Consider the following 52,710-nt stretch of genomic DNA (forward strand, 5'->3'; position numbering starts at 1 on the left):
GTCCATCGTCGCCCCCCAGGCCATCGGCCAGTCGGCTTCCGACTATGATTTCGACCTCGGATCCTGGCTGGGCATACTGGTGGTCTTCATCCTGGCCGAGGTCTTCCGCCAGGGGTCGGCCATGCGCGACGAACAGCTGACCACGGTCTGAGAGGCGCGCCATGATCATGATCCAGCTGGACCGGCTGCTGCTCGAACGCCGCATGTCCCTGACCGAACTGTCCGACCGCGTCGGCGTCACCCTGGCCAATCTGTCGATCCTCAAGACCGGCAAGGCCCGCGCCGTCCGCTTCTCCACCCTGGACGCCCTGTGTCGCGAACTGGACTGCCAGCCCGGCGACCTGATCGTCCAGACGCCGGGACCCCAATCGGAAGAACCCTGATCGGCTGAAATATCGTCAGAACCCGTTGCAGGGGCGGCGCGAATCGGGCCACTCGCGCCGCCCCTGAAACACAAAGTCATCAGCCGATGTCATCAATTGATGTCATCGCCCGATGACAAATGACGAAAGGGTCTCTAGATACCCCCTTGCGAACGGAGCCGCTCAATCCGATATCGCAACTGTTACCAATCAGGCCCCTCCCGATGACCACAACCCATCTGCCCGTCGCCCAGGCCCGCAGCCGCGCCGCCTACAAGAACATCACCCTGTGGACGCTGCAGGGCTGGATCGCGATGTTCTTCATCGCCGCCGGCTACGCCAAGCTGACGGAGCCGATGACCAACCTCATCACCCTGATGGGCTGGCCCGCCGTCGCACCCGAGAACATGGTGCGCGGCATGGGCGTGGTCGAGCTGGTGCTGGCGCTGGGCGTTCTGGCCCCGCTGATCTCCTGGCGCGTTGGCCGCCCCCTGCTGCTGACCTCGGCCGCCGGCCTGATCGTGCTGGAATCGACCATGCTGATCATCCACGCCCTCAGCCAGGACATCGGCCTGGCCGTGGTCAACCTCATTCTGCTGGGCTTCACCATCCCGGTTCTGCTGGGTCGCCGCACGGCCTGACCCGCCCCTGAAGATCGATCGCCGGGACCCTCTCCCCCCTCCTGTCCCGGTGTGTCGCGCCCGGAGCCTTCTCCCCCCTGGCTCCGGGCTTTTCTTTGCCTGCCGTCCATCTCGGCGAAAGCTTACCCTTACGCGCACGTAAAGCCTTTCCTTTACGCGCACGTAAAGTTATGGTGCCCGCATGGCCACCGCCGACGATCACCGCACCTATTCCATTCGCCAGCTGTGCCGCGAGTTCGACGCCACGGCCCGCGCCCTCAGATTCTACGAGGACAAGGGTCTGCTGACGCCGGCCCGCAAGGGACAGACGCGCGTCTATGATTCCCGCGACCGCGCGCGGCTGAAACTGATCCTGAGAGGCCGCCGCATCGGCTTCACCCTGCAGGAAATCCAGGAGATGCTGGACCTGTATGACCGCAAGGATCACAACGTCCACCAGATGGCGGTGGCCCTGAGACGCCACCGCGCCCAGATCGCCGCCCTGAAGCAGCAATTGGAAGACATCGAAGGCGCCATCCAGACGGCGGAAGACGCCTGCGCCTGGATGGAGTCCAAGCTGGGCGAACACCGGCCGGACCTGCTGCCCGGCGCGGAAGACTATGAGAAGCTGCTGCGCGCACGCCTCAACCACGACCATCACCCCTTCAAAGCGAGAGCCTGACCCATGGCCTACAAGTCGCCCGTCCGCGATTTCACCTTCATCCTGAATGAAGTGCTGGAGATCGACCGCTACACCAACCAGCCCGGCTTCCAGGACGTGTCTTCGGACCTGGTCGGCCAGATTCTGGAAGAAGGCGGCAAGTTCGCCGACGAGGTCATCGCCCCGATCAACAATCCGGGCGACAAGGAAGGCTGCCACTGGTCCGAGGGCGGCGTCGTCACCGGTCCCAAGGGCTGGAAGGAAGCCTACAAGGCCATGTCTGAAGCCGGCTGGATGGCGCTGGCCGCCGACCCGGCCTACGGCGGCCAGGGCATGCCCAGCATCGTCGCCTCGGCCTTCGGTCAGATGACCGCCGGCGCCTCGGCCGCCTTCTCCATGTATCCGGGCCTGACGTCGTCCGCCTATGCCGGCATCCACGCCAGCGCCTCGGACGAGATCAAGGCCAAATACCTGCCCAAGATGGTCTCGGGCGAATGGTCCGGCACCATGAACCTGACCGAGCCCCAGTGCGGCACGGACCTGGGCATGGTCCGCACCAAGGCCGTGCCGAACGGCGACGGCTCCTATTCGATCACCGGCCAGAAGATCTGGATCTCGGCCGGCGAGCACGACTTCTCGGACAATATCATCCACACGGTTCTGGCCCGCATCGAAGGCGCGGTCCCGGGCATCAAGGGCCTGTCCCTGTTCGTCGTGCCCAAATATCTGGTCAACGAGGACGGCTCGCTGGGCGAGCGCAACACCCTCGAATGCGCCGGCCTCGAGCACAAGATGGGCATCCACGGCAACGCCACCTGCGTCATGCAGTATGACGGCGCCAAGGGCTGGCTGCTGGGCGAGGAAGGCCGCGGCATGAACAACATGTTCGTGGTGATGAACGAGGCCCGCCTGGGCACCGGCCTGCAGGGCCTGGCCATCGGCACCGCCGCCTATCAGGCCGCCGCCGAGTTCGCCAAGGACCGCCTGCAGGGCCGCAGTCTGACCGGACCCAAGAACCCCGAAGGCCCGGCCGACCCGATCATCGTCCACCCCGACGTGCGCCGCATGCTGCTGGAGGCCCGCGCCTTCGTCGAAGGCGGCCAGGCCTTCATCCTGTGGACCGCCCTGCACGCCGATCTGGAGAAGTCGGAAGACGAGGCCGTCGCAACCAAGGCCAAGGACTACATGGGCCTGCTAACGCCCGTGCTGAAGGCCTATCTGACCGACAAGGGCTTCCACGTCGCCTCGCTGGCCATGCAGGTCCACGGCGGTTCGGGCTATACCGAACACTTCCCGGCCAGCCAGTATCTGCGTGATGCCCGCATCACCATGATCTACGAGGGCACGAACGGCATCCAGGCGCTGGACCTGGTCGGCCGCAAGCTGCCGGCCCACGGCGGCCGCGCCATCATGACCTGGTTCGGCGAGATCGACGCCTTCGTGGCCGAGAACGGCGCGAACGAGGCGATCAAGCCCTTCGTCGACGGCCTGGCCGACGCCAAGAAGAAGCTGCAGGAAGGCACCATGTGGCTGATGCAGAACGGCATGGCCAACCCGGACAACGCCGGCGCCGCCTCGACCGACTATCTGAACGTCTTCGGCCTGACGGCCCTGGCCTATATGTGGGCGCAGATGGCCAAGGTGGCGCAAGCCCAGGTCGAGGCCGGCTCGACCGACCCCTACTACGCCACCAAGCTCCAGACCGGCCGCTACTTCGTCGAGCGCATCCTGCCCGACGCCGGCGCCCACCTGGCCAAGCTGAAGACCGGCGCGGACGTGCTGATGGCCATGCCGGCCGAAGCGTTCTGAGCCGGCGCTAACCTCTCCCTCCCCCTCGGGGGAGGGCGGTCGACGCGCAGCGACGACCGGGTGGGGAGGGCTCGGCGACACAAAGACCGAGCCCGCTCACCCTGCCGTCCCCACCCGGCCGCTTCGCGGCCCCCCTCCCCGGACGGGGAGGGAGACGTCCAGGAAACGCTCATGAACATCCTCAACAGCCCCGACCCCGATTTCATGCGTGAAGAGGAGATTGTCCTCTTCTCCGACAGCGTCGGCAAATGGATCGAGGAGCACGCGCCGCCGGAAAAGGTCCAGTCCTGGATCGCCAACTCGTCCGTGCCGCGCGACCTGTGGAGCCAGGCCGGCGCCGACGGCCTGCTGGGCCTGTCCATGCCGGAAGAAGACGGCGGCATGGGCGGCGACTATCGGCACGAGGTGGTGCTGATGCGCCAGCTGGGCTGGAAGGGCGCGGACCATTTCGGCATCTCGCTGCACAACGCCATCGTCGCCCCCTACATCTGGCATTACGGCACCGAGGAGCAGAAGGCGCGCTGGCTGCCCCGGCTCCAGTCCGGCGAACTGGTCGGCGCCATCGCCATGACCGAACCGGGCGCGGGCTCCGACCTGCAAGGCGTCAAGACCACGGCGGTCAAGTCCGGCAACGGCTATGTCGTCAACGGCTCCAAGACCTTCATCACCAACGGCCAGCTGGCCAACTTCATCATCGTCGTGGCCAAGACCGACCCGGCCGAGGGCGCCAAGGGCACCTCCCTGATCGTGGTCGAAACGGACGGCGCCGAAGGCTTCGAACGCGGCCGGAACCTGCACAAGATCGGCATGGAGGGGAACGACACCTCCGAGCTGTTCTTCAACGACGTGAAGGTCCCCGGCGACAACATCATCGGCGGCGCCGAGGGCCAGGGCTTCGTCCAGCTGATGCAGCAACTGCCCCAGGAACGTCTTAACATCGCCGTCCAGGGCGTCGCCGCCGCCGAGCGCGGGCTTGAGGCGACGATCGCCTACGTGAAGGAACGCAAGGCCTTCGGCAAGCGGGTCATCGACTTCCAGAACACCCAGTTCAAACTGGCCGAGGTGAAGACAAAACTGACCGTCGCCAAGGTCTTCGTGGACCATTGTATCGGCCTGCACCTGAAGGGCCAGCTCGACGCCGCCACGGCCTCCATGGCCAAATACTGGGTCACCGATATCCAAGGCGAGACCATTGACGAGATGCTGCAACTGCATGGCGGCTATGGCTATATGAACGAATACGCCATCGCCCAGTTGTACAAAGATGCGCGGGTGCAGCGCATCTACGGCGGCACGAACGAGATCATGAAGCTGCTGATCGCGCGGACGTTGTAAAGGCAGGCGACACACGGCGAACAATGATTTATGGCTGCGGGGTGGCAACCGTAAAGAAGGACATTCTCACGCCTCCGAACGAATGGTGGAAACACCTTCGATGGGCCAAGCGCGCCTTCTGGAAAGGTGAGCGCAAGGCCGCAAAGGCCCTAGCCTCGGCCCAGGCTGACGATAGCTGAAACCCTCCTTCCGCTCATCCCCGCGAAAGCGGGGACCCAGTGCTTTCGGGATGCACGCCGTTGGCCTTCTTCACCTACATCGTCGCCAGCCGCCGCAACGGAACCCTCTACACCGGCTCGACCGAGGACATCATCCTGCGCACCGCCCAGCATCGGGACAAACTGTTCAAAGGCTTTTCCGCCAAGTATGGCTGCGCCAATCTGGTCTGGTTCGAAGCGCATCCGACACGCCACGCGGCGTTCGTGCGCGAGCGCCGGATCAAGAAATGGAACCGCGTCTGGAAATGGAGCTGATCGAACGGTCGAACCCAGGCTGGCGCGATCTGTTCGATGACCTGTTCTGAGGCTCTCACTGGGTCCCCGCTTTCGCGGGGATGAGCGGATTTGAGATGATACGTTTGCACGTGAAGGCCGCATTGGCGGCAGGATCCCCCGTCGCCCCCACCCTCGACCAGTCGCGCTACCTGACCCAGGTCATGCGGCTGAAGCTCGGGGACGAGTTGCTGGTGTTCAACGGCCGCGATGGCGAATGGCGCTGCACCATCGCCGAAGTCCTGAAGAAGGGCGTCATCCTGCGCGCCGAGGAACAGGCGCGGCCCCAGGCCTATGGCCCCGACCTGGAGCTGATCGTCGCCGTGGTGAAGAAGGCCCGGGTCGAGACCATCATCGAGAAGGCCGCAGAGCTGGGGGCGCGCCGGGTGCGGCTGGTCCTGACCAAACGGACCAACGCCGACCGCATCCGCCTGGACCGGCTGGACGCCATCGCCGAAGAGGCCGCCGAACAGACCGGGCGGCTGGACGTGCCCCCGGTCGATGATCCGGTGAAACTGGACGCCCTGCTGGACGGGTGGGAGGCGGGACGCCGGCTGATGTTCTGCGACGAGACCGGCGGCGCCCCGGCGATGCCCGCGATGACCGCCGCGGGCCAGGGTCCGTGGTCCATCCTGATCGGCCCCGAAGGCGGTTTCTCACCGGAAGAACGCGAACGGCTGCGGTCCCTGCCCTTCACCACGGCGGTCTCTCTGGGCCCGCGCATCCTGCGCGCCGACACGGCCGCCATCGCCGCCATGACCCTGTGGCAGGCGGCGGTCGGGGATTGGGAGCGTTAAAACCTCCGCTCATCCCCTTGAGCCGGACCCAAACCTCGCCCATCTAGCCGCGACACACGGTCGCTCAGAGATGCGCCGGAGGGGATCTGACGCATGACCGACAACGCGCCGCTGAGCCGGGACGTCCTCATCGAAGCCATGTCCAAGGGCGCCAAGCCCAAGGACCAGTGGCGGATCGGCGCCGAGCACGAGAAGTTCGGCTTCGACAAGACCACCCTGGCCCGCCCCGCCTACGACGGGCCGAGCGGCATCAAGGCCATGCTGGAGGGCCTGCAAAGGTTCGGCTGGTCCCGGGTCGAGGAGAACGGCGTCCTGATCGGGCTGGAGCGTCGCAACGACGAGGGCTTCATCGCCTCGGTCAGCCTGGAGCCCGGCGGCCAGTTCGAACTGTCCGGCGCACCGCTGAAGACCATCCACGACATCTGCAACGAGACCGGCCAGCACCTGATGGAGGTCAAACAGGTGGCCGACCAGCTGGGCGTCGGCTTCCTGGGAGCCGGCTTCGACCCGCTGTGGACGCGCGAACAGGTGCCGGTCATGCCCAAGGGCCGCTACGACATCATGCGCGCCTATATGCCCAAGGTCGGGACCCTGGGCCTGGACATGATGCTGCGCACCTGCACCATCCAGGCCAATCTGGACTTCGATTCCGAAGCCGACATGGTGGCCAAGTTCCGCACTTCGCTGGCGCTGCAACCGATCGCCACCGCCCTGTTCGCCTGTTCGCCCTTCACCGAGGGTCGGCCGAACGGTTTCCTGTCGGCCCGCGCCAACGTCTGGACCGACACCGACGCCGACCGCACCGGCATGCTGGGTTTCGTGTTCGAGGACGGCTTCGGCTTCGAACGCTATGCCGATTATGCGCTGGACACCCCGATGTATTTCGCCAAGCGCGACGGCAAATATGTCGACGCCTCGGGCCAGTCGTTCCGCGACTTCCAGGCCGGCAAACTGCCCGCCCTGCCGGGCGAATATCCGACGATCAAGGACTGGAACGACCATCTGACCACCCTCTTCCCCGAGGTGCGGCTGAAGGCCTATCTGGAGATGCGGGGCGCCGACGGCGGCCCGTGGAGCCGGATCTGCGCCCTGCCCGCCCTGTGGGCCGGGGTCCTATACGACGCCCCCTCGCTGGCGGCCGCCTGGGACCTGGTCAAGGACTGGGACATCGCCGACCATGAGCGCCTGCGCCGCGACGTGACCCGCCTGGGCCTGAAGGCCGAGGTGGCGGGCCGCAGTGTGCGCGACATCGCCGTCGATCTGGTCAACATCGCCAAACAGGGCCTGAAGAACCGCGCCCGCTTCTCGGGCGGCATGGTGGACGAGCGCGGCTATCTGTCGGAACTGGAAGACATCGCCGACAGCGGGATCACCCCGGCCGAACGCCTGCTGGACCTGTATCACGGCGTCTGGCAGGGCGACGTGAAACGGATCTACGCCGACTTCGCCTACTGAACCTACGGGACCGTATAGTCCGAACAGTCCGGCAGCGGCTGGTCCGGGCGATAGACGCCCGCCGCAGCGTCGAAGACGAAACGCCGCTGGTAGCTGCATTTCGGATCCCGTTCCGCCACCAGATCGGCCTTGGTCAGGGGAGCCTTCTCCAGCGAGTCCTCGGACCGCGAGACCCCGCGCGGAAAGGCGGTGGCGACGGTCTCATAATCCAGCATGGGCAGGGCGTCCCAGCCGCCCGCCGTCTTCAGCCTGGCGTCGAAACTGTACTCGTCATGGCAGGCGCCTGCGCGCTGCTTCATGTCCGCCTCGCTGAAACAGGCGCGGATCATCAGCGACCCCCGCAGCGGCACGGTCAGGACCGGCGCGGCCCCATACTCCCCGGCTTCAGCCGCCCCGGCTGCATCCAGACGATACAGCCGCAGTTCCGACGCCTGTCCCCCGCCGCCGGAATACATGCTGCGGGCGACCGCCTCGACCCCGGCCAGGAAACCGCCGTCCGCCAGCCGAACCAGGCCGGTCCACGGCTGATAGGTCTCGATGTCACCCGCCTCGATCTCGCCGCCCGCCGCCGGATCGCCGGCGGCCCTCACGACCGGCGCAACCACGACCTCGCCCTCCCACACCTCCTCAACCAGGCTGACGCACCAGGCGCCGTCGGCCGTGCAGGCCCGGTTGTCGGTCAGGACCAGATCCTCCAACCGATCCTCAGCAGGGACGGCGGGCGAGGTCTGGAGGGCGGCGAACAGAAACAGGGTGGCGATCATGGCTTCACCTTAACAGACGCGACATATGAGCCCAGTTGAAACAACCTCGTGCACGCAAATGCGGCCTTAACCGATCTGGCGTAGTGGCTGAATCACTTCGCGAGGAATTGCTGCAATGATCCGTTCGCCCGCCGAGGCGCTGCGCCCACCGCCGACCGATGTGGATCTGGACACCTTCTTCGACGTGTCGCTGGATCTTCTGGTCGTGCGTGAACTGGACGGGCCGGTGGTCAAGGCCAGCGCCTCCTGGTTCTCGGTCCTGGGGTATCGGCCCGATGAACTGGTCGGTCAGCTTCTGCCCAGTCTCGTGCATCCCGACGACCAGCCCGCCACACAGACGGCCATCCTGGAGGTCACGAACCGCCGCCCCGGCGACCCGGTTCTGGGTCAGACCAATCGCTATCGGCACAGGGACGGTCACTACGTCACCCTGGAATGGCGCGCCCAGAGGTTCGGCGACCGCATCTATGGCGTGGCGCGCGACGTGACGGCCAAGGTCGCCGCCGAACAGGCCCTGATCGAGGCCAAGGCCGCCGCCGAGGCCGCCAGCCGCGCCAAGTCCGACTTCCTGGCCAATATGAGCCACGAGGTGCGAACGCCCCTGAACGGGGTGATCGGCATCGTCGATGCGCTGTCCCGCACCGCCCTGGATCCCGCCCAGACCGAGATGGTCAATCTGATCCGGGCGTCCGGCGTCACCCTGGAACGGCTGGTGTCCGACATCCTCGACGTCTCCAAGATCGAGGCGGGCGAGCTGACGCTGGAGACCCGCCCCTTCGACCTCGACGAGGCCCTGGACGCGCCGCTGGACGTCATGCGTGTCCGCGCCGACGAAAAGGGCCTGAGATTCGACGTCATCCGCGACGATGAGGCGCGCGGCGTCTTCGTCGGCGACAGCACCCGCATCCGCCAGGTGATCGGCAACCTCCTGTCCAACGCGGTGAAATTCACCCACCAGGGCGGCGTCTCAGTCCGCATCGCCCTGGACGAAGACCACGACAGCCTGACCCATCTGATCGTGGACATCCAGGACACCGGCGTCGGCTTCGACGCCGAACACGCCCCCCGCCTGTTCGACCGCTTCAGCCAGGCCGACGCCACCATCACCCGGCGCTTCGGCGGCACGGGCCTGGGCCTGTCGATCTGCCGCGCCTTGGTGGAGATGATGGGGGGACGGATCACGGCCGAATCGACGCCCGGACAGGGCAGCCGCTTCAGGATCGACGTCCCTTTGGCCCGCAGCACCTCCCTGTCCGACTATGTCGCCGGCGAACGCGCCAGGGCGGCCGAGGTCCCGGCGCCGATGCACACGATCCGGGTCCTGCTGGCGGAAGATCATCCGACCAACCAGCGCGTGGTTCAGCTGATTCTGGCCGGACACCCCGTCGAACTGATCACGGTCGAGGACGGCGCCCAGGCCGTCGCCGCCTTCCAGGCCGGCAGCTTCGACGTGATCCTGATGGACATGCAGATGCCCGGCATGGACGGGCTGACCGCGACCCGCATGATCCGCGAACTGGAAGCGACGCGCGCCGCCAACATCCACACGCCGATCATCATGCTGAGCGCCAACGCCATGGCCCAGCACCGCGAGCAGGCGATCCAGGCCGGCGCCGACATCCATGTGCCCAAGCCCATCACCGCCGCCAGTCTGCTGGCGGGCATCCAGTCCGTCCTGCCGGCCTGAAGACCGCCTGAAAAACAAGCGCGCCTCGGGGCGCGCGTCTCAGGCGACGGCGGCGATCAGCGGCGGCCCGCTTCGGCGCCAGTCGCTGCTGGTCCAGCTCAGGACCATGTGGGTCAGCTCGACGATGTTGATCGGCTTGGCCATGCAGTCGTCCATGCCGGCGGCGAAATACTCGGCCTTCTGTTCCGCCAGGGTGTTGGCGGTCAGGGCGACGATGGGGGTGGCGCCGCGATGGCCCGGCAGGGCGCGGATGGCGCGGGTGGCGGCGACCCCGTCCATGACCGGCATCTGGATATCCATCAGGATCAGGTCCCAGTCGCCGGTGCGGGCGGCTTCCAGCCCCTGGGCGCCGTCCTCGGCCGTGGTGCAGGCGATGCCCTGGACCTCCAGCACCGCGACCACCAGGGCCCGGTTGCAGTCGTGATCATCGACATACAGGATCCTGGGCGTCCGCCCCGACCCTTCCGTCTCGATGGCTTCGCAGGCCCCAGAGACCTCGGCCGGAACCTCGGCCGGAACCTTCGCCCCGACCTCTGACTCGACGACGGTCAGACCGGTCGCTGCGGGCGCGGCGTCGCCTTCCGAGGCGTCCCTGCCCGACTGGTCGATCATCTCGTTGACGACCGACAGCAGGCGCTGACCGGCGTTGTTGATCCGCCCCACATGGTCGGCCTGTTCGACATTCAGACTGGACGTCGCCAACAGGTCCGAGAAGCCGATCACCGTATTCAGCGGCGTGCGCAGCTCGTGCGACATTTCGGTCAGGAAGGCCTGGCGCGCCTCGGCCATGGCGGCCTTCTGCTCGGCCGCCGCGCGGGCGTTCTGGGCCTGGACCCGCGCGGTCACGTCGCGTTCGTCCAGCAGCACGCTCATCTGGCCGGTCGCCGGGTCCGTGACCGGCCGCACGTCGAGCTGATGCCAGCGCAGCCCGTCACGCGTGACGACCTGGCAGACGTCGGTGACGGCGTTTCCGGCCAGGGCGGCGGCCAGCAGCGGCGGCGCGCGCTCCGGCTCGGCGAACCGCGCCTCGAACCCGTCGGTCGCCGTGCCGTAGGCGGCGAAGGCCGCCGGATTGGAGAAGATCGGCCGCCCCTCGGGATCGAACAGGCTGATCAGGGTCGAGGTATGGCGCAGGGCCTCGGCCGCGCGGTTCTCGTCGCCGTCCGCCGCGATGGGCGAGGCCTCGACCAGCAGCACCGGCGTCCCGTCTTCCAGAAGATAGGTCGAGATCACCGCCGCTACCGTCACCGGGTGGCCGTTGGGGTAGAAGGTCCACTGGTCGCAGACGACCGACCCGTCGGCGGTCTCGCGCGCCAGCCGTTCGACGCGCGCCACGGCCGCCGGCGACAACTGGCCGAAGCCACGGGCCAGCAGGGCCTCCAGACTGTCCGCCTCCCATAGCTCCAGCGCCGCCGGATTGGCGTAGACGCCGCGCCGGTTGACCGGATCGAACAACCATATCGGGCGACGCAGGGCGTCCCATTCGTGCATAGCTGCGGCGCCCTTTCTGGACGACGGTTATTGTAGGACGATCACTGACGGAACGCTGTTAAGAACCGGCTAAGTCGAACCTGCGGAAACCCCGTATGCGCCGCGCGTCCCAAAGCCGTCAGCTCAGGCCACGGCGTAGCGCGCCACGACCCCGTCCGACTGGAAATCATGCTCCGCCAGCTTGTCCAGCGACCGCAGCACCCGCGCCAGGAAGGCGGCGGGATCGCCCGCCTCCACCGCCGGCCGCAGCCAGTCGGTGACGACGGCGCGGGCGGGGTAGGTCCCGACCGGGCCGGGAATGCTCAGCGCCACCTCGACCCCTTCGGCGATCCAGCCGGCCACTGTGGCGAAGAAGTCCGGCGAGGCCAGGAAGTCAGACGGCCGGATGACATACAGGGTGATGACCCCGTCCTCGATCCCGTCGGGCCGCACGATCACCCCGCTGCGGTCCGGCCGCCAGTCGTCCGACAGCTCGACCACCCGCCACAGGCAGAACCAGACGCGACAGGTGTTCGGTCGGATCGCATGGACCGAGCAGCCGGCGGCCTCGACGCAATAGGCGCACAGTTCGCCGGTCGGCTTGGCCAGTTCGGGCAGGTCCAGCGGAATGGCCCGGCAGCATTCGACGCAGGCCCCGCAGGTCCGGTCGGGCAGCAGGGGCAGGCTCACTCGCCCGCCCGCTCCAGCCGGGCGATGCGGCGGTCCATGTCGGCGACCACGGCCTCCAGCCGCGTCTTCTCCGACGCCATGTCCACCGGCGTCCCGTCCTCATAGGCGATGGTCGCGCCTTGAGCGATCAGATCGAGGCGGTAGATGGCCGTCACGCGCTGGGCTCTGAACCGTTCCAGGGCGGCCTGGGCGGCGGGATCGGGGGCCGGATTGGGGGTCTTGCTCATGGCCGTGGCTCTAGCCCATCGCGTCTTCAGGGGAAACCAGCCTGTGGATACGGGCGTTTGACGCTGAACCCCGGCCAGAATCCCTGTATGAGGTCCACGGATGATCGGGCGTTTCCCCATCCTCTATATCGCCGAGGCCGACGCTGAGGACGCCGTGCTGTCCTCGGGCGTTCTGGCGCATCTGGTCGACAGCCTGCCGGAGGCCGGCTTCACCGTCGTCGGCTCGGCCGCCAGCGCCCCCCTGTTCGCCGACACCCCGCGCCTGGAACGGCTGCTGGTGCTGGAGCGCGAAGGCCGTTTCGACTGGATCGCCCTGTGGAACCAGGTGCGCGGGACCAAGTGGGGCCTGATCGTGGACATGCGCGGCTCGGACCTGTCGGGCAAGCTGCGCCGTGTGAAGCGGGCGGTGCGCGACAAGACCGCTCAGCCCGGCCTGCACGCGGTCCAGGCGGCGGCCGCAGTGCTGAAGCTGGAGCCGCATGAGGTTCCGGCCCCCCGCCTCCATGTCTCGGATCAGACGCGCGCCCAGGTCGAGGCCCTGATCCCCGTATCCGGCGGCGCCAATTCTGAAAAGGATCGGCCCATCCTGGCCATCGGCCCCGGCGTCGAATGGATGGGCCGCCGCTGGCCCGCCGAACGCTACGCCAAGGTGGCGACCAAACTGCTGGCCGACGACGGGCCGCTCGCGGGCGGCCGGCTGATGCTGGTCGGCGAGGAGATCGACCGCGAGGCGGCCCACACCATCCGCTACGCCGTGCCGCGCGCCCGCGTCATCGAACTCCAGGGCAAACTGACCCGGCTCCAGACCGTCGCGGCCCTGTCGAAAGCCAGCCTCTACGTCGGCGCCGACTCGATCTGGACCCATCTGGCCGTCGCCTCGGGCGTGCCGGTCGTTGCCGCCTTCGGCCCCTCCGACGAGGCGACGCGCGGCCCCTGGAACGGCGTCGCCGTGCGCGGCCCCCGCAGCTTCGAGGAGTTCAAGGCGCTGGACCCCCGGCTGAACCAGGCGATCCAGCACATGATGGACCTGCCGTGGGAACGGGTGCTGAAGGCGTCGGTTCGGCTGTTGAAGGAACGGGGCTGACGACAATCTCCCTCCCCGTCCGGGGAGGGGGGCCGCGCAGCGGCCGGGCGGGGGCGGCCAGGCGAAGGCGAGCGAGAGGGGGAGCGAGCCGGCGCCATCTCTAACAGACCCGCTGTGTCGCCCTGCCCGCCCCACCCGTCCTCGCCTACGGCTCGGCCACCCTCCCCGGACGGGGAGGGAGAGGTTTAGCCGTTTCGCGACCCGTGCCGCATCCGCTAGAAGCTCGCATAACCAGCCAGGAGCCGCCCCCATGACCCAGACCTATGACCTGATCGTCCGCGGCGGCGAGGTGGCCAATCACGCCGGGCGCGGCCGGGCCGACGTCGGGGTGATCGACGGCAAGATCGCCTTCATCGGCGACCTGTCCCAGGCCTCGGCGGGCGAGACCTTCGATGCGACGGGCCTGACGGTCCTGCCCGGCGTCATCGACACCCAGGTCCATTTCCGCGAACCCGGCCTGGAGTGGAAGGAAGACCTGGAGACCGGGTCACGCGCGGCGGCCCTGGGCGGGGTCGTCGCCGTGTTCGAGATGCCGAACACCAATCCCAACACCACCGACCCCGACACCATGGCCGACAAGCTGGTCCGGGCGAAGGACCGGATGTGGACCGACCACGCCTTCTATGTCGGCGGCACGCACGAGAACGCCGACTATCTGGGCGAGCTGGAGCGGCTGCCCGGCTGCTGCGGGGTCAAGGTCTTCATGGGCGCCTCGACCGGCGACCTGCTGATCGCCGACGACGAGGGGGTGCGCAAGGTCCTGTCGAACGTGCGCCGCCGCGCCACCTTCCATTCCGAGGACGAGTACCGCCTGGTCGAACGCCGCGGTCTCGCCCGCACCGGCGACTGGACCAGCCACCCCGAGGTCCGCGACGCCGAAAGCGCCATCCGCTCGACCCGTCGCCTGGTCGGCCTGGCCCAGGAGACCGGCGCCCGCATCCACGTCCTGCACGTCACGACCAAGGACGAGATGGAGTTCCTGCGCTTCCACAAGGATGTCGCCACCGTCGAGATCACGCCGCAACACCTGACCCTGGCCGCCCCCGAAGCCTATGAACGGCTGGGCGCCTACGCCCAGATGAACCCGCCGATCCGGTCGCAGGAGCATGTGGACGCCCTGTGGCTGTGGGGCATGCAGCAGGGCGTCGCCGACGTGCTGGGGTCCGACCACGCGCCCCACACCAAGGAGGAGAAGGCCAAACCCTATCCGGCCTCCCCGTCCGGCATGCCGGGGGTGCAGACCCTGGTGCCCCTGATGCTGACCCATGTGGCCCAGGGCCGGCTCAGCCTGGAGCGGTTCATCGACCTGACCTCGGCCGGCGCCCAGCGGGTGTTCGGCACGGCCAACAAGGGGCGGATGGCCGTCAGCTATGACGCCGATCTGACCATCGTCGACCTGAAGGCCAAACGCACCATCACCCATGACCAGCAGGCGTCGCGCTGCGGCTGGACCCCGTTCGACGGTTTCGAGGCGACAGGCTGGCCCATGGCCACCATCGTGCGTGGCCGGGTGGTGATGCAGGACGGCGAACTGATCGGATCGGCCCATGGACGGCCGGTGCGGTTCATGGAGACGCTGTGAGGTCGGCCTCTACACAATCCGTCACCCGCTCCACCCCCACCCCCGTCATCCTCGGGCTTGACCCGAGGATGACGGGGGAGAAGGAAAAACTCGGCCTGATCGGCTTCGGCGCCTTCGGGCGGCTGACGGCGCGGCATCTGTCGCCCTGGTTCGACATCCACGCCCATGACCCGGCCGCTACGGACGCAGACGGCCACGCCACCCTGACCGACCTGGCTGCCGCCGCCGCCTGCCCCACGATCATCCTGGCCGTCCCGGTCGAGGCCCTGGCCGCCACCCTGACCGAAATCCGCCCCCACCTGCGCCCCGACGCTCTGGTGATCGACGTCGGCTCGGTGAAGGTCAAACCCGCCCGGCTGATGGCCGAGCTCCTGCCCCCCGGCGTGCGGATCGTCGGCACCCACCCCCTGTTCGGCCCCCAGAGCGGCAAGGCCGGCATCGCCGGCCTCCGCCTCGCCGTCTGCGAAGTGCGCGGCAAACGCGACGCCCGCCGCGTCGCCGCCTTCTGCCGCCGCGCCCTGGCCCTGAAGGTGTTTCAGGTCAGCCCCGAGGATCACGACCGCGAAGCCGCCACGGTCCAGGGCCTGACCCATCTGATCGCCCGCCTGCTGCTGGCCATGGAGCCCCTGCCGACCCGTATGACCACCGCCAGTTTCGACCGCCTGATGCAGGCCGTCGACATGGTCCGCCACGACAGCCCCGCCGTCTTCCGCGCGATCGAACGCGACAACCCCTTCGCCGCCGAAGTCCGCAACCGCTTCTTCGCCCTGGCGGACGCGGCGCGGGGGGATTTGGACGCGGAATGAGGGGGGAAGCATCCGACCACGCCATGCCTCACATCAGTTGACGAGGCGTCTCGGTTCGCTGAACCTGGGCCTGGGATGGTGTAATCGAACATACCGGTCACAACCGGAGCAGCGGGTGAGAGCCCCGCTCCCTAAGTCTGCTTTGCGAACCGGCGGCGATTTCGCAAGACGACCCGAACCGGGCAACCAGAATGTCCGCTCTTGCGGCGGCCCTATAACTCGGCGACCCTGCCGTCTTCCTCATCATCTCCTAGCGCCGTGCCCGTCATGCAGATCGCCGTCCTAACCCTTGATGGTTTCAACGAGCTGGATTCCTTCATCGCAGCAGGCATCTTAAACCGGATGAAATCACAGGGCTGGGCGGCCCACATCACCTGCCCCACGCCGGAGGTCACCTCGATGGCCGGGGTGACGATTCAGCGCCAGAAGCCGCTGGAGTTCTTGGCCGACGCCGACGCGGTGCTGATTGGCAGCGGGATCAAGACCCGCGATTACGCCGCCGATCCCACGTTCCTGTCGCGCCTCCCGCTGGACCCGTCGCGCCAGCTAATCGGCGCTCAGTGCTCCGGCACGCTTCTACTGGCCAAGCTGGGGCTGATCGGCGACCTGCCCGCCTGCACCGACCTGACGACCAAGCCTTGGGTTATCGAGGCGGGCGTAAATGTCGTTGATGCGCCGTTCGCCGCGCACGGCAATGTCGCAACCGCCGGCGGTTGCCTAGCCTCGCAATACCTTGCCGCTTGGATGATTGCGCGCTTGGCGACCCTGCGTGACGCAGAAGAAGCCATTCACTACGTCGCGCCCGTCGGCGAGAAGGCTGAATACGTCCAGCGCGCGATGGCGGCGGTGACGCCGTTTTTGAACGTCGGAGAAACACGGGCTGCATAATCCATGGTCGTCCGCTTCTCACCCCTTTCACCCCTTTAAGACCTCCGCACAGTCCGCTGATCCCCAACCTTTCCAATAATTCACGCGGCAATCCAGCATCATCGCCCTACCCTACTCCAGGCTGAACGGTCGGAGGCGGGCATGGCGAAGCGGCGAGCGTTCCTGGCGGGCGTCCTGGCGGCCGGCGCCCTTTGCGGAACGGCCCTGGCTCAGGCCGCGCCGCCCATCACCAGTGGCGAGGTGGCCGGCGACTGGATGCTGAAGATCACGCCGGCCGAGCGGCAGGACCTCAACATCTCCTTTGAGTCCAAGAGCGGAAATCAGCTCGACTTTCCGTTGACCGTCACGCCCCAGCCGCGCGGCCGGCTCTCGTGCGTTCTCGACGGCGAGCCGGCCGATTGCCGCATAAGGGACGGCAAGCTGGTCGTGGTCATGGCCTCGGGCGGGGTGCGCATGACCTTCACCCTGACGGGGCGGTCGCGCGGCGGGTTCCAGGGCGATGCGAGCCTGAGGGTCCGTCTGCTCCCCATCGGCGGCCATATCGGCGCCGTGACCATGACGCGCCGATCATAAGGGCCGGCGCGCGGACGGTCGGCGCAGGCGCCACCTATCCTAATTCCGCAGACATTCTGTCGACGAAACAACCGCCTGACTGAAAAATCCCGTCGCCACCCCCCGCCCTTCCCTGCGGGCCTATACTCCCGTCGTCGGCATTGGAAGGGAGGCTCATTCAGTTGCAGACTCTGGCGCCTCGCCCTGGGTTCGAGGGCTCCGCGCAATTTCGTCCCACCCCGATTTCAGACAATTCAGACGATTCAGACACTGTTTTTTCGCCGCACCGTCTGAAATCCCCTGCGACAATTGACAAAGATTGCCAAACCCCCATTCTGACCGGACAGGAGCAGACCCCATGGCGACGATGAACATCTCCCTGCCCGACCCGATGAAGGCCTGGGTCGAGGAACAGGCCAAATCAGGCCGCTACGCCAACGCCTCGGACGTCGTCCGTGACCTGATCCGCCGCGAACAGGTCAAGGCCGAGAAGATCGCCCATATGCAGCGATTGGTGGACGAGGCGCGCGCCGGCGGGATCAGCGAAAAGACCCCACGTGAGATCTTCGAGGAAGTCCGCGCCGAATTCGAAAGACGCAAGGGCGCGGCGTGACCCGCCTGCGGCTGAGCGAAGACGCCGAAGCGGATCTGCGCCTGATTTTCTGGCAGGGCCTGGAAATGTTCGGCGCCCGCCAGACCGAAACCTATATTTCAGGCTTGGAAGACCAGTTGCAGCAGTTGCTCCTGTTCCCCGATACGGGCCGGTTGCACACGGATATCCAGCCGCCCGTCAGGGTTCAGCCCTATGGCGCTCACGTCATCATCTACGAACACATCGACGACATCGTCGCAGTCCTCCGCATCCGCAGCGCACGCGAGGACTGGACGGCCTCACCTCTGGGAAGCGACTGGCCATGACCCACCCCATCCACATCGGCGTCGGCGGCTGGACCTTCGAACCTTGGCGCGGAATCTTCTATCCCGAGGGCCTGGTGCAGAAGCGCGAGCTGGAATACGCGGCGTCGAAACTGACCAGTATCGAGATCAACGGCACCTATTATTCGACCTTCAAACCCGATAGCTGGCGCAAATGGCGTGACGAGACGCCGGACGGGTTCGTCTTCTCGGTCAAGGCCAGCCGCTATTGCACCAATCGCAAGATCCTGTCGGACGGCGGCGAGAGCTTCGACCGGTTCCTATCCCAGGGCCTGACCGAACTGGGCGACAGGCTGGGGCCGATCAACTGGCAGTTCATGGGCACGAAAAAGTTCGACCCCGAGGATTTCGAGGGCTTCCTGAAACTGCTGCCGCCCGAGAAGGACGGCCTGCGCCTGCGCCACGCCCTGGAGGTCCGCAACCCGAGCTTCGCCACCGAGCAGTTCTACGATCTGGCGCGCAAATACGGCGCGGCCATCGTCTACGCCGTCGATGACGAGGAGCCGACCTGGCCCCAGATCGACGAAGAAACGTCTGACTTCAGATATGCCCGGCTGATGTCCAGCCGCGAGGACGAGCCGACCGGCATGACCGCCGCCGAACTGTCCGCTGTCGCCGACCAGGCCAGGGCCTGGGCCGAACGCGGCGAGGTCTTCGCCTATTTCATCTCGGGGGCCAAGGTGCGGAACCCGGCGGCGGCCCAGGCGCTGATCGCCCAGTTGAAATGACGCGCGCCGCCTTGCGACCGGTCACGCCGGGCCACATCTGGCGCCCACGCCCCAAAGCCTGCCCCCAAGCCTGAAGGACCTCCCCCATGCCGATCGCCACACGCGCCTTCGCCGCGACCGCCGCCGACAAGCCCCTGACCCCCTACAGCTTCGAACGGCGCGATCCCGGCCCCGACGACGTGCTGATCGACATCAAATACTGCGGCATCTGCCATTCCGACCTGCACATGGCCCGCAGCGAGACCGGCCAGGCCCAGTACCCGCTGGTGCCCGGTCACGAGATCGCCGGCGTGGTGGCGGCCGTCGGCTCGAACGTCACCCGCTTCAAGCAAGGCGACCGCGTCGGCGTCGGCTGCATGGTCGACAGCTGCCGCGAATGTTCGTCGTGCCAGGAAGGGCTGGAGCAGTATTGCGTGCCCGGCTTCACCGGCACCTACGGCGGCAAGGACCGGAAGGGCGGCACGGCCGAGACCATCACCCAGGGCGGCTATTCCGATCACATCACCGTCGACCAGCATTTCGTCCTGTCCATCCCCGACAGCCTGCCGCTGGACGTCGCCGCCCCCCTGCTGTGCGCCGGCGTCACCACCTATTCGCCGCTGAAGACCTGGGGCGTCGGACCGGGCTCGAAGGTCGCGGTCATCGGCCTGGGCGGCCTGGGCCATATGGCGGTCAAGCTGGCGGCGGCCATGGGCGCCGAGGTCACGGTCCTGTCCACCTCGGACCGCAAGAAGGCCGACGCCGAGCGGATGGGCGCCAAGCATTTCCTGATCAACTCGGACAAGGCGGCGATGAAGGCTGCGGCCGAGAGCTTCGACCTGATCATCAACACCGTCTCGGCCACGCACGAGATCTCCAGCCAGGTCCAGCTGCTGGCCCGCGACGGCACCATGGTGATGCTGGGCCTGACCACCGAGGGCCTGCCGGTCTACGCCGTGCCCCTGCTGTGGCGTCGCCGCCGCATCGCCGGCTCGCTGATCGGCGGCGTCGCCGAGACCCAGGAGATGCTGAACTTCTGCGCCGAGCACGGCATCGCCTGCGACATCGAGACCATCGCCCCCGACCAGATCAACGCGGCCTATGAGCGGATGCTGAAATCCGACGTCCGCTACCGCTTCGTCATCGACATGGAGAAGCTGGCGGCCTGATCCGTGCGACATCAAGCCCGGTTTCCCCCGCGGAAATCGGGCTTGCCTGCGGCCGAGGCGTCGCTACACCTTTAACCACGGTCCGCAGCAGACGGACCAAAGGGACAAGGAAACGATCATGGCGCGTGTGGCATTCGTGACCGGCGGCACCCGAGGCATCGGCAGGGCGATCGTCCAGCGCCTCAGCGAGGACGGCGTTCGCGTCGCCGCCGGCTATTCCGGCAATGACGAAGCCGCCCAGGCCACGGCCAGGGCCACCGGCTGTTTCGTAGTGAAGGGCAATGTCGGCAGCTTCGAAGACTGCGCGCGCGCGGTGCAGGAGGTCGAAGCCGAGCTGGGTCCGGTCGACATCCTGGTCAACAACGCCGGCATCACCCGCGACGGCTTCTTCCACAAGATGAGCCATGACCAGTGGTCCGACGTGATCCGGGTGAACATGGACAGCGTCTTCAACACCACCCGCCAGGTCATCAACGGCATGCGCGACCGCGGCCACGGCCGGATCGTCAACATCTCTTCGATCAACGGCCAGAAGGGCCAGGTGGGCCAGACCAACTATTCCGCCGCCAAGGCCGGGATGATCGGCTTCACCAAGGCCCTGGCCCTGGAGAACGCCCGCAAGGGCGTGACCGTCAACTGCATCGCCCCCGGCTATATCGACACCGAGATGGTCGGCGCCATGGACCCCAAGGTGCTGGAATCCATCGTGGCCCAGATCCCCGTGGGCCGCCTGGGCAAGGGCGAGGAGATCGCCGACATGGTGTCCTGGCTGGTGGGCGAGCGTGCTGGATATGTCACAGGCTGCACCCTGTCTCTGAACGGCGGTCAGTACCTGGTCGGGTGAAGCCGCTTCGCCCAAAATCCGCCGCGTGACGGTTTCATCCACAGTCTCATGAAGTTGACGGAAACGGACTGGGCGAAAAAGTCGCCTCGCGTGACCGCGATGGCCCTGGCGGCCGTCGTGACCGTGGGTCTGTCCGTGGCTGCGCCTGCGGTCCTGCCTTCGGACTGCCACGCCCAGTCGCGCCGCAACCTGCCGCCCTCGGCCCGCTACGTGGCCGGCACGGGACAGGGGTTCGTGCTGGACGTGACCGGGTCGCGCCCCCTGCTGCGGTTCGACCGTTCGACCGAGATCTGGGTGCTGCGTCCCGCCCCCGCCCCGCGCGGCGACATCGTCTATCGCAACGACAACGGCGACCAGGTGCTGCGCGTCACGGCCGACGGCGGCATGACCCTGTACACCACCACGGCGCCCCAGGGCTCGCCCGTCTCGCCGTCGGGCGAGGCCGCGCCCCTGCTGGCCCCGGCCCTGACGGCCGTCCAGCTGTGGAACTACATCATCCGCCAGAGCGACCGGGCCAGCCGCGCCCTGGGCCGACTGGTGGTCGTGGACGTGGACATTCAGCCGGGCTCGGAAGCCGTGGCCGCCGACGCCCTGTCGACCGCCGTGGACGCCATCGCCCGCATGGCCCGATCACCGGCCCTGCGCCGCGAGGCGGACAAGATCCGCCGCATCGAGATCGTCGATCAGGGCCGGGGCCCCCAGGCGACCTTCTCACGCGGCGTCCTGCGCATCGTGATCATGCCGCGCGCCGGCGTGGCCGGCCGTCCGTCCTCGGCCCTGATCGTCCGCGTGGTCGCGGACGACGTTCTCAGCCGCTGAAGCCGTCCTTCGCGGCCCGCCGCGCGGCGAACTGGGCCGCATCGACCGCCGTCAGGAACGGATTGAACCGCCGCTCCGTCCCGATCGTCGTCGGCACGGTGGGCTCGCCCCGCGCCCGCGCCGCAAAGATCGCCTCGGCATGGGCCCGGGTCTCGGGCCGGTCGTCCAGGGTCAGGGTGAAACGCGCGTTCGACGCCGTATATTCGTGGGCGCACCAGACGACGGTCGCCTCGGGCCAGGCGGCCAGGGCCTGAAGACTGGCCCACATCTGCTCCGGCGTCCCCTCGAACAACCGGCCGCAGCCCAGGGCGAACAGGGTGTCGCCGACGAAGGCCAGCTGGTTCTCGACCGAGCGGAACACGACATGGCCCAGCGTATGGCCGGGCGTGGCCGTGACCTCGAACCGCGTCTCGCCGACCATCACCTCGTCGCCTTCCGCGACCACCCGGTCCAGCGGCGCGACGCGGCGCACCTCCTCCGGCCCCACGATCTCGCAGCCCGTCTCGGCCTTCAGCCGTTCGTTGCCCTCGGTGTGATCCGGGTGCCAGTGGGTGTTCAGGATCAGGTCCAGCCGCCCCCAGCCCAGGGCCTCCAGCTCTTGCAGGATTCGCTCCGCATCCGGCGTGTCCACCGCCGCGACCACGCCGGTCGCCGTATCGCGGATCAGGAAGCCGTAATTGTCGCTGCGGCACGGAAACAGGTGAACATCCAGGGTCATGACGTCATTCTAGCAGGACGGCTCCGGCGGGCCTATGGTGGACCCCATGCGGCGCAGCATCGACGAGCTTCGAACCTTCTACGGCGAGCCGACCGGGGCCCTGGTGCGCCGTCTGCTGGCCCGGCGCCTGGACGACGCCTGGGGCGAGGCGCCCGACTGCGACGTTCTGGGCGTCGGCTACGCCACGCCCTGGCTGGACGCCTTCGTCGGCGCCCGCCGCGTGGTCGCCGCCATGCCGAGCGGCCAGGGCGTCGAACACTGGCCCAGCGTGGGGCGCAACCGCACCCTTCTGGTCGACGACCGCCGCCTGCCCTTCGCCGCCGGGTCGTTCGACCGCATCCTGCTGGTCCACGCCCTGGAAGAGGCCGACGATCCCGCCGCCCTGCTGCTGGAGGCCGTGCGCGCCCTGGCCCCGACCGGGCGCATCATCCTGGCGGCGGCGGCGCGCGGCGGCCTGTGGGCGCGGGCCGAGAACACCCCCTTCGGCCACGGCCGCCCCTTCACCCGGGGCCAGCTGGAGCGGCTGGTGCGCGAGGCGGGGCTGGAGCCGGCGGCCTGGTCCCAGACCCTGTATGTCCCGCCGTGGACGCCGCTGCTGCCCCTGGCCGACGGTTTCGAACAGGTCGGGCGGCGCATCGCGCCGAACACCGCGGGCGTGATCCTGCTGGAGGCGTCGCGACAGGCCTATGCGCGCATCCGTCCCAGCGGCCTGGCCCAGCGCGTTCCGGCCCGGCCGGCGCTGACGCCCCAGCCCGTCGCCTCGACCTCCTCCCCGACGCCCCGTCCGCACCCCTGACAGGGAGTTGAGATCGTCCCATCTGTTCGTCGGACGCGAACGGCCTTATGGCGAGCCTCATGCATCGACTGATCCTCATGCGGCACGCCCAGGCGGAGGCCTCCAGCCCGTCCGGCGGCGACGAAGCCCGCCCCCTGTCCAACACCGGACGCAAGGAGGCCGTGCGGATGGGCCAGACCCTGGCCGAGCGCGGTTTGAAGCCCGACCTGGCCCTGGTCTCGTCCGCCGTCCGCACGCGCCAGACCTGGGACCAGATGCACGACGCCTTCGGCGACGTCGAAGTCCGCGACGAACCGCGCCTGTACAATGCGCCGTCCGACGTGCTGCGTCGCTTCGTCGAGGCCTGCGAGGACGAGGCCGGTTGCCTGATGCTGCTGGCCCATAATCCCGGCGTCCATGTGCTGGCCACCGAATACCTGTCCGAAAGCGCGGCCTCGCCGGCCATTCTGGACCGTCTGGCCGGGGGCTTCCCGACCGCCGCCGCCGCCCTGTTCACCGTCGATGTCGCGGGGCGCTGCGTCTTCGAAGGCTTCCTGACTCCGCGCGACCTGGGGGTCGCATGACCGGGACCGCCTACAAGATCCTCGCCGCCGAGGAATGGCGCGCGGCCCTGGCCGAGGGCCATTACGAAGGCTCCGCCGTCGATCTGGCGGACGGCTACATCCACATGTCCACCGGCGAACAACTGGTCGAGACCGTGCGCCGCCATTACGCGGGCCGCGACGATCTGATGCTGCTGACGGTCGATCTGGCGCGGTTCGGCGCGGATCTGGTGTGGGAGCCGTCGCGCGGCGGCGACCTGTTCCCGCATCTGTACGCGCCCCTGCCCGTCGCCGCCGTCGCCGCCCTGCGCGCCCTCTCGGTCGCCGAGGACGGAGCCATGCTGTTCGAGGATCCGGCATGAGCCTGCTGGCCGACTGGGGCGCCGCCGCCCTTCGCCGCCTCGATCCCGAGACCGCCCACCAGGTGGCGATCAAGGGCCTGGCCCTCGCCGCCCTTCCCGCCCCGGCGGCCGACGATCCGATCCTGCATACGACGCTGGCGGGGCTCGCCCTGCCCAATCCCGTCGGCCTGGCCGCCGGCCTGGACAAGAACGGCGAGGCCCTGCGCGGCCTGTCGCGGCTGGGCTTCGGTTTCGTCGAATGCGGCTCGGTTACGCCCCGCCCGCAGCCCGGCAATCCCAAGCCCCGCCTGTTCCGCCTGACCGAGGACCGCGCGATCATCAACCGGATGGGCTTCAACAATGAAGGCCTGGAGGCCTTCGCCGCCCGTCTGGATCGCCGCCCCACGGACGTGGTCGTCGGCGCCAACCTGGGCGCCAACAAGGATACGGAGGACAAGGCGGCGGACTATGTCGCCGGCCTGCAACGCCTGGCCGGCCGCGCCTCCTATTTCACCGTCAACATCTCCTCGCCCAACACCCCCGGTCTGCGCGCCCTGCAAGGGCGTGAACAGCTGGACGATCTGCTGGGCCGGATCGACGCCGCCCGCCCCACGGACGCCGCCGCCCGCGTGCCGGTCTTCCTGAAGATTGCGCCCGACCTGATCGCCGACGAGATCGGCATGATCGTCGAGGCCTCGCTGGCGCACCGGATCGACGGCCTGATCGTCTCCAACACCACACTGGAACGGCCCGAGACCCTGCGATCCCCCGATGCGCATGAGACGGGCGGCCTGTCGGGCGCCCCGATCCGCCCGTTCGCGGAAAAGGCTCTGCGCGCCGCCGCCGAAGCGGCCCAGGGGCGCCTGCCCCTGATCGCGGTCGGCGGGATCGACAGCGGGGCCGAGGCCTATGCCCGCATCCGTCTGGGGGCCAGCGCCGTTCAGGTCTATTCCGCCTTGATCTACGACGGGCCCGGTTTGATCACCCGCATCAAGCGTGATCTGGCGGCGCGACTGCGCGCCGATGGTTTTTCCTCAATTTCGGCCGCTATCGGGGCCTCGCGTTGACAGAGCGTTAGCCTCGATCTGCGTCTAGTACCGCCAAGCGAACGACCACGGTTCGTATTGCCGGGAAGCTGGATGTCCAAGACGACCGCAGTCGACACCGCCGCAAGCGGCTGGACAGTGGCCGCCCGCCATCGCCGCAGCAATCTGCTGCAGCGTTTGGGACTGGGGGCCGCCGTCGCCCTTGTCGTGACGCCCATGATCGGCTGGCGGATCTGCCTGGCCTGGTTCGCGGCCTATGGCCTGATGCAGGGTCTGGAACTGCTCGCCTTCGCGCGCGTGAATCGTGACGGCGACGGGAAGATCCCCCTCTGGGGCCGGGTGACGGCCTGCCTGAGCCTGTTCGCCAGCGCCTCGCTGTTCGGCAGTCTGTCGATTCCGATGTGGCTGATCGGCGGTCCGCTGGGCGGGGTCTGCGCGGCCCTGATGCTGCCGGCCCTGATGCTCTTCTCGATGATCAATTCGCCGCGCTCGAAATCGATACTGGTCTCCTCCCTGACGCCGCCGATGCTGTATCTGCTGGCGGTTCCCTTCCTGGCCGCCTGGTTCGGCGCGCCGCCGCCCCTGGTGATGACGGCCGCCGCAGCCGTGGTCCTGGTCATCTTCTTCACCATCATCAGCTGGCAGAAGATGAGCGAGGCGACCGAGAACCAGATGCGCGCCCACGCCGAGGCCGAGCGCCTGCGTGTGAAGGCCGAAGAGAGCCTGGTCGCTCACACCGCCTTCCTCGCCGCCATCGGTCACGATCTGCGCACCCCGATCGGCGCCATACTGACCGGCGCCGCAGAGCTTCAGGCGCTGGACGCGAACTCGCGGTCAAACGCCCATCTGATCACCGACGCCGGGCTGATGATGAAGGCCCTGCTGGACGACCTGCTGGATCACTCCAAGATCGGCGCCGGCCGGATGACGGTCGAGGCCGTCGACTTCGACCTGCGCGCCACGCTGGCCCAGACCTTGCGCCTGTGGCGCGGACCGATCGAGGCCAAGGGCCTGAAGCTGCGCGTCGAGGGCGCCGCGCGCATGCCCCGCAGCGTCAAGGGCGACGCCATGCGGATCCGGCAGGTGATGAACAACCTGATGTCCAATGCGGTGAAGTTCACGCCCCAGGGCCGGATCACCCTGCGCCTGGACGCCTGGGCCGAAGAGCCCTCCGGCTATTGTGTTCTGCTTGAGGTTCAGGACACCGGCCCCGGCATGACCGGCGATCAGCTGGCGCGGCTGTTCAACCCGTTCGACCAGACGGCCGAAGGCGTCAGCGCCCGGTACGGCGGTTCGGGCCTGGGTCTGGCGATCAGCCGCGACCTGGTCGAGTTGATGGGCGGCCGCCTGACGGCGCGCAGCGCGCCGGGCCAGGGCGCCAGCTTCACCGTCTCCCTGAGCCTGCCCTTCGGCGAGAACGCCGCGCCGATCCTGGTTCCCGGCGACGACAGCCGTCTGGACATCGCCCTGGCCCTGGCGGCCCGGCCGCTGGCCGCGGGGCCGGACGCGGGAACGCCGCCGGCCGTCCCACGGGACGCCGACGCCTCGACGACGGCCGAAACCGCCGATCAGACCGACGACGACCGTCCGCTGCGCCTGCTGGTGGTCGACGACCACGACATCAACCGTCGCGCCGTCCAACTGATCCTGCAGCCTCTCGGCTGCGACATCGTCACGGCCGCCGACGGCATGATCGCGCTGGAGCGCTGCGCCGAGACGGTCTTCGACGTCATCTTCATGGATGTCCGCATGCCGGAGTTGGACGGGCGCGAGACCACCCGCCGCCTGCGCGCCGAGGGCGGCCCCAACGCCCGGACGCCCGTCGTCGCGGTCACCGCCGACACCGCCCCCGAAGACGTCGCCGCCTGTCAGGCCGCAGGCATGGCCTATTTCGTCTCGAAACCCCTGACGCCCCCGGCCTTGCTGGGCGCGCTGCAGCATGTGCTGGACGACTCCGCTCAGGCGGCCGAGATCGCCGCCGCCTGATCCCGGACATCCGCGACCAGCCGTTCGGCGAAGCCCGGCGTGCGCAGGTCGCACTCCCACACCGTCAGAACCCGCCAGCCGTCATCCCGCAATTGGGCCGTCACCCGCGCGTCGCGGGCGCGGTTGCGGTCGATCTTGGCGCTCCAGTATTCGGCGTTGGCCTTGGGCTTGCGCGCCCCCCGCGCGCAGTCGTGCCCATGCCAGAAACAGCCGTGGACGAAGACGGCGACCTTGCGCCCCTTCATCGTCACATCCGGCCGACCGGCCAGGCCCTGGCCGCCCAGCCGATACCCGATCCCGGCCGCGCGCAGGATCCTGCGCACGGCCAGTTCCGGCGACGTGTCCCGCCCCTTCACGCGCCGCATCACCGCGCTGCGCTGTTCAGGACTGAAGACGTCGGTGCTCATGATCGGTCCAGAACTCAAGTCTCGAAGCGGCAGCCTGGACCGACCGCCCCGAACGTTGGTCCAGGCTCAAGTAACGAAGCGGTAGCCTGGACCAACCACCATCAGAGCTGCGCCAGCAGGTGCTCGGCCGAAGACACCTTGAACTCGCCGCCCTGTTCGATGTTCAGCTGGGTGACCGTGCCGTCCTTGACCAGCATGGAATAGCGCTGCGACCGCTGACCCAGGCCGAAGCCCGAGCCGTCCAGCACCAGACCCAGTTCGCGGGTCAGGTCGCCGTTGCCGTCGGCCAGCATGACGATGGACTCGTCGTCGATGCCCTGGCTTTCGGCCCAGGCCTTCATGACGAAGGCGTCGTTGACGGAGATGCAGGCGACCACGTCCACGCCCTTGCCCTTGATGGCCTCCAGATTGTCCTTGAAGCCCGGCAGGTGGCGGGCCGAGCAGGTCGGGGTGAAGGCGCCCGGCACGGCGAACAGGGCCACGGTCTTGCCGGCGAAGATGTCGGCCGTATTGACGGGTTTGGGGCCTTCGGCCGTCGCCCGGGCGAAGCTCGCGTTCGGAATCCGGTCGCCGATCTGGATGGTCATGGGGCTCTCTCCGCGCGGGTTGGATGGGTGCGCCCGCGACAGATAGACGTCGCCGCCGTCATCGCAAGCGGCAACGCCTTGCGCCCGCCCGTTTCACGCCCGATGATAGGATCATCATGACCGACGCCTCATCCCTGACGGGCCGTCTCCTGGTCGCCATGCCCGGCATCGGCGACCCCCGGTTCGAACACGCCGTCATCCTGATCTGCGCGCACGGGCCGGATCACGCCATGGGACTGCGGATCGACCGCCCGGCGCCCGGCGTCGATCTGAAGACTGTTCTGGACAAGCTGGACGCGCCGGCGCCGGAGGATTCGGTCGGTCGGGTCGTCCTGATGGGTGGACCTGTCGAACGTGAACGGGGCTTCGTGCTGCACACCGACGACTGGAGCACGGGCGACGACACCCTGCCCTTCGGCGACGGCCTGGCCATGACCGGAACGCGCGAGGCCCTGGCCGCCATGACCGACGCCGTGGCCGGCCCCCGGCGGTCGGCCCTGCTGCTCGGCTACGCCGGCTGGGGCGAGGGCCAGTTGGAGGACGAACTGGCCGAAAACGTCTGGCTGACCGCCGACGCCGACCTGGATCTGATTTTCGACGGCGACCACGAGTCCAAATGGACCCGCGCCCTGGCCCGCATGGGCGTCGATGCGGGCCGGCTTTCCAGCCAGGGCGGGCGGGCCTGAACCCGGCTTCGGCCGCGCCATCCGAAACTCGGTCCGCATTAACGAAATCGCTAGGCTGGTGCGCGAGACTGGGGTCTGCCTCGGGATCAGCCAATCGGTTTGGCCTGGGTCGGGAGGAATTTGTGATGCTGATTTCCAAGGGTGATCGTCGCGAACTGGTCGGCTTCCGCGTCGGCGAGCAAGCCTTCTGCATCGACATCACCTCGGTGCTGGAAATCCGCGGCTGGACGCCCACCACGCCCCTGCCCCGTGCGCCTGACTACATGAAGGGCGTCGTGAATCTTCGCGGCGTCGTCCTGCCCATCATCGACCTGGCGGCGCGCCTCGGCCTGCCGACCAAGGAACCCTCGGCCCGTCACGCCATCATGGTGGTGAAATGCGGCTCGCGCACGGTCGGTCTTCTGGTCGAGGCGGTGTCGGACATCGTCGAACTGGACGACGGGATGCGCCAACAGACGCCTGACATGGGCGACGACGGCGGCCCCGGCGTGATCGCCGGCATATTCGCCGTCGACGGCGAGATGATCAGCCTGCTGGACCTGGACAATGTGCTGCCGCCGCTGGCCGAGGCCGCCTGAGTCCTGACCCGACCGGAATCCTGACCCGACGGCGATATTGCCGAACGGCGTGTCGTGGCCGCGCCTATCGCGTCGCCAGCGACACCATCAGCAGCACGACCAGGACCAGACACAGCCCCTGCCAGAACCGCACCGGATCGCGCTCGATCAGCGACAGGGGGCGGGGCGCGGGCGCGGCGGCGGTGCTGCCCGTCTCCAGCACATGGATCAGCTCCTCCACGTCCTCGAACCGTTCATCCGGATCGACGGCGACGGCGCGCATGACGGCGGCCTCCAGCCAGGCGGGCATGTCGGGCCGGCGTCGTCCGAGCGATACGGGCGCGCGATCAAAACGTGGCGCGTCCGACGGATCGACCTCGCCCCACGGATAGGCGCCGGTGAACAGCCGGTACAGGGTCACGCCCAGGGCGAACTGGTCGGTGGCCGCGTTCCCGCTCTCGCCGTCGTACATTTCGGGCGCCTTGTAGCCGGGGGTGCCGGGCGCCTCGGCCTCGGCGAACTCCTCGGCCCGCTTCAGCCGCGCCACGCCCAGATCGACCAGCTTCAGCCCGCCGGTCGTCTCCAGGATCACATTGTCCGGCTTGATGTCGCGGTGCGTCACCCCCGCCCGGTGCAGGGCCGCGACGCCCCGCGCCAGCTTCAGGGCCACGCCGATCCCTTCGGCGATCTCGAGCGGCCCGTCCTCGGCCAGCCGCGCATGCAGGGTCTGGCCCGGATAGAAGGGCTGGACGATATAGAGCCGGCTCTGGCGCCCCGCATCCAGGCTCAGCACCTTGCCGACGAAGGGGCTGTCGATCCGCCGGCCGATGAAGGCCTCGCGCAGGAAGGCGGTCCGCGCCCCCCGCTCCGACACCGCCGCAGGCTTGGGAAACTTCAGCACGACCCTTTCGTCGCTGGATCGGGCGTCGCTGGACCGGGCGTCCACGGACCGCGCCAGGAACAGCCGGGTGTAGCGGCCGTCCGCCACCAGCCGCTCCAGATGGAACCCGTCCACCGTCTCGCCCTGTTTCGGCGGCGGCAGGATGGCCAGGCCCTCGGCCTCGGCGGTGATCGCCTCCCAGTCGGGCGCCCCGATTCCCATGACGTCGATGACCAGGACGGTCGCGTTGTCCCGCGCGCCCGCCTCGGCCACCTCGGCCAGAATGGCCTGGGCGTCGGCGTCAGGCGATCCGCGCCGCGCCAGCAGCCGCGCCAGGGCCTCGTCCGTCAGCACTCCGTGAACCCCGTCCGTGGTCAGCAGCAGCCGGTCGTGCGGCGCCAGGCCGACATGACGCACGTCCAGCTTGACGTCCGCCTCGATCCCGACAGCGCGGTACAGCACATGGCTCAACCCCTGCTGCGCCCGGGTGTGATCCTCGGTCAGGCACGTCAGCACCCCGTCGCGAAAATGATACGCCCGGCTGTCCCCCACATGCAGCGCCACCGCCTCCCGCCCGCGCAGGATCAGGGCGGTGAAGGTGGTCGCCGCCGCCTCCATGGCCGGATCGATCCTGCCCCGCGCATGGAGCCAGCGATTGAAGCCCCGCAGCGCCTTGATCCCGTTGGCGGCGATGCCGTTCAGCGGGTTCTGGTCCAGATAGCCGTCGATGAAGCTGCGCGTCGTCAGCTCGGCCGCCATCCGCCCGGCCTTCGAGCCCGACACCCCGTCGGCGATGACCGCCACGACCCCATGCTCGCGCTGCTCGGCCGGGGTGCCCAGATGCACCCCGCCGAAATCCTGATTGTCCGCCTTCGGCCCCTGAGCGGTGGCGAAGCCGGCGGCGATCTCCAGTCTGGCGTTTGTCACACACCGCTCCCCCGGTCCGTCATCCTCGCCCTCGCGGCGAGGATCCAGACTCCCGGCGCGACCGTGGCTCACCGTCACCGCCGGAGTCCATGGATCCTAGGCGCAAGGCCTAGGATGACGAAACGGAGAAATCTTGCCTACCGCGCCTTGAATATGAAACCTGCTCAAGATTGGAGAATGAGATGAACAGCAGCGGCCTCTTGTTCAGCGACCTGGCCATGGTTTGCTTTTTTCTCTACGTCTTCAACGGCGGTTGGCTGGCGACCCTATTGGGGATGGGGTTTTGCATCATCGGCTGGCGGGCACGCGCACGCTGGCTCAGTTTGGTCATAGGCATCGCCTGCCTTGCTCCAGTCGGTTATATTTTCATGCTCAGCCTGGCGGCCGCTCACACGTTCGTCGCCACCTCGGACCCGGCCTCGCTCATCGGCATCGCAGGCTTCGCGATGAGCGTATTGGCCGCGCCGATTGCGGCCTTCATCACATTGAGACGAGGCGCTCGCCCCTAGGCTCCACGAGATCGCGTCTGGACAAGGCGATAAGCGCTCTTATCTCAGCGTCACAGCTTTGGAGCCGATCATGTCCCCGACATCCGATGACGCCATAATGACCGCCTGTCTGACCCGGTTCGGCGCGCTGAAGCTGGAACAGCAGACCGACCCCCAGGCCCTGCTTGAAATCCTGTATTTGGCCGAGCGTTTCGAGGCCGGGGACGACCTTCAGCAGGCCAAGGCCGTCTATGATCCTGCCATCTGGAAAAGCGTCGAGCCCAGCGACATGAAACGCCGCCTGATCGCGTTGGACGGCTTCATGCAGACGCTCGCCGAGCGTCGTCTGACCGCCTGGGGCGTGGCCCACTAGCCTGTATTAAGCCGACCGCTGCTTCAGCGGCGCCGTGCCGTCCGCCAGGCTCTCAGCCAGATAGACCTCCGCCTCCTGCGCCGGGAGCGCCGGCGCATAGCCGAAGCCCTGGCCGTAGTGGCACTGGGCCTCCAGCAGCAGGGCGGCCAGTTCGCCGTTCTCCACCCCTTCGGCGACGACCTCCAGCGACAGGTCGCGGCCCAGGTTGACCACCGACTTGACGATCTTGGCCGAGCCCTCGTCCTTGTTCATCGTCAGGACGAAATAGCGGTCGATCTTCAGCGTATCGAACGGCAGGCGCGCCAGATACGACAGGGACGAGAAGCCGGTGCCGAAATCGTCCAGCGCCAGCGACGCCCCGACGTCCTTCAGCGACTGCAGCACCTCGGCGGCGTGCGCGGTGTCGCGCATGATGTCGCCCTCGGTCACTTCCAGCTTCAGCGCCCCCTTCGGCAGGCCGCTTTCCTGGATGATCCGGGCCACGTCCTCGCACAGGTGCGGGCGTTCGATCTCGCCGACCGACAGGTTGACGCTGCAGAACAGCTTGCCGGCCAGGGGGTGGCGCTGGATCCATTCGGCCAGTTGCCGCGCCGACTGGGTCATCATCAGCAGGCCCAGGTCGTTCATCATGCCCAGGTCGGCGGTCAGGCCCAGGAATTCGTCCGGCGGGACCAGGCCGCGCTTGGGGTGACGCCAGCGCGCCAGAGCTTCGAAGCCCGCCACCGCCCCGGTCTTCAGGTTCACGATGGGCTGGAAGAAGGGCACGATCTCGCCGCGCACGAAGGCGTTCCGCAGATCCGCCTCCAGCGCCAGACGGCTCAGGCTGTCGCTCTCCAGCGCCCGGCCATAGGCGGCCGATCCGCCGCGCCCGGCGCCCTTGGCCGATTCGACCGCCAGTTCGACCCGGCGCAACAGTTCGGAGGCGTCCGGCGCGTCCGGCCCGCCCTCGACCACCACGGCCCCGATGGAGACGGTCGGATAGATGTCGAAGCCCGCGACCCGCAGCGGCTGCTCCAGCGCCTCGCGCAGGCGAAAGCTGGCGTGTGAGGCGGTCTTCTGCACGATGACGGCGAACTCGTCCTCGCCGATCCGCGCAGGCGAGGCCTCCTTGGAGAAGGCGGCCGCCAGGCGCGACCCCAGGGCCGACAGCACCAGATCCGTCCGTTCGTGGCCCAGGGCCTCGTTCAGCCGCCTCAGACGGTCGACGTCGCCGACCACGATCTCGTATTCGCCGGCCTGGGTCAGGACCTCGCCGACCCGCGTGATAAAGGCCCGGCGATCCAGCAGGCCGGTCAGCGCATCCCGGTCCGAGCCGGCGAACTTGGTCTCCAGCGCCACCACCCCGGCGGCGCGCAGCCCGTCCTCCAGCCAGACCCCGCGCCACATGCAGGTGTCGGATCCGCGCATGCGCAGGCGCACCGCGACCTCGGTCCCTTCATCCTGGGGCTTCAGCATCTTCTCGGCCAGCGACCGGTCCTGCGGCAGGGTCGAGGCGACGAAGCCGGCGCCCGAGCATTCCGGCGCCAGCGGCCCCAGGCCCAGGACGCGCGTCGCGCCGGTGAACCGCAGTTGATCCTGCGACGGCGTCCAGACCCACAGGGCCGTATCGGCGGCCGCCAGCGCCTCGATGGCGCTCGTGGCGTCCCAGGCCAGGGATCGGGGTCGCGCGGTCAAAGCTGTCGCCCTCTCAAGACGGCGTCCGGCCGCCGCGATCGATCTCGTCCTCGACGAGGCCGAACAGCAGATGATCTGCCCACTCGCCGTTAATTTTCAAATAAGCCCGCGCCAGACCCTCGTTCTGGAAGCCGGATTTCTCAAGCACCCGGCGCGAGGCCTGGTTGGTCGGCAGGCAGGCCGCCTCCAGCCGGTGCAGTTTCAGCCGGTCGAAGGCGTAGCCGACCACCGCCCGCATCGCCGCCGTCGCATAGCCGCGCCCGGCGTAGGGCTGGCCGATCCAGTAGCCCAGGGTGCCGGTCTCGGCGACGCCGCGGCGCACGTTCGACAGGGTGACGGCGCCCGCCAGGGTCTTGCCGCCGTCGACGAAGATGAAAAACGGCCAGGCGTTGCCCAGCTCCATCTCCCGCGCATAGATCGACAGCCGACGCCGGAACGCGCCCTTGCTCAGATCGTCGTCCGGCCAGGCCGGCTCCCACGGTTGAAGATAGTCGCGCGACCCGTCGCGCAGGGCGGACCAGGCCGCATAATCGGACGCCCGCGGCGGCCTCAACAGCACGCCGTCGCCCCGGACCACGGGTCCGGCTACATCGCTCATCCAGTCCAGGAGGGCCATCGAAACACAACCTAGCGCGCCGCCGCCCGCTTGGCGACAGATGCACGCGAATCTGATCCGCGACGGAGTTTTGTTTCCGAGGCGTTACACTCAGACCGACGATCAGGAGCCCTTCATGGCCGCATCTTCGACCGACGCCGCCATCGCCGTGACCCGACTGGGCCTCGGCGCCCGCCCCGGCGAGATCGCGCGCGTCGCGGCCGATCCGCGCGCCTGGGCCCTGGCCCAGATCCGCTCCGAAGGCGCGCCTCAACCGGCCGGCCCCTTCGCTGATTCCGGCCAGCGGATGGCGGCTTTCCTCGACTATCAGGGCGATCGGGGCCAGCGGGCCGGCGCATCTGCGGACGCCGAGGCGGTGCGGACGGCGCGCCAGGCGGCCCGTCGCGCGCTCGCCGACGACACCGCCCAGGCCTTTCTGACGCGCGCCCGGCTGGGCGCCACGACGGCTGACGGTTTCGCCGAGCGGTGGGCCTTGTTCTGGGCCAACGCCCTGACCGTGTCGGCGGTCAAGTTCGACAGCGGCGCCTTCATCGACCTTTATGAACGCGAGGCCGTCCGACCGAACGTCTTCGGCCGGTTCGAGGATCTGGTGGTCGCCGCCGAACAGCATCCGGCCATGCTTCTGTACCTCGACCAGGCGCGTTCGACCGGGCCGGACAGCCCGGCGGGGACGCGACGCAAGGTCGGACTGAACGAGAATCTGGCCCGCGAGATGCTGGAGCTTCACACCGTGGGCGCCGACGCCGGCTATACCCAGGCCGACGTCACAGAACTGGCCCGCGCCCTGACCGGCTGGTCGATCCCCCGGCCCCAGGATCGCCAGGCCGCGCCCGGCCGGGACCGCGCCCGCCGGGCGGCCCAGGCGGTTGAACCCGGCCCGAACGGCTTCGTCTTCCGCGCCAATATTCATGAACCCGGCCCCCGCACCGTGATGGGCCGGACCTATGCGCAGAGGGGCGCGGCCCAGGGCGAGGCCATCCTGCGGGACCTGGCCCGGCATCCGGCCACGGCCCGGCGTCTGTCGCGACGGATCGCGGCCCATTTCGTCGCGGACACGCCGCCTGAACCCCTCGTGGCGCGGCTGGAGCAGGCCTGGCGCCGGTCCGACGGCGACCTGGCCCAGGTCGCTCGCGCCCTGGTCGAGGCCCCCGAGACCTGGACGCCGCAGCCGACCAAGATCAAGACGCCCTACGAGTTCATCGTCTCGACCCATCGGGCCCTGGACGTCCCGCCCCAGCGAATCCAGCCCCTGCGTCAGGCCCTGATTGAAATGGGCCAGCCCCCCTTCGCCGCGCCTTCGCCCGAGGGCTGGCCCGACACGGCGGCCGACTGGGCCGGTCCCGACGCCCTGGTCAAGCGCCTGAACTGGGCGCGGACCGCCGCCGAAACCGCCCGGACCGCCGACATCGCCGCCGCGGCGCGCGACGCCCTGGGCGACCGGCTGTCCGAACGCACCCGCCTCGCCGTCGCCCGCGCCGAAAGCCGGACCGAGGCCCTCACCCTTCTCCTGATGTCGCCGGAGTTCCAGCGCCGATGACCCGTCTCACCCTCGACCGCCGCACCCTGCTGGGCGCCGCGACCGCCGGCATGGGCCTGGCCTTCGCCGGACGTGTCGCCGCCCAGACCGATGCCTCCCGCCCCAAACTGGTGGTGGTCATCGCCCGGGGCGCCATGGATGGCCTGTCCGTCACCATTCCCTACGCCGATCCCGACTATGTCCCCTTGCGCGGCGGCCTGGCGCTGGCGGCGCCGGGCGAACCGAACGGGGCGTTGGATCTCGACGAGGGGTTCGGCCTGCACCCCGCCCTCGCCGGGCTGCACCGGCTGCACGATCAGGGCCAGATGCGGTTCGCCCCCGCCGTGGCCTTGCCGGTGCGGATCCGCTCGCATTTCGAGGCCCAGGACGTCCTGGAGAACGGCGGCGAGGCGCTGCGCCAACGCGAGGACGGCTGGCTGAACCGCGCCATCGTGGCGGCGGGCGGCGCGCGGCTGCAAGGCCTGTCGATCGGCGCCCAGACGCCCTTGATCCTGCGCGGCGACGCCCCCGTCTCCAGCTGGGCGCCGGGCGGCCGCGTCACGGGCGAGGACCGGATCGCCGCCCTGCTGCAGGACCTCTATGTCGACGATCCGATGCTGGGTCAGAATCTGGCGCGCGGTCTGGCGACCGAGGCCCTGGTCGCCGACGGTTCGGGCCAGACCGTCCGCCGCAACGACGTCGAGGCCCTGGGTCGCGCCGTCGCCAGGTTGATGACGGGGGCCGAGGGGGCCGACATCGTCGCCGTCTCCCTGGACGGCTGGGACACCCACGCGGGTCAGCGCGGCCAGCTCCAGACGCGGCTGACCGGTCTGGATCAGTTGATTTCAGGCTTGAAGGACGGGCTGGCCGAGCAGTGGTCCCGCACCGTCGTGGTGGTCGCCACCGAGTTCGGCCGCACCGCCCGCGCCAACGGCACCCAGGGCACCGACCACGGCACGGGCTCGTCCCTGTTGCTGGCGGGGGGCGGTCTCAAGCCCGGCGGCCTGATCGGCGACTGGCCGACCCTGGCGGACAATCGCCTGTTCGAAGGGCGCGACCTGGCCCCGACCCTGGACATCAGATCCGTGTTCAAGGGCGTGTTGCGCGATCATATGGGCCTTGATCGCGCGGCCTTGGACACCCGCGTCTTCCCCGACAGCGCGGCCGAGGCGCCGACCCTGGCCGGCTTGGTCTGATCTCCAGGCCGGGCCAAGGGCCGTATCAGGCGACTTCGGTCTCGACCGGGATCTTGCAGATGCGGTTCAGATCGGCGCGGATCGAGCTGCCCTGGAAATGGGACATCTCGGCGCCGGAATAGCCTTCGGCAGACAGGGCCTTGACGACGTCGCCGGTGTTCAGACAGTCAGGAGTGCGGGCGAGCTGGTAGGCGCGCTCCACAACGTGGATGCGGTTCATGGTAGAGCCTTTGCGTGTACCAATCTAACGCACTCCAAGCTGGACCGTTCCACCGACTGTAAAATCCTTGTTGCGGCCGCGCTTGCATTTGTCACGAAGACCTGAGTACATAGACTTCGTCGATCTCTCTGCGTAACGCCCACTCTCTCTGCGAACGCACGAGTCAAGGCCGCTCCCATTCAGACCCGACAGGCCGAAGGGGCGTTCCCTCGGTCAACTTCTAACGGAGGTCTCAAAATGGCTACCGGCACTGTCAAATGGTTCAACCCGACCAAGGGTTACGGCTTCATCCAACCCGACGACGGCGGCAAGGACGTCTTCGTCCACATCTCCGCCGTTGAAGGCGCTGGCCTGCGCGGCCTGGATGAAAACCAGAAGGTTTCCTACGAGCTGGAACGCGACAAGCGTTCGGGCAAGGAATCCGCTGGCCAGCTGCAAACCATCGGCTGATTTCAGCTTCTCGGCTGATATGGCGACGGCGGCTCCGAAAGGAGCCGCCGTTTTCAATTGGGGCGTCCAGTAAGCTCCAGCAGGAATTGCGGGAGAGGCTTAGCATTGCTGTTAGCCGGGCAGGTTGGCTGACGTGGGGGTTCGAACGCATAGATCATCGCGCGGGCCACCACTTCTCCATCCTTGGAGCGTAGCTCAGTACCTCGATGAAAATATCCAACTCGCGTCGCGGCTTCATCGCCATAGCTGACGACGAAATGAGAGTAGGCCGACATGCTTTCATCGACCCGCGTGAGCGTCAGACAATGTCCAGCCGGCGCGAAATCGACTTTTTCGTATTCCAAACCAATTGCTCGCATGCCCGTGACTGCGTCATTGTATTGGTCGCAACGCTGATCTGCGGCGTTCGCGATTTCAAGCCGATACACGCCGCGTGCTGACGGTCCGAACCCCGGCGTATAAGCTGGCTTTCCGTCCATCACTATGTCGATGGAGCTCAAGCCCAGGCCAATCATGTAATCGACGTGTTCTCGCGAGACGGTCATCGCCTGAAGGCCTGCCGGAACCGGCTGCCCCTGTTGCTGTTCCGCGCTATTGAGCCTGAGAACCCGTGTGACGGACACCAAGGGCGCGAACTGCCTGGTGCGGCCTTCACGTTCGCATTCAAGCCATCCAGCAGCGACAGTATCCGGCGTGATTAGCGCGGTGACTGCGACCATCAGGATTGCTGCCGTGATCATAGGATTATCGCCATGACGCTACATCGGAAATGTAAACCGATACATTGAGCCCTAGATCAAACTGCTTGCCACGTATTTAGCGATTGATACAGGTAGCGAACGTTGGGTGAGAAGCAGGCCCTTTCACCTCGGATTCCTCACCCCTTCGTCCTCTCGATCCACCCCGCGAACGCATCGAGGAACCCCTTCAGGAACTCCCGCGTCCCCTCGTTCTTCAGCGTCCCATCCTCCTCGTTCAGCAGACCGGCGACATTGCCGATATAGGCTTCCGGCTGCTGCATGGTGGGCATGTTCAGGAAGACCAGGGGCTGGCGCAGGTGGTGGTTGGCGCCGAAGGCGGCCAGGGCCCCGGGCGAGACGCTGACGATGGCGGCGGGCTTGGCCGCCCAGACGCTTTGGCCGTAGGGGCGCGAGCCGACGTCCAGGGCGTTCTTCAGGGCGCCGGGGATGGAGCGATTGTATTCCGGCGTCACGAACAGCACGGCCTGGGTCGTCGCCAACTCCTCGCGGAACCGCGACCAGGCCGCCGGCGGCGTCTCCGTATCCAGGTCGGGATTATACAGCGGCAGGTCGCCGATCTCGATCAGGTCCAGCTCCAGCTCCGGCGCGGCCAGGGCCTTCATCTCGAGCCCGATGGCGCGGGAATAGGAGCCCTCGCGCAGGCTGCCGACGATCAGGGCGACACGGACGGACATGGGGCGGCTCCGGGTTTGGATGTTTCAAGCGTCAGCATAACAGATGCCGAGGGTGGATGTTCCCTACCCCCCGAACAGGGCCGCCGCGAACGCCTCCCCCGCCGGCGCCGCCGACTTCGGCCCCAGCACGGCGCTGGCCGCCTGGCCCCCCGCCAGCATCCGACCGCCGACCGCCCGCACGTCCTCGACCGTCTGGGCCTCCAGCTGTTCGGTCATGGAGAGGCTGGACCGGGGTGCGCCGAAGATCAGGGTCTGGGCCGCGTTGCGTCCTGCCCGGCTCATCGGGTTCTCGTCCGACATCCACAGACCGGCCTTCATCACCGCCTTGGCCCGCGACAGCTCCTTTTCGGTCGGCCCGGTCTCGGCCAGGGCCCGCACCTCGGCCGCCGCCACCTGGGCCAGTTCCCTGGCCCGATCCGCCGCCGCCCCGGCGTAGATCCCCAGCACCCCGGTGTCCTCGTAAGGCTCCTGATAGGCGTCGATGGCGTAGGCCAGGCCCCGCTCCTCGCGCGCGCTCTGGAACAGGCGCGAGGCCATGCCCCCGCCCAGGATCTCGCCGAACAGCCGCATCGACGACAGGGCCGGATCGGTCGCCGACAGGGCCGGCAGCTGGAACACCAGATTGGCCTGTTCGATCTTGCGCGTCAGGGTCGCATGCCCGCCGACGAAGGCCGCCGACGCCGGGGCCGGAACCGGGGTCGCGACCGCGTCGCCGAACCAGCGCTCGGCCAGGGCCAGCAGTTCGCCCTCCTCCACCGCGCCGGACGCCGACACCACCATCCGGTCGGGCGAATACAGCCGCGCGCGCCAGGCCTCGACGCTGGCCTTGTCCGCCGGCTTCAGGCTGTCGACCGAGCCCAGGATCGGCCGGCCCAGCGGCTGGCCGGTGAAGGCGCGCGTCTGAACCATCTCGAACACATGGTCGTCGGGGGTGTCGAAGGCCTCGGCGATCTCCTGGGCCACCACGTCCTTTTCGCGCTCGATCTCGGCGGGGTCGAGGGCAGGCCGGAACACCAGGTCCGACAGCACCTGCATGTTCAACGCCAGGGTGCCTTCCAGCCCCCGTACCTCGAAACTGGTCCGCTCATAGCCGGTGGAGGCGTTGATCGTGCCTCCCTCGGCCTCGATCCGTTCGACGATCTCGCGCGCAGCCATGTCGCCGGCGCCCTTGAACACCAGATGTTCCAGCAGGTGCGACCAGCCGGAGCGATCCTCCGCCTCCCACCGCGCCCCGCCCTTGACGGTGACGACGACGGCCAGGGTCTTCAGGCCGGGCATGGGGTCGCAGATGACGCGGACGCCGTTGGACAGGGTGTGCAGGGTGGCGGTCAGGGGGTGTCTTTCTTCAGGCGTCTTCGAAGCAGGGCCACATAGAAGCCCGCCAGCACAATCGCCAGCCCGAACCAGGTCAGGGCGTAGCCGAAATGATTGTTGGAAAAGGCCGCCGGCGGGGCGGACGGCTTCAGAGCGCCGAACTCGGGATTGGTCGGGCTGACGGCGAACACCGCCTCGGGCCGCACCGGCCCCTGGACCTCCAGGGCCTTGGCCATGGCCGCCGTGTCGCGGCCATAGAAGCGGCCGTTCGCCGCAGGCGGCGTCATGCCGCCCGGCGGATCGAAGCGGCGGAACTCGCCGATCAGCACCAGCGGCAGGGTGGACTCCGCCACGCGCGGCCGGCCCGAAATCTCGTCGGCGACGAAGCCCCGGTCGATCAGCAGGCTGAAATCCGCATCGACGGGCCGGCAGGCCGAGATCAGCCGCACCCCCGCCACGCCGTCATGGATGGACTGCAGTTCGACATAGGGCGCGGTCGCCAGACCCGGACAGACGATCAACGCCTTGCGGAACTCCAGATCGCCCCCGTCCGGATCGGCCGCCAGCACCTGATCCAGCGGCGCGGGCGGCTTGGCCGCCGCCGCCTCGGACGCCGCGATCAGCCCCTCTTTCCACTTCAGCCGCTCGACCTGCCACAGGCCCAACCCGATCAGCAGGACCAGGGCCGCGACCGTCAGCAGCGTCAACATCCAGGGAAACCGCCTCATATATCCTCCCCCGTGGAGCGAAGCGGATCGGGGGAGGGGGACCGCGCAGCGGTGGAGGGGGCGCTTTGGTTCCTGTACTGCAAACCGATCATCAGCCCGCGCCCCGGCCGCATCAGCGCCAGCGACAGGGCCACCACCAACGGCAGCCAGACGATCAGGTGCAGCCACATGGGCGGATGGAATTTGATCTCGACCACCAGGGCCGAAAACCCGACCAGAAAGCCCGCGATCTGCATGATGAAACTGGCCGGCCCGTCGCCGGTCTGGATGGTCGAGAAATCCAGCCCGCAGGCCTCACATCCCGCCCGCACCTTCAGGAAGCCGGCGAACAGACGCCCCTGGCCGCAGCGCGGGCAACGCCCCTTCAGTCCCGCCCGCACGGCGGAAACGGCGACGGCGGGAGACGATCCCTCGTCCCCCGCCGCCGCGATCTTGTCGGTGGTGTCCGGGATCAACCGAAGACGACGTAGACGAAGGCGAACAGGAACAGCCAGACCACGTCCACGAAATGCCAGTACCAGGCCGCCGCCTCAAAGCCGAAATGCTTCTGCGGGGTGAAGTCGCCGGCCAGCAGGCGGATCAGGCAGACCGCCAGGAAGATGGTGCCGATCAGAACGTGGAAGCCGTGGAAGCCCGTCGCCATGAAGAAGATCGACCCATACAGGCCCGAGTTGGCGGCTTCCTCGTTGAAGAACAGGTGCTCGTGCAGAATGTGCTGATATTCGTAGGCCTGAACGCTGGTGAAGAAGACGCCCAGGGCCACGGTGATGATCAGGGCGATCTTGGCGCCCTTGCGGTCGCCGACTTGGATCGCGTGGTGGGCCCAGGTCACGGTGCAGCCGCTCAGCAGCAGGGTCACGGTGTTCAGCAGCGGCAGCTGCCAGGGCGACAGAACCTCCACCCCCTTGGGCGGCCAGGTCGACCAGGCCTTGGCCGTGTCCGCCCAGGTCCCGACTTCCGGCGTCAGGGCCCGCGATTCATGGAACAGGGCCATGTCGAAGAACATCCAGAAGAAGGCGACGAAGAACATCACCTCCGAGGCGATGAACAGGATCATGCCGTAGCGCAGGCCGATCGAGACGACCGGCGTATGGTCGCCCGCCTTGGATTCCTTGATCACGTCCGACCACCAGCCGATGGCCGAGAGCAGAACCCCCGCCAGACCGGCGAAGAAGACGCCCGGCTTGCCTTCGGCCAGGAAGTTGGCGGCGATCGGCCCGTTCTCGGCCGGCGCCAGCCCCTTCATCCAGATCACGGCGCCGATGAACATGATGGTCGCCGCAATGGACGACAGCAGCGGCCACGGACTGGGCGGCACGAGGTGATAGTCGTGGTGCGGAGCGGCGTGCGCGTCGGCCATGCGTTTCATCTCTATATTGGGCTGGCGATGAACTCGCCTTATCCCCCAGCTATAACCGCCGCTTTTGCGTCGCGCCAGTGCGCCGCCGTGTTTCCGCCGCGATCTCCGGGCTGCTCCCAAACGTGTCACCCTCGGGCTTGTCCCGAGGGCACACCTGTCCGCCGCACCTCAGGTCGGGCGAGGGTCCGGTGTCTAAACTCCACAGCTTGTAATCGCATTAGGCGTGGACCCTCGGGACGAGCCCGAGGGTGACGGGGTTGTGGCGCTACACCCGCGCCTTCAGGGCCTCAAAGGCCGTCCTCGAGAACACCGACAAGGGTTGCGGCGGATCGGTCGGATCGAACCAGCCGATCTCCGACAGCTTGTCCGGCTCGGTCAGCTGCGACTCGCCGGAGAAGTCCCGCGTCACATAGATCAGCGACACCCAGTGCTGGCCGTCCGCCGGAATGATCTCTTCCGACAGGCACAGGAACTCGACTGCGCCGATCGTCAGGCCGCTCTCCTCTTCGGCCTCGCGACGCGCGGCCTCGGCGGAGATTTCCATGTGATCGACCTTGCCGCCGACGATGTTCCAGTGTCCCGCCTCAGGCGCCTTCAGCCGCTTGCACAGCAGCACCCGCCCGTCGGCGCGCTGGATCACGAGACCGCAGCCGACGCCCGGAAAGTCCACACCCGGTCGGGCCACGAAATCAGGCGTTCGGCCCCGCCGGCGCATCGACCGACGGATAGAAGGTGTAGCTCAGGGTGATCTCGCGCGCGCCCTTGGCTTCGCGGTCCGTGGCCAGTTCGGGGGCGATGAAATACTGGACCGGGAATTGGCGCGTCTCGCCCGCCGCCAGGGTCTGATCCGAGAAGCAGAAGCATTGCAGCTTCTGGAAATAGGGGCCGGTGTATTCGGGCACGACATTGTACCCGGCCCGCACCTGGATCGGCTGGTCCGAGGTGTTGGTGACGTCGAAATAGGCCAGGCCCGTCTCGCCGATCCGCACCCTCTGGGTCGTCTGTTCGGCGCGGAAGGTCATGGGCAGGCCGCGCACGTTTGTATCGAACCGAACCAGCACCGTCTGATCCAGCACCGTGTCCGGCGCCTTGTCGGCGCGACGCACCGTGCCGTCGAAGCCCGTGACCTGGCAGAACATCCGATACAGCGGCACGGCCGCGAAGGCCGCGCCCGTCATCCCCATCACGCCCAGGACGCAGACGATGGCGATCAGGTTCTTGCGGCCGGGATTGTTCATCGCGGCGCCCCCGTCGCCTCTTGCAACAGGGCGCGCTCGGCCGCCTGGTTCTGTTGCAGGCGCAGGACCGTGGTGGTGAAGATCAGGACGATGAAGGCCACCAGGGCCGTCGCGATCCAGACGTTGCGCCGCTTGCGGGCGCGCAGTTCCTCAGGGCTCAGACGCATGGTTCAGGCTCCCAGGCCCGCCACCGCCTCGACCAGAAAGGCCGAGAACAGGGCGACCAGATACAGGATCGAAAAGGCGAACAGGTCACGCGCCGGTTTGGCCTGGGCCTTCACATCATACAATGCGGCCTCGCGTCCCACCGTATCGGCCTTGTCCGGCTCGTCGCCGGCGCGCGAGCGATACAGCCGCCAGGCCAGGCCCAGGAAGCCCAGGCCGCCGGCGACCGACACGACCGCGTAGATCAGTCCGCCCATGCCCACCAGGGCCGGCGCCACGGCCGAGGCGATGAAGACCAGGGAATAGATCAGGATCTGCAACCGCGTGGACTTGGCCCCCCGCGCCACCGGCATCATCGGTATCCCCGCCTTGGCGTAGTCGCCGGCCGAATACAGCGCCAGGGCCCACGAGTGCGGCGGGGTCCACAGGAAGATGATCAGGAACAGCAGCCAGGCCTGCCACGGCGCCTGGCCCGTCGCCGCCGCCCAGCCGATCACCGGCGGAAAGGCGCCCGCCGCCCCGCCGATGACAATGTTCTGCGGCGTCCGACGCTTCAGCAGCAGGGTGTAGAAGCCGGCGTAATAGACGATGGTCAGGGCCAGCAGACCGGCCGCGAACCAGTTGGTGTTCATCCCCAGCAGCATGACCGAGAACAGGCTGAGGATGACGCCATAGGCCATGGCGTCATTCTTTCTGACCCGCCCCGCCGCCACCGGCCGACCGCGCGTGCGCCGCATCAGGGCGTCGGTCTCGCCCTCCAGCGCCATGTTCAGCGACCCGGCGGCGCCCGCGCCCACGGCGATGCACAGGATGGCGATGGCGGCGACCAGCGGGTTCATCGATCCCGGTGCCATGACCAGTCCGGTCGCGGCGGTGAAGACCACCACAGACATGACGCGCGGCTTCAGCAGCTGGAAGAAGTCTTCCGGCTGGGCGGTCGAGAGCGCGGGGCGGGTCTGGACGTCCTGGGTCATGGGTTCGGGTGTCATGGATGAGGGCCGCATAGCATACCCCAAAGCAGAAGGCCGCCCCTTCCGTGGAAAGAGCGGCCCGCCGTTCGGAATGTCAGCCCGGGATCAGTGCTCGTCGCCCTTGACCACCGGCAGTTCGTTGAACTGGTGGGTCGGCGGCGGCGAGGACAGGGTCCATTCCAGGGTCGTGGCGCCCTCGCCCCACGGATTGGCGACGCCCGGCCGGCGGCGAATGGCGGCCTCGGCCAGCATGACCAGGAAGACCAGCACCCCCACGGCCGTGATCGCGTAACCGATCGACGAGATCTGGTTCCACAGGGTGAAGGCGTCCGGGTAGTCGATATAGCGGCGCGGCATCCCTTGCAGGCCCAGGAAATGCTGCGGGAAGAACACCAGGTTCACGCCCACGAACATGATCCAGAAATGGGTCGCGCCCAGGAACTCGTTGTACTTCACCCCGAACATCTTCTCGAACCAGTAGTAGAAGCCCGCGAAGATGGCGAAGACGGCGCCCAGCGACAGCACATAGTGGAAGTGGGCCACCACGTAATAGGTGTCGTGCAGGCTGTAATCGATGCCGGCGTTCGACAGGACCACGCCGGTCACCCCGCCGACGGTGAACAGGAAGATGAAGCCGATGGCCCACAGCATGGGCGTCTTGAAGCTGATGGAGCCGCCCCACATGGTGGCGATCCAGCTGAAGATCTTCACCCCGGTCGGCACGGCGATGATCATGGTCGCGGCGATGAAATAGGCGCGCAGGTTCACGCTCATTCCGACCGTGTACATGTGGTGCGCCCAGACCACGAAGCCGACGAAGCCGATGGCCACCATGGCGTAGGCCATGGCCAGGTATCCGAACACCGGCTTGCGGCTGAAGGTCGAGACGATGTGGCTGATGATGCCGAAGCCCGGCAGGATCAGGATGTAGACCTCCGGGTGGCCGAAGAACCAGAACAGGTGCTGGTACATGATCGGGTCGCCGCCGCCGGCCGGGTCGAAAAAGTGGGTGCCGAAGTTGCGGTCGGTCAGCAGCATGGTGATGGCGCCGGCCAGGACGGGCAGCGACAGCAGCAGCAGGAAGGCGGTGATCAGCACCGACCAGGCGAACAGCGGCATCCGGTGCAGGGTCATGCCCGGCGCGCGCATGTTCAGGATGGTGGTGATGAAGTTGATCGCGCCCAGGATGGAGCTGGCGCCCGCGACGTGCAGGGCGAAGATGGCCAGGTCGAAGGCCGGGCCGACGTGGCCCACCGTCGACAGGGGCGGATAGGCCGTCCAGCCCCCGCCGAAGCCCTTGCCCGGCCCGCCGTCGACGAACATCGACAGGATCAACAGGCACCAGGCGGCGACCAGCAGCCAGAAGGAGATGTTGTTCATGCGCGGGAAGGCCATGTCCGGCGCCCCGATCATGATCGGCACGAACCAGTTGCCGAAGCCGCCGATCATGGCGGGCATGACCATGAAGAAGATCATGATCAGGGCGTGGGCGGTGACCACCGCATTATAGCCGTGCTTGGACTGCTCCACGAGACCCAGAAGCTGGATCGACGAGCCTTCCTTGAAGATCTGGATTCCCGGCTCGGCCAGCTCCCAGCGGATCAGGCCCGACAGCGCCCCGCCCACAATGCCCGCCATGATGGCGAACATCAGATACAGGGTGCCGATGTCCTTGTGATTGGTGGACAGGAACCAGCGCGTGAAGAAGCCCACCTTGTGATCGTCGTGGTGGTGGGCGTCGTGGGCGGGAAGGACGTCGCGGGTCGAAACGGTTGCGTCAGCCATGGAACTGCTCGCCTCTTACTGGGCGGCCGGCGCGGCGGAGGCCACGGCGGGAGCGGGTTGAACGGTCGGCGCGGTCGGCGTCGTCGCCGTCTGGGCGGTGGGTATGCCGGTCTGGGCGCCGGCTTCGGGGCCGGTCGTCGCCGTACCGACCACGGGGGCGCCGGTCGTGCCGGCCTCGACCTGGGCGGCGGTTCCGCCCGGCGCGGCCTCGGCCGTCTTCGGCGTCATGGAGCCGCCCTTGGAGGCGATCCAGCGTTCGAACTCGGCCTGGGTCACGACATTGATCTGGATCGGCATGAAAGCGTGATCGACGCCGCACAGTTCCGAGCACTGGCCGTAGAAGACGCCGGTGCGCTCGGCCTTGAACCAGGTCTCGTTGACCCGGCCGGGCACGGCGTCGGTCTTCAGGCCGAAGGCCGGCAGGGCCACGGCGTGGATGACGTCGGACGCCGTGATCAGCAGACGCACCGTCTTGCCGACCGGCACCACCATCGGCTCGTCCGCCGCCAGGCGATAGACGGCGTGCGACAGGCCGCGCTCGGCCAGTTCGCCTTCCGGCACCATGTTGGAGATGTACTCGGCCACGCCCTGGTCGGGATATTCATAGGCCCAGGTCCACTGGTTGCCCGTCACCTTCACCGTCAGATCCGGTTCCGGCATGTCGTGATAGGCGAACAGCAGGCGGAAGGAGAACAGCGAAATCCCCACCAGGATCACCACCGGCAGAACGGTCCAGATGATCTCGACCGTGGTGTTGTGGCTCCAGCGCGCGGGCGTCGGATTGGATCTCTTGTTGTAGCGGAACACGATCCAGGCCAGCAGGCCCAGCACCAGCAGGGTGATGCCGGTGATGACGGGCATCAGGACGATGTCATGGAACCAGATGGCGTCGTGCTTCAGCGGCGCGGCGGCCGGCTGAAGATCGATGCCGCCCGGCGTCGGCTGGCCCATCAGATCCTGCGCCCACGTCGGCGCGGCGGAGAACAGTGCGATCCCGACGGCTGTCGTCGCCGCCGTCGCTCCTGCCTTCGCTCTTCCCAGGGCTCGCGTCCCCATTCCCATACGAAGTCCCCACAATATCGTTTTTCAGCAGAGACTTGAGAACGAATCTCAAGTCTTCGCGCGGGCGTGTTCTCCACCCGTCACTTCCTTGAGTCCCTATCGGATCGCCCTTCGCTTGCCAAGCGATCCCCGCTCCATCCGCCGCAAACTCGCCCCAAACCCGTCCGCCCCCTCATCGAACCCCGTTGGATTAAACCTTCGTCATGTTTAAACAGGTACCTTGCGTCGCAAGGTACCTTGTCGTACTCAATCTCCATCAAAGGAGACATCGAGGTGACCGAAACCATCGAGATACAGCTGAAGAAGGGGGTTCTGGGACTTTGCGTCCTGGCGCTTCTGAACCGGGCCGACAGCTACGCCTACGAGATCGCCAGCCGCCTGTCGGACGCGATCGATATGGGGGAAGGCACCATCTACCCCCTGATGCGGCGGATGCAGTCGGACGGACAGGTCGAGACCTATCTGGTCGAATCCTCGTCCGGCCCGTCCCGCAAATACTATCGCCTGACCGACGCCGGACGGACGGCCCTCGCCGCCCAGACCGCCGAATGGTCGGCCTTCACCCAGGCTGTCGACGCCGTCCTGGCGAGCGACGCGAACACGATCCAGGCTTCGGCGCCCCAGGCGGCCGAGGCTCAACCGGAGGAAACGGAACAATGACGCGCGCGGAATTCATCGCCCGTCTCAGAAGCGGCCTGGTCGGCCTTCCGACCGCCACGGCGACCGACATCGTCGCCGACTATGAGACCCATTTCGCCGACGGTCTGGCCGCCGGCCGCACCGAGGCCGAGGTGGCCGCCGCCCTGGGCGATCCCGGCCGGCTGGCCCGCGAGCTGAAGGCCGAGGCCGGGATCCAGCGCTGGCGCCAGGAGAAGAACCCCTCCGCCGCCGCGGCCGCCGTCTTCGCGGTCCTGGGCCTGGGGGCCATCGACATCCTGATCCTCCTGCCCATTCTGATGGGCGTGGTCGGGACCCTCTTCGGCTTCTTCATCGCCGCCATCGCCCTGTTCATCTCGGGCGGCGGCGTCATGGTGGCCGGTCCCTTCGCCGGCTTCCCCGGCGGCCCGTTCGCGGCGGTCCTGATGGGTCTGGGCCTGATGGCCGGGGCCGTCTTCATCGGCGCCCTTCTGACCATCGTCACCATCTGGCTGGTCAACGGGATCGTCTGGTTCGCCCGCCTGCACTACCGGCTGCTCAAGCCGGCGCTCGAACCCCAAACTGAAACCCAATCTGACGTCTCGAGCACGGGAGGCTCGCTATGATCCGCACACTGTTCATCATCGCCGGCGCCGCCCTGGTGCTCTGCATGGTCACCCTGGGCGGCACCATCGCCCTCGGCGGCCACGACCTGCAACGCCACGGCTGGGCCTGGACCATCAAGGACCGGGACGGCGAGTCGATCCGCTTCGAACGGGTCAGGGGCGGCGGGACCGACGATCTCGGCCCCTTCACCACCCGCACCCTGGCCTGGACCGGCGGCGAGGCCCTGACCATCGATTCCAGCATCGACGTCGAATACGTCCAGGGGCCGGCCAATACCGTGGTCATCACCGGGCCCAAGGGGCTGACCGACCGCGTCACCCTGACGGATGGCCGCCTGTCCATGGGCGACGGCGACGAACGGATCGTGTTCGGCTGGGACAACGGAAACTTCTCCGCCCGGTCGGAACGCGACGAGCTGCGCGTCGTCGTCACGGCGCCCAATGTCCGCCGCTTCGCCTCCAACGGCTCGGGCGACCTGGACATCAGCGGCTATGACCAGCCCTCGATGGCCCTGTCGATCTCGGGTTCGGCCGATGTCACCGCCTCGGGCCGCACCGACGCCCTGGACCTCGACATCGCCGGCTCGGGCGACGCCGATCTTCGGGCTCTGGACGCCAAGGACGCCAAGGTCGACATCGCCGGCTCCGGCGACGCCGACATCGCCCCCACCGGCGACGTCCAGGTCAGCATCGCCGGCTCCGGCGACGTCAGCCTGGCGACCCGTCCAGCCAAGCTGACCAGCGAAATCGCCGGCTCCGGCGACGTCTATCAGAACTGAAAGGACCAGACCCTCCCTCGCTTGCGGGGGAGGGTCCGCGACTGCATGAACGTGGTGCGGGACTGAACCTTCTTCACCCTGCCCTTCATTCCCGCTAAGCCATGCCCATGACCTCCGCCCCTCTTCCCGACGCCGGCGCCAACTGGGTGGATCGCCATGCGCCGCAGCGGCTGAAGCCCTGGCTGAAGCTGGGCCGGTTCGACCGGCCCATCGGCATCTGGCTGCTGCTGTTGCCCGGCTGGCAGGGCGTCACCCTCGCCCTGACCCAGTATCGGCAGGCGCCCGGCCTCTATGACCTATGGCTGTTCGTCGGTTTCGGCATCGGCGCCTGTCTGATGCGCGCCGCCGGTTGCGCCTTCAATGACATCGTCGATCGCGACTTCGACGCCCAGGTCGCCCGCACCGCGCTCCGCCCCATCCCCGCCGGCCTGATCAGCGTCAAACAGGCCTGGGCCTTCGTGATCGGCTGCAGCCTGATCAGCCTGCTGATCCTGCTGACCCTGCCCGTCGTCGCCATTGCCCTCGGCGTCGGCTCCCTGGCCCTGGTCGCCGCCTACCCCTTCATGAAGCGGATCACCTGGTGGCCCCAGGCCTGGCTGGGCCTGACCTTCAACTGGGGCGCCCTGATGGGCTTCGCCGCCGCCCTGCCCCTGGCCGCCGCTGCCCTACTGCTGCCAGCCGACATCCTGGGCGAGTTCCGCCCCTTCCTCTGGTCCGCCCCCAGCGGCAGCGACCACGCCGTCACCCTGGTCTGGCAGGCCTATATCCCCGCCGTCCTCCTCTACCTCGGCGGCGTCTTCTGGACCCTGGGCTACGACACCATCTACGCCCTTCAGGATATCGAGGACGACGCCATGGTCGGGGTCAAATCCTCGGCCCGCCGCCTGGCCTCGGCCGTCCGCCCCGGCGTGGCCGTCTTCTATGTCGTCAGCCTGGTCCTGGCCGTCCTGGCCGGTCTGTCAGCCGGACTCGGCCCCCTGTTCTGGCTGGGTCTGGCCGCCTACGCCGCCCATCTGGCCCGCCAGGTCGTCCGCCTCGACCGCACCGACGGCGCCCTGGCGCTGAAACTGTTCAAGTCCAATCGCGAGGCCGGCTTCATCCTGCTGGCCGCCCTCGCCCTCGGATCCATCGGCCTGTGAAGGAGTCTCCCATGAACCGTTCCGTTCGCATCCTGCTGCTGTCCGTCGCCGTCGCGGCCACCGTCGCCGCCTGCCAAAGGCGCGACGACAAGGTCGAGGCTCCGGCCCCCGCCCCGGCCGCGCCCGTCAACCCGGCCGCAGCCGGCGCGCCGATGAGTTTCGACTCCAAGACCCAGTACGCCACGGTCAAACTGACCCTGCCGGACGCGATCAAGTCCAAGCCCGACCTGCACGCCCCCCTCTACGCCGCCGCCGTGCGCGACCTGCGCCAGTTCTCCGAAGGCGCCCAGGCCGACCTGTCCGAGGCCGGCGGCGGCCCCGGCGGCTACGAGAAGACCATCGCCTTCGACCCCGGCGCCGAGACCGGCAAGCTGTTCAGCCTGGCCCGCACCGATTTCGAGTTCACCGGCGGCGCCCACCCCAACACCAGCTTCTCGGCCGTGCTGTGGGACAAGGCGATGAAGAAGCGGCTGGGCTTCGCCGACCTGTTCCGCCCCGGCGCCGATCTGGCGGGCCTGGACAAGGCCCTGTGCGACGCCGCCAACGCCGCCAAACAGGCCCGCTCGCCGGGGTCGGAGACCGCGACCCTGGGCGGCAAGATGTGGACCTGCCCCAAGGCCGTCGCCACCCCCTTCGTCCTGACGCCGGGCACGACGCCGGGCAAGGCGGGCGGGATCACCTTCCTGCTCGGCGCCTATCAGATCGGCCCCTATTCGGACGGCCCCTACCAGATCGCCCTGCCCCAGTCGGTCTTCCGCTCCCTGCTGAACCCCGCCTACGCCGACGAGTTCGCCGGCGCGCCGGTCAAGGCGGGGGACGTGACGCCGAAGAACGGCTGATCAGTCGGCCAGGAACTGATCCACCAGTTCGGAGAACCGCTGGGGCTGGTCGGCCATGATGAAATGCCGGCTGCCGTCGACGCGGATCAGCTTGACGCCGGGCAGGGTCGCATATTCGTGACCCCAGGCCTGATCCGCCTGGGCGGCCGGCGCCCCGCCGTCGGCGTCCGAGGCGTAGAGGGCGGTCACCGGCACGCTCAGGCTCGCAAGACCTGGCCGCGCATCCGTCAGCAGGACATCCCGCATCGCCGCCGCCATGGCCTTGCGGTCCGACCCGGTCGTCCAGTCGACCAGCCTGACCCGCAGCGCGGCGTCCCGCGTCATGCCCTGGGCGCTGCCGACCTGGGCGGCGCGGAACGACTCGGCCGAGAGGGCCAGAAGGGTCTGCGCCGTCTGCTCCGCCGCCGGTCTCATGGCCTCGACCGTCACCTGCGGCCCCCGCAGCGCGCCGAAGAAGGGCAAACTGTCCACGCTCATCAACCGGCCGACAGCCTCAGGATGCTGCTGCGCCAGCACCAGCCCAGCCAGGGCGCCCATCGAATGACCGATCACCGCCGGTCGCTCCAACCCTTGACTGCGGATGTAGCGGTCCAGTTCTTCGACCACCGGCTGGACGAAGGGACCGTCGCCATGGCTCCAGGCCTCGCCCGCGAAGCCCGCCAGCTGCACCAGATGGACCCGGTGCGTCGCCTTCAGCCGATCCGCCGTGGTCCGCCACACCTCCCGCGAACAGCCGAAGCCGGGGATCAGGATCACATCGGGGCCCGCCCCCACCACCTCGACCGACAGCCTGTCCGAGACGAAGGCCGGCGCCTGGGCGCTTGGCTGGGCGAAGGCGGCGGTGACGCCGACCACCAGCGACGGGGTGCAGA

Annotated in this window: 62 protein-coding genes (2 of these 62 running past the window's edge); 38 read left to right on the top strand and 24 right to left on the bottom strand. The window is 68.0% G+C overall.

Translation table 11 applies throughout. The annotated features are described in order from the left end of the window. The 9 genes from ACW18C_RS13315 to ACW18C_RS13355 form a co-directional block, all read left to right on the top strand. Positions 1 to 151: the end of a DUF2975 domain-containing protein gene (locus ACW18C_RS13315; RefSeq protein ID WP_372705103.1), read on the top strand. Its footprint begins 377 nt before the window's first position; the window shows 151 of its 528 coding nt (coding positions 378–528); its start codon lies off the left edge, out of view; its stop codon occupies positions 149 to 151. 10 nt (positions 152 to 161) lie between these two features. Then, on the top strand, positions 162 to 383 hold the full coding sequence (locus ACW18C_RS13320) for a helix-turn-helix domain-containing protein (protein ID WP_008264105.1): 222 nt from the start codon (positions 162 to 164) through the stop codon (positions 381 to 383). 203 nt (positions 384 to 586) lie between these two features. Next, positions 587 to 1,003: a DoxX family protein gene (locus ACW18C_RS13325; RefSeq protein ID WP_008263834.1), complete on the top strand. Its 417-nt coding sequence runs from the start codon at positions 587 to 589 to the stop codon at positions 1,001 to 1,003. Between the two features lie 181 nt (positions 1,004 to 1,184). Next, complete coding sequence (locus ACW18C_RS13330; protein ID WP_008261152.1) at positions 1,185 to 1,664, top strand: MerR family transcriptional regulator; 480 nt, start codon at positions 1,185 to 1,187, stop codon at positions 1,662 to 1,664. Between the two features lie 3 nt (positions 1,665 to 1,667). Then, complete coding sequence (locus ACW18C_RS13335) at positions 1,668 to 3,452, top strand: acyl-CoA dehydrogenase C-terminal domain-containing protein (RefSeq protein ID WP_008264142.1); 1,785 nt, start codon at positions 1,668 to 1,670, stop codon at positions 3,450 to 3,452. Between the two features lie 171 nt (positions 3,453 to 3,623). Continuing rightward, positions 3,624 to 4,787 carry an acyl-CoA dehydrogenase family protein gene (locus tag ACW18C_RS13340; protein ID WP_492071392.1) on the top strand — a complete coding sequence of 388 codons (1,164 nt, stop codon included), beginning with the start codon at positions 3,624 to 3,626 and terminating at the stop codon, positions 4,785 to 4,787. Positions 4,788 to 5,026: 239 nt separating this feature from the next. Continuing rightward, on the top strand, positions 5,027 to 5,260 hold the full coding sequence (locus tag ACW18C_RS13345) for a GIY-YIG nuclease family protein (RefSeq protein WP_492071394.1): 234 nt from the start codon (positions 5,027 to 5,029) through the stop codon (positions 5,258 to 5,260). Between the two features lie 95 nt (positions 5,261 to 5,355). Next, the gene (locus tag ACW18C_RS13350; protein ID WP_492071396.1) at positions 5,356 to 6,075 is read left to right on the top strand and encodes a 16S rRNA (uracil(1498)-N(3))-methyltransferase; all 720 of its coding nucleotides are present in this window, start codon (positions 5,356 to 5,358) and stop codon (positions 6,073 to 6,075) included. A gap of 93 nt (positions 6,076 to 6,168) precedes the next feature. After that, positions 6,169 to 7,530, top strand: coding sequence for a glutamate--cysteine ligase (locus ACW18C_RS13355; RefSeq protein ID WP_492071398.1), 1,362 nt, complete (start codon positions 6,169 to 6,171; stop codon positions 7,528 to 7,530). A gap of 2 nt (positions 7,531 to 7,532) precedes the next feature. Here the strand turns inward: ACW18C_RS13355 and ACW18C_RS13360 are convergent, their stop codons facing one another. Continuing rightward, the gene (locus tag ACW18C_RS13360) at positions 7,533 to 8,294 is read right to left on the bottom strand and encodes a hypothetical protein (protein WP_492071399.1); all 762 of its coding nucleotides are present in this window, start codon (positions 8,292 to 8,294) and stop codon (positions 7,533 to 7,535) included. Positions 8,295 to 8,409: 115 nt separating this feature from the next. Between ACW18C_RS13360 and ACW18C_RS13365 the strand changes: the two genes are divergently transcribed. Further along, on the top strand, positions 8,410 to 9,981 hold the full coding sequence (locus ACW18C_RS13365) for an ATP-binding protein (RefSeq protein ID WP_492071401.1): 1,572 nt from the start codon (positions 8,410 to 8,412) through the stop codon (positions 9,979 to 9,981). A 39-nt stretch (positions 9,982 to 10,020) separates the two neighbouring features. Here ACW18C_RS13365 and ACW18C_RS13370 read toward each other — a convergent pair whose 3' ends face one another. The 3 genes from ACW18C_RS13370 to ACW18C_RS13380 form a co-directional block, all read right to left on the bottom strand. After that, entirely contained in the window at positions 10,021 to 11,472 is a 1,452-nt protein-coding gene (locus ACW18C_RS13370; protein WP_492071403.1) for a hybrid sensor histidine kinase/response regulator, read from the bottom strand. 123 nt (positions 11,473 to 11,595) lie between these two features. Next, positions 11,596 to 12,141: a hypothetical protein gene (locus tag ACW18C_RS13375; RefSeq protein WP_492071405.1), complete on the bottom strand. Its 546-nt coding sequence runs from the start codon at positions 12,139 to 12,141 to the stop codon at positions 11,596 to 11,598. Next, positions 12,138 to 12,368: a hypothetical protein gene (locus ACW18C_RS13380; protein WP_492071407.1), complete on the bottom strand. Its 231-nt coding sequence runs from the start codon at positions 12,366 to 12,368 to the stop codon at positions 12,138 to 12,140. Before ACW18C_RS13380 ends, ACW18C_RS13375 begins: the two co-directional genes overlap by 4 nt. 100 nt (positions 12,369 to 12,468) lie before the next feature. Between ACW18C_RS13380 and ACW18C_RS13385 the strand changes: the two genes are divergently transcribed. The 11 genes from ACW18C_RS13385 (at position 12,469) to ACW18C_RS13435 (ending at position 21,755) form a co-directional block, all read left to right on the top strand. Next, positions 12,469 to 13,452 carry a glycosyltransferase family 9 protein gene (locus ACW18C_RS13385; protein WP_492071409.1) on the top strand — a complete coding sequence of 328 codons (984 nt, stop codon included), beginning with the start codon at positions 12,469 to 12,471 and terminating at the stop codon, positions 13,450 to 13,452. A 250-nt stretch (positions 13,453 to 13,702) separates the two neighbouring features. Continuing rightward, a complete protein-coding gene (locus ACW18C_RS13390) occupies positions 13,703 to 15,034 on the top strand; it encodes a dihydroorotase (protein ID WP_492071411.1) in 1,332 nt (443 codons plus the stop codon). 68 nt (positions 15,035 to 15,102) lie between these two features. Then, positions 15,103 to 15,840, top strand: a complete 738-nt coding sequence (locus ACW18C_RS13395) for a prephenate dehydrogenase/arogenate dehydrogenase family protein (protein WP_492071413.1) — start codon at positions 15,103 to 15,105, stop codon at positions 15,838 to 15,840. Positions 15,841 to 16,107: 267 nt separating this feature from the next. Beyond that, positions 16,108 to 16,728 carry a DJ-1/PfpI family protein gene (locus ACW18C_RS13400; RefSeq protein WP_035310407.1) on the top strand — a complete coding sequence of 207 codons (621 nt, stop codon included), beginning with the start codon at positions 16,108 to 16,110 and terminating at the stop codon, positions 16,726 to 16,728. A gap of 141 nt (positions 16,729 to 16,869) precedes the next feature. Beyond that, complete coding sequence (locus tag ACW18C_RS13405; protein ID WP_492071416.1) at positions 16,870 to 17,301, top strand: hypothetical protein; 432 nt, start codon at positions 16,870 to 16,872, stop codon at positions 17,299 to 17,301. Positions 17,302 to 17,599: 298 nt separating this feature from the next. After that, the gene (locus tag ACW18C_RS13410; RefSeq protein WP_492071417.1) at positions 17,600 to 17,893 is read left to right on the top strand and encodes a type II toxin-antitoxin system ParD family antitoxin; all 294 of its coding nucleotides are present in this window, start codon (positions 17,600 to 17,602) and stop codon (positions 17,891 to 17,893) included. Next, positions 17,890 to 18,198 carry a type II toxin-antitoxin system RelE/ParE family toxin gene (locus ACW18C_RS13415; RefSeq protein ID WP_008263996.1) on the top strand — a complete coding sequence of 103 codons (309 nt, stop codon included), beginning with the start codon at positions 17,890 to 17,892 and terminating at the stop codon, positions 18,196 to 18,198. The genes ACW18C_RS13410 and ACW18C_RS13415 overlap by 4 nt, the downstream gene beginning before the upstream one ends. Further along, on the top strand, positions 18,195 to 18,944 hold the full coding sequence (locus tag ACW18C_RS13420; RefSeq protein ID WP_492071419.1) for a DUF72 domain-containing protein: 750 nt from the start codon (positions 18,195 to 18,197) through the stop codon (positions 18,942 to 18,944). Before ACW18C_RS13415 ends, ACW18C_RS13420 begins: the two co-directional genes overlap by 4 nt. An 86-nt stretch (positions 18,945 to 19,030) precedes the next feature. Continuing rightward, a complete protein-coding gene (locus ACW18C_RS13425; protein WP_492071421.1) occupies positions 19,031 to 20,092 on the top strand; it encodes an NAD(P)-dependent alcohol dehydrogenase in 1,062 nt (353 codons plus the stop codon). Between the two features lie 118 nt (positions 20,093 to 20,210). Then, on the top strand, positions 20,211 to 20,936 hold the full coding sequence (gene phbB / locus ACW18C_RS13430) for an acetoacetyl-CoA reductase (RefSeq protein WP_035310400.1): 726 nt from the start codon (positions 20,211 to 20,213) through the stop codon (positions 20,934 to 20,936). A 99-nt stretch (positions 20,937 to 21,035) separates the two neighbouring features. Further along, entirely contained in the window at positions 21,036 to 21,755 is a 720-nt protein-coding gene (locus ACW18C_RS13435) for a DUF4908 domain-containing protein (protein ID WP_230307690.1), read from the top strand. On the opposite strand, the gene gloB is transcribed toward ACW18C_RS13435, so the two are convergent. Further along, positions 21,745 to 22,473, bottom strand: coding sequence for a hydroxyacylglutathione hydrolase (gene gloB / locus ACW18C_RS13440; RefSeq protein WP_492071423.1), 729 nt, complete (start codon positions 22,471 to 22,473; stop codon positions 21,745 to 21,747). The two genes, ACW18C_RS13435 and gloB, sit on opposite strands and share 11 nt — an antisense overlap. Before the next feature lie 46 nt (positions 22,474 to 22,519). Between gloB and ACW18C_RS13445 the strand changes: the two genes are divergently transcribed. The 5 genes from ACW18C_RS13445 to ACW18C_RS13465 all read left to right on the top strand — a co-directional run bounded on the left by ACW18C_RS13445 (position 22,520) and on the right by ACW18C_RS13465 (position 27,184). Next, positions 22,520 to 23,269: a methyltransferase domain-containing protein gene (locus ACW18C_RS13445; RefSeq protein WP_154726577.1), complete on the top strand. Its 750-nt coding sequence runs from the start codon at positions 22,520 to 22,522 to the stop codon at positions 23,267 to 23,269. A gap of 59 nt (positions 23,270 to 23,328) precedes the next feature. Then, entirely contained in the window at positions 23,329 to 23,832 is a 504-nt protein-coding gene (locus ACW18C_RS13450) for a SixA phosphatase family protein (RefSeq protein ID WP_492071425.1), read from the top strand. Continuing rightward, complete coding sequence (locus ACW18C_RS13455; RefSeq protein WP_492071427.1) at positions 23,829 to 24,173, top strand: DUF952 domain-containing protein; 345 nt, start codon at positions 23,829 to 23,831, stop codon at positions 24,171 to 24,173. Before ACW18C_RS13450 ends, ACW18C_RS13455 begins: the two co-directional genes overlap by 4 nt. Further along, complete coding sequence (locus ACW18C_RS13460; RefSeq protein WP_492071429.1) at positions 24,170 to 25,219, top strand: quinone-dependent dihydroorotate dehydrogenase; 1,050 nt, start codon at positions 24,170 to 24,172, stop codon at positions 25,217 to 25,219. Before ACW18C_RS13455 ends, ACW18C_RS13460 begins: the two co-directional genes overlap by 4 nt. A 72-nt stretch (positions 25,220 to 25,291) precedes the next feature. Then, entirely contained in the window at positions 25,292 to 27,184 is a 1,893-nt protein-coding gene (locus ACW18C_RS13465; protein WP_372705123.1) for an ATP-binding protein, read from the top strand. Here the strand turns inward: ACW18C_RS13465 and ACW18C_RS13470 are convergent. Next, positions 27,157 to 27,591, bottom strand: coding sequence for a very short patch repair endonuclease (locus ACW18C_RS13470; RefSeq protein WP_008262989.1), 435 nt, complete (start codon positions 27,589 to 27,591; stop codon positions 27,157 to 27,159). The genes ACW18C_RS13465 and ACW18C_RS13470 overlap by 28 nt on opposite strands. A gap of 101 nt (positions 27,592 to 27,692) precedes the next feature. Beyond that, positions 27,693 to 28,178, bottom strand: coding sequence for a peroxiredoxin (locus ACW18C_RS13475; protein ID WP_008263696.1), 486 nt, complete (start codon positions 28,176 to 28,178; stop codon positions 27,693 to 27,695). Positions 28,179 to 28,294: 116 nt separating this feature from the next. On the opposite strand from ACW18C_RS13475, the gene ACW18C_RS13480 reads away from it, so the two are divergent. Both ACW18C_RS13480 and ACW18C_RS13485 read left to right on the top strand, forming a co-directional pair. After that, positions 28,295 to 28,864, top strand: a complete 570-nt coding sequence (locus ACW18C_RS13480; protein WP_008264211.1) for a YqgE/AlgH family protein — start codon at positions 28,295 to 28,297, stop codon at positions 28,862 to 28,864. A gap of 125 nt (positions 28,865 to 28,989) precedes the next feature. After that, positions 28,990 to 29,442 carry a chemotaxis protein CheW gene (locus ACW18C_RS13485; RefSeq protein WP_035309906.1) on the top strand — a complete coding sequence of 151 codons (453 nt, stop codon included), beginning with the start codon at positions 28,990 to 28,992 and terminating at the stop codon, positions 29,440 to 29,442. Between the two features lie 64 nt (positions 29,443 to 29,506). Here ACW18C_RS13485 and ACW18C_RS13490 read toward each other — a convergent pair whose 3' ends face one another. Further along, positions 29,507 to 31,228: a bifunctional protein-serine/threonine kinase/phosphatase gene (locus tag ACW18C_RS13490; RefSeq protein ID WP_492071433.1), complete on the bottom strand. Its 1,722-nt coding sequence runs from the start codon at positions 31,226 to 31,228 to the stop codon at positions 29,507 to 29,509. Between the two features lie 182 nt (positions 31,229 to 31,410). On the opposite strand from ACW18C_RS13490, the gene ACW18C_RS13495 reads away from it, so the two are divergent. Continuing rightward, on the top strand, positions 31,411 to 31,737 hold the full coding sequence (locus tag ACW18C_RS13495; RefSeq protein ID WP_292149640.1) for a hypothetical protein: 327 nt from the start codon (positions 31,411 to 31,413) through the stop codon (positions 31,735 to 31,737). 70 nt (positions 31,738 to 31,807) lie between these two features. After that, complete coding sequence (locus ACW18C_RS13500) at positions 31,808 to 32,089, top strand: hypothetical protein (RefSeq protein WP_492071436.1); 282 nt, start codon at positions 31,808 to 31,810, stop codon at positions 32,087 to 32,089. Positions 32,090 to 32,095: 6 nt separating this feature from the next. On the opposite strand, the gene ACW18C_RS13505 is transcribed toward ACW18C_RS13500, so the two are convergent. Together ACW18C_RS13505 and ACW18C_RS13510 are read right to left on the bottom strand one after the other, a co-directional pair. Further along, positions 32,096 to 33,763, bottom strand: coding sequence for a putative bifunctional diguanylate cyclase/phosphodiesterase (locus ACW18C_RS13505; RefSeq protein ID WP_447941423.1), 1,668 nt, complete (start codon positions 33,761 to 33,763; stop codon positions 32,096 to 32,098). 13 nt (positions 33,764 to 33,776) lie between these two features. Next, positions 33,777 to 34,379 (bottom strand): GNAT family N-acetyltransferase, encoded by a 603-nt coding sequence (locus tag ACW18C_RS13510; protein ID WP_035309900.1) that lies wholly within the window; start codon positions 34,377 to 34,379, stop codon positions 33,777 to 33,779. 115 nt (positions 34,380 to 34,494) lie between these two features. Between ACW18C_RS13510 and ACW18C_RS13515 the strand changes: the two genes are divergently transcribed. Continuing rightward, positions 34,495 to 35,916: a DUF1800 domain-containing protein gene (locus tag ACW18C_RS13515; protein WP_447941422.1), complete on the top strand. Its 1,422-nt coding sequence runs from the start codon at positions 34,495 to 34,497 to the stop codon at positions 35,914 to 35,916. Next, positions 35,913 to 37,091: a DUF1501 domain-containing protein gene (locus ACW18C_RS13520; RefSeq protein WP_492071439.1), complete on the top strand. Its 1,179-nt coding sequence runs from the start codon at positions 35,913 to 35,915 to the stop codon at positions 37,089 to 37,091. Before ACW18C_RS13515 ends, ACW18C_RS13520 begins: the two co-directional genes overlap by 4 nt. A gap of 25 nt (positions 37,092 to 37,116) precedes the next feature. Here the strand turns inward: ACW18C_RS13520 and ACW18C_RS13525 are convergent, their stop codons facing one another. Next, on the bottom strand, positions 37,117 to 37,311 hold the full coding sequence (locus ACW18C_RS13525; protein WP_008262034.1) for a hypothetical protein: 195 nt from the start codon (positions 37,309 to 37,311) through the stop codon (positions 37,117 to 37,119). Positions 37,312 to 37,548: 237 nt separating this feature from the next. Here ACW18C_RS13525 and ACW18C_RS13530 point away from each other — a divergent pair, with 237 nt between their 5' ends. Continuing rightward, entirely contained in the window at positions 37,549 to 37,761 is a 213-nt protein-coding gene (locus ACW18C_RS13530; protein ID WP_008260410.1) for a cold-shock protein, read from the top strand. A gap of 53 nt (positions 37,762 to 37,814) precedes the next feature. On the opposite strand, the gene ACW18C_RS13535 is transcribed toward ACW18C_RS13530, so the two are convergent. From ACW18C_RS13535 to coxB, 12 genes are all read right to left on the bottom strand, one after another. Then, positions 37,815 to 38,501, bottom strand: a complete 687-nt coding sequence (locus tag ACW18C_RS13535) for a hypothetical protein (RefSeq protein ID WP_492071442.1) — start codon at positions 38,499 to 38,501, stop codon at positions 37,815 to 37,817. Between the two features lie 137 nt (positions 38,502 to 38,638). Beyond that, positions 38,639 to 39,196, bottom strand: a complete 558-nt coding sequence (locus ACW18C_RS13540) for an NADPH-dependent FMN reductase (protein WP_292149653.1) — start codon at positions 39,194 to 39,196, stop codon at positions 38,639 to 38,641. 63 nt (positions 39,197 to 39,259) lie between these two features. Further along, entirely contained in the window at positions 39,260 to 40,474 is a 1,215-nt protein-coding gene (locus tag ACW18C_RS13545) for a M16 family metallopeptidase (RefSeq protein WP_492071445.1), read from the bottom strand. Between the two features lie 50 nt (positions 40,475 to 40,524). After that, the gene (locus ACW18C_RS13550) at positions 40,525 to 41,238 is read right to left on the bottom strand and encodes an SURF1 family protein (RefSeq protein WP_492071446.1); all 714 of its coding nucleotides are present in this window, start codon (positions 41,236 to 41,238) and stop codon (positions 40,525 to 40,527) included. Further along, positions 41,235 to 41,693, bottom strand: coding sequence for a DUF983 domain-containing protein (locus ACW18C_RS13555; RefSeq protein WP_492071448.1), 459 nt, complete (start codon positions 41,691 to 41,693; stop codon positions 41,235 to 41,237). The genes ACW18C_RS13550 and ACW18C_RS13555 overlap by 4 nt, the downstream gene beginning before the upstream one ends. Then, positions 41,690 to 42,598: a cytochrome c oxidase subunit 3 gene (locus ACW18C_RS13560; RefSeq protein ID WP_008260260.1), complete on the bottom strand. Its 909-nt coding sequence runs from the start codon at positions 42,596 to 42,598 to the stop codon at positions 41,690 to 41,692. Before ACW18C_RS13560 ends, ACW18C_RS13555 begins: the two co-directional genes overlap by 4 nt. Before the next feature lie 265 nt (positions 42,599 to 42,863). Beyond that, positions 42,864 to 43,283, bottom strand: a complete 420-nt coding sequence (locus ACW18C_RS13565) for an NUDIX domain-containing protein (RefSeq protein WP_492071451.1) — start codon at positions 43,281 to 43,283, stop codon at positions 42,864 to 42,866. Positions 43,284 to 43,287: 4 nt separating this feature from the next. Next, positions 43,288 to 43,836, bottom strand: coding sequence for a cytochrome c oxidase assembly protein (locus ACW18C_RS13570; RefSeq protein WP_492071453.1), 549 nt, complete (start codon positions 43,834 to 43,836; stop codon positions 43,288 to 43,290). Next, entirely contained in the window at positions 43,833 to 44,003 is a 171-nt protein-coding gene (locus ACW18C_RS13575; protein WP_183198353.1) for a cytochrome c oxidase system small membrane protein, read from the bottom strand. The genes ACW18C_RS13570 and ACW18C_RS13575 overlap by 4 nt, the downstream gene beginning before the upstream one ends. A 3-nt stretch (positions 44,004 to 44,006) precedes the next feature. Further along, a complete protein-coding gene (gene cyoE, locus ACW18C_RS13580) occupies positions 44,007 to 44,990 on the bottom strand; it encodes a heme o synthase (RefSeq protein WP_492071456.1) in 984 nt (327 codons plus the stop codon). An 87-nt stretch (positions 44,991 to 45,077) separates the two neighbouring features. Beyond that, a complete protein-coding gene (ctaD, locus tag ACW18C_RS13585; protein WP_008263055.1) occupies positions 45,078 to 46,757 on the bottom strand; it encodes a cytochrome c oxidase subunit I in 1,680 nt (559 codons plus the stop codon). 15 nt (positions 46,758 to 46,772) lie between these two features. Beyond that, on the bottom strand, positions 46,773 to 47,819 hold the full coding sequence (gene coxB, locus ACW18C_RS13590) for a cytochrome c oxidase subunit II (RefSeq protein ID WP_492071458.1): 1,047 nt from the start codon (positions 47,817 to 47,819) through the stop codon (positions 46,773 to 46,775). Between the two features lie 273 nt (positions 47,820 to 48,092). Between coxB and ACW18C_RS13595 the strand changes: the two genes are divergently transcribed. The 5 genes from ACW18C_RS13595 (at position 48,093) to ACW18C_RS13615 (ending at position 51,838) form a co-directional block, all read left to right on the top strand. Then, on the top strand, positions 48,093 to 48,479 hold the full coding sequence (locus ACW18C_RS13595; protein WP_008261972.1) for a PadR family transcriptional regulator: 387 nt from the start codon (positions 48,093 to 48,095) through the stop codon (positions 48,477 to 48,479). After that, on the top strand, positions 48,476 to 49,081 hold the full coding sequence (locus tag ACW18C_RS13600) for a DUF1700 domain-containing protein (RefSeq protein WP_492071461.1): 606 nt from the start codon (positions 48,476 to 48,478) through the stop codon (positions 49,079 to 49,081). Before ACW18C_RS13595 ends, ACW18C_RS13600 begins: the two co-directional genes overlap by 4 nt. Then, positions 49,078 to 49,860, top strand: a complete 783-nt coding sequence (locus tag ACW18C_RS13605; RefSeq protein WP_492071463.1) for a GIN domain-containing protein — start codon at positions 49,078 to 49,080, stop codon at positions 49,858 to 49,860. Before ACW18C_RS13600 ends, ACW18C_RS13605 begins: the two co-directional genes overlap by 4 nt. A gap of 107 nt (positions 49,861 to 49,967) precedes the next feature. Continuing rightward, positions 49,968 to 50,999, top strand: a complete 1,032-nt coding sequence (locus ACW18C_RS13610) for a UbiA family prenyltransferase (protein ID WP_492071464.1) — start codon at positions 49,968 to 49,970, stop codon at positions 50,997 to 50,999. Between the two features lie 11 nt (positions 51,000 to 51,010). Then, a complete protein-coding gene (locus ACW18C_RS13615) occupies positions 51,011 to 51,838 on the top strand; it encodes an RsiV family protein (RefSeq protein WP_492071465.1) in 828 nt (275 codons plus the stop codon). Here ACW18C_RS13615 and ACW18C_RS13620 read toward each other — a convergent pair whose 3' ends face one another. Then, positions 51,839 to 52,710 carry the 3' portion of an alpha/beta fold hydrolase gene (locus tag ACW18C_RS13620; protein ID WP_492071466.1) on the bottom strand. 61 nt of this gene lie beyond the right edge of the window, so only the last 872 of its 933 coding nucleotides appear in the window; its start codon lies off the right edge, out of view; the stop codon is at positions 51,839 to 51,841.

Source organism: Brevundimonas sp. FV1ye7S, assembly GCF_058680995.1.

What these genes read in the sequence shown, in the direction of transcription:
- ACW18C_RS13475 (WP_008263696.1), bottom strand. Translation starts at nt 28,178, where the DNA reads ATGACCATCCAGATCGGCGACCGGATTCCGAACGCGAGCTTCGCCCGG.
- ACW18C_RS13360 (WP_492071399.1), bottom strand. Translation starts at nt 8,294, where the DNA reads ATGATCGCCACCCTGTTTCTGTTCGCCGCCCTCCAGACCTCGCCCGCC.
- ACW18C_RS13510 (WP_035309900.1), bottom strand. Translation starts at nt 34,379, where the DNA reads ATGGCCCTCCTGGACTGGATGAGCGATGTAGCCGGACCCGTGGTCCGG.
- ACW18C_RS13335 (WP_008264142.1), top strand. Translation starts at nt 1,668, where the DNA reads ATGGCCTACAAGTCGCCCGTCCGCGATTTCACCTTCATCCTGAATGAA.
- ACW18C_RS13340 (WP_492071392.1), top strand. Translation starts at nt 3,624, where the DNA reads ATGAACATCCTCAACAGCCCCGACCCCGATTTCATGCGTGAAGAGGAG.
- ACW18C_RS13355 (WP_492071398.1), top strand. Translation starts at nt 6,169, where the DNA reads ATGACCGACAACGCGCCGCTGAGCCGGGACGTCCTCATCGAAGCCATG.
- ACW18C_RS13395 (WP_492071413.1), top strand. Translation starts at nt 15,103, where the DNA reads ATGACGGGGGAGAAGGAAAAACTCGGCCTGATCGGCTTCGGCGCCTTC.
- ACW18C_RS13455 (WP_492071427.1), top strand. Translation starts at nt 23,829, where the DNA reads ATGACCGGGACCGCCTACAAGATCCTCGCCGCCGAGGAATGGCGCGCG.
- ACW18C_RS13445 (WP_154726577.1), top strand. Translation starts at nt 22,520, where the DNA reads ATGCGGCGCAGCATCGACGAGCTTCGAACCTTCTACGGCGAGCCGACC.
- ACW18C_RS13570 (WP_492071453.1), bottom strand. Translation starts at nt 43,836, where the DNA reads ATGAACAATCCCGGCCGCAAGAACCTGATCGCCATCGTCTGCGTCCTG.
- cyoE (WP_492071456.1), bottom strand. Translation starts at nt 44,990, where the DNA reads ATGACACCCGAACCCATGACCCAGGACGTCCAGACCCGCCCCGCGCTC.
- ACW18C_RS13500 (WP_492071436.1), top strand. Translation starts at nt 31,808, where the DNA reads ATGTCCCCGACATCCGATGACGCCATAATGACCGCCTGTCTGACCCGG.
- ACW18C_RS13385 (WP_492071409.1), top strand. Translation starts at nt 12,469, where the DNA reads ATGATCGGGCGTTTCCCCATCCTCTATATCGCCGAGGCCGACGCTGAG.
- ctaD (WP_008263055.1), bottom strand. Translation starts at nt 46,757, where the DNA reads ATGGCTGACGCAACCGTTTCGACCCGCGACGTCCTTCCCGCCCACGAC.
- ACW18C_RS13380 (WP_492071407.1), bottom strand. Translation starts at nt 12,368, where the DNA reads ATGAGCAAGACCCCCAATCCGGCCCCCGATCCCGCCGCCCAGGCCGCC.
- ACW18C_RS13535 (WP_492071442.1), bottom strand. Translation starts at nt 38,501, where the DNA reads ATGATCACGGCAGCAATCCTGATGGTCGCAGTCACCGCGCTAATCACG.
- ACW18C_RS13320 (WP_008264105.1), top strand. Translation starts at nt 162, where the DNA reads ATGATCATGATCCAGCTGGACCGGCTGCTGCTCGAACGCCGCATGTCC.
- ACW18C_RS13495 (WP_292149640.1), top strand. Translation starts at nt 31,411, where the DNA reads ATGAACAGCAGCGGCCTCTTGTTCAGCGACCTGGCCATGGTTTGCTTT.
- ACW18C_RS13435 (WP_230307690.1), top strand. Translation starts at nt 21,036, where the DNA reads ATGGCCCTGGCGGCCGTCGTGACCGTGGGTCTGTCCGTGGCTGCGCCT.
- ACW18C_RS13615 (WP_492071465.1), top strand. Translation starts at nt 51,011, where the DNA reads ATGAACCGTTCCGTTCGCATCCTGCTGCTGTCCGTCGCCGTCGCGGCC.
- ACW18C_RS13425 (WP_492071421.1), top strand. Translation starts at nt 19,031, where the DNA reads ATGCCGATCGCCACACGCGCCTTCGCCGCGACCGCCGCCGACAAGCCC.
- ACW18C_RS13450 (WP_492071425.1), top strand. Translation starts at nt 23,329, where the DNA reads ATGCATCGACTGATCCTCATGCGGCACGCCCAGGCGGAGGCCTCCAGC.
- ACW18C_RS13485 (WP_035309906.1), top strand. Translation starts at nt 28,990, where the DNA reads ATGCTGATTTCCAAGGGTGATCGTCGCGAACTGGTCGGCTTCCGCGTC.
- ACW18C_RS13610 (WP_492071464.1), top strand. Translation starts at nt 49,968, where the DNA reads ATGACCTCCGCCCCTCTTCCCGACGCCGGCGCCAACTGGGTGGATCGC.
- ACW18C_RS13470 (WP_008262989.1), bottom strand. Translation starts at nt 27,591, where the DNA reads ATGAGCACCGACGTCTTCAGTCCTGAACAGCGCAGCGCGGTGATGCGG.
- ACW18C_RS13530 (WP_008260410.1), top strand. Translation starts at nt 37,549, where the DNA reads ATGGCTACCGGCACTGTCAAATGGTTCAACCCGACCAAGGGTTACGGC.
- ACW18C_RS13540 (WP_292149653.1), bottom strand. Translation starts at nt 39,196, where the DNA reads ATGTCCGTCCGTGTCGCCCTGATCGTCGGCAGCCTGCGCGAGGGCTCC.
- ACW18C_RS13420 (WP_492071419.1), top strand. Translation starts at nt 18,195, where the DNA reads ATGACCCACCCCATCCACATCGGCGTCGGCGGCTGGACCTTCGAACCT.
- ACW18C_RS13390 (WP_492071411.1), top strand. Translation starts at nt 13,703, where the DNA reads ATGACCCAGACCTATGACCTGATCGTCCGCGGCGGCGAGGTGGCCAAT.
- ACW18C_RS13465 (WP_372705123.1), top strand. Translation starts at nt 25,292, where the DNA reads ATGTCCAAGACGACCGCAGTCGACACCGCCGCAAGCGGCTGGACAGTG.
- ACW18C_RS13365 (WP_492071401.1), top strand. Translation starts at nt 8,410, where the DNA reads ATGATCCGTTCGCCCGCCGAGGCGCTGCGCCCACCGCCGACCGATGTG.
- ACW18C_RS13325 (WP_008263834.1), top strand. Translation starts at nt 587, where the DNA reads ATGACCACAACCCATCTGCCCGTCGCCCAGGCCCGCAGCCGCGCCGCC.
- ACW18C_RS13575 (WP_183198353.1), bottom strand. Translation starts at nt 44,003, where the DNA reads ATGCGTCTGAGCCCTGAGGAACTGCGCGCCCGCAAGCGGCGCAACGTC.
- ACW18C_RS13480 (WP_008264211.1), top strand. Translation starts at nt 28,295, where the DNA reads ATGACCGACGCCTCATCCCTGACGGGCCGTCTCCTGGTCGCCATGCCC.
- ACW18C_RS13560 (WP_008260260.1), bottom strand. Translation starts at nt 42,598, where the DNA reads ATGGCCGACGCGCACGCCGCTCCGCACCACGACTATCACCTCGTGCCG.
- gloB (WP_492071423.1), bottom strand. Translation starts at nt 22,473, where the DNA reads ATGACCCTGGATGTTCACCTGTTTCCGTGCCGCAGCGACAATTACGGC.
- ACW18C_RS13350 (WP_492071396.1), top strand. Translation starts at nt 5,356, where the DNA reads ATGATACGTTTGCACGTGAAGGCCGCATTGGCGGCAGGATCCCCCGTC.
- ACW18C_RS13460 (WP_492071429.1), top strand. Translation starts at nt 24,170, where the DNA reads ATGAGCCTGCTGGCCGACTGGGGCGCCGCCGCCCTTCGCCGCCTCGAT.
- ACW18C_RS13525 (WP_008262034.1), bottom strand. Translation starts at nt 37,311, where the DNA reads ATGAACCGCATCCACGTTGTGGAGCGCGCCTACCAGCTCGCCCGCACT.
- phbB (WP_035310400.1), top strand. Translation starts at nt 20,211, where the DNA reads ATGGCGCGTGTGGCATTCGTGACCGGCGGCACCCGAGGCATCGGCAGG.
- ACW18C_RS13405 (WP_492071416.1), top strand. Translation starts at nt 16,870, where the DNA reads ATGGCGAAGCGGCGAGCGTTCCTGGCGGGCGTCCTGGCGGCCGGCGCC.
- ACW18C_RS13550 (WP_492071446.1), bottom strand. Translation starts at nt 41,238, where the DNA reads ATGAGGCGGTTTCCCTGGATGTTGACGCTGCTGACGGTCGCGGCCCTG.
- ACW18C_RS13515 (WP_447941422.1), top strand. Translation starts at nt 34,495, where the DNA reads ATGGCCGCATCTTCGACCGACGCCGCCATCGCCGTGACCCGACTGGGC.
- ACW18C_RS13605 (WP_492071463.1), top strand. Translation starts at nt 49,078, where the DNA reads ATGATCCGCACACTGTTCATCATCGCCGGCGCCGCCCTGGTGCTCTGC.
- coxB (WP_492071458.1), bottom strand. Translation starts at nt 47,819, where the DNA reads ATGGGAATGGGGACGCGAGCCCTGGGAAGAGCGAAGGCAGGAGCGACG.
- ACW18C_RS13370 (WP_492071403.1), bottom strand. Translation starts at nt 11,472, where the DNA reads ATGCACGAATGGGACGCCCTGCGTCGCCCGATATGGTTGTTCGATCCG.
- ACW18C_RS13330 (WP_008261152.1), top strand. Translation starts at nt 1,185, where the DNA reads ATGGCCACCGCCGACGATCACCGCACCTATTCCATTCGCCAGCTGTGC.
- ACW18C_RS13600 (WP_492071461.1), top strand. Translation starts at nt 48,476, where the DNA reads ATGACGCGCGCGGAATTCATCGCCCGTCTCAGAAGCGGCCTGGTCGGC.
- ACW18C_RS13520 (WP_492071439.1), top strand. Translation starts at nt 35,913, where the DNA reads ATGACCCGTCTCACCCTCGACCGCCGCACCCTGCTGGGCGCCGCGACC.
- ACW18C_RS13545 (WP_492071445.1), bottom strand. Translation starts at nt 40,474, where the DNA reads ATGCCCGGCCTGAAGACCCTGGCCGTCGTCGTCACCGTCAAGGGCGGG.
- ACW18C_RS13400 (WP_035310407.1), top strand. Translation starts at nt 16,108, where the DNA reads ATGCAGATCGCCGTCCTAACCCTTGATGGTTTCAACGAGCTGGATTCC.